Consider the following 40,520-nt stretch of genomic DNA (forward strand, 5'->3'; position numbering starts at 1 on the left):
TCGGCGGCGCTGGTGCGGCCCTCGAGGTCGAAGGACGGCTTGTACTCGATGTCCGCGTCGTCCCGGGTCGCGCCCCGCGCCACGGTCTCGTACGCCTTGCCGACGTACGGCCGGAGCGCGTCGACCAGCGCCAGCCGCTCCGCGAGGAGCTCGGCGCCGGTCCGGGCGAGGTGGTCGTCCCACACGCCGAGCGTGTCCAGGGCCCCGCGGCTGATCCGAGCGGTCTTGAGCAGCGAGTTGCGCTGCTTGAGCACCCGGTCGTAATCGGCGCGCACGCCCGCGAGCCGGGGTGCACGCAGCACGAGCAGGTCGTCGAGGAGCTTGCGCCGGTCCGACGGGTCGCCCTTGACCAGGGTCAGGTCCTCGGGGGAGAAGACCACCGTCCGCACCAGGCCGACCAGCTCGCGCGCCCGCGGCAGCGGCGAGCGGTTGATCCGCGCGCGGTTCGACTTCCCCGGGTTGAGCTCGACCTCGAGCACCGCGGTGCGGCCGTCGCGCACCACCGCCGCCCGCACCACGGCCTGGTCGCTGCCGGCGCGCACCAGCGGCGCGTCGGACGCGACCCGGTGCGAGGCGAGCCGGGACAGGTAGTCGATCGCCTCGACGAGGTTGGTCTTGCCCTGCCCGTTGCGGCCGATGAACGCGGTGACGCCCGGCGACAGCTCGACGTCCGCCGTGACGTACGAGCGGAAGTTGTGCAGGGTCAGGTGCGAGACGTACACGACACGGTCAGGGCGCGGGGTGGGCGTCGGCGCCGACCGGCGGCTCGGTGTGGACGGCGTGCCCGCCGAACTGGTTGCGCATCGCTGCGATCGCCTTCATCGCCGGGCTGTCGTCCTGACGCGAGACGAAGCGGGCGAACAGCGAAGCGGCGATGACGTTCATCGGGACGGCGTTGTCGATCGCCGCCTCGACCGTCCAGCGGCCCTCGCCGGAGTCCTCGGCGTAGCCGGCGATCTTCTCGAGGTGCTGGTCGTCCTCGAGCGCGGCGACCAGCAGGTCGAGCAGCCACGAGCGGATGACCGTGCCGGATCGCCACGAGTCGAACACTTCGGTGACGTTGTCGACGAGGTCGACCTTCTCGAGCAGCTCCCAGCCCTCGGCGTAGCTCTGCATGATGGCGTACTCGATGCCGTTGTGGACCATCTTGGCGAAGTGCCCAGCGCCGGGCTTCTTGCCGGCGTGGACGAAGCCGCCCTCGTCGGGCTTGAGGGCGTCGAACGCCGGCTGGATCTTCGCGACGTCGGCGTCCGAGCCGCCGCACATCAGCGCGTAGCCGTTCTCGAGGCCCCAGACACCACCGGAGACACCGCAGTCGACGAACCCGATGCCCTTCTGCGCCAGCATCTCGGCGTTCACCTGGTCGTCGGTCCACTTCGAGTTGCCCCCGTCGACGACGAGGTCGCCCTCGCCGAGGAGGTCGGCCAGCTCCCGGATGGTCTGCCGCGTGGGGTCACCCGCCGGCACCATCACCCACACCACCTTGGGGGAGGGCAGCTGCTCGACCATCGCCGCGAGGCTCGCGGCGTCCGCGAGGTCGGGGTTGCGGTCGTAGCCGATGACGGTGTGGCCGGCGTTGCGCAACCGGGTGCGCATGTTGCCGCCCATCTTTCCCAGGCCGACGAGTCCAAGATCCATGGGCTCAGCCTAGGCCGCGGGTCTCAGGAGAGCAGACGGCGCGGCATGAGGAGGTACCGGAACGCCGTGTCCCGCTCGCCGTCCGCGACCGAACCGCTGATGACGACGGGCTTGGACGCCTGCGTGAACGCGAGCTCGACGACCGGCTGCTCGATGGCGGTGAGGCCGTCGAGGAGGAACTGCGGGTTGAACCCGGTGGTGATGTCCTCGCCCTGGATGGTCGCCTCGATGGACTCCGACGCCTGGGCCTCGTCGCCCGAGCCGGCGTCGAGGGTCAGCACGCCGTCGCTGAACGCGAGCTGGACGGCGGTGTTCCGCTCGGCGACCAGGGAGACGCGCTTGACCGACTCGATCAGTGCGGTCCGGTCGACCAGGGCGGTGGTCTGGTGCTCGCTGGGGAACAGGCTGCGGACCTTCGGGAACTCGCCGTCGAGGAGCCGGGTCGTCGTCCGGCGCAGCCCGCCGGGGGCCTGACCCTCGAAGCCGATGATGCCCTCGCCGCTGCCGGTGCTGGCGAGGGCGATCGTGACCTCGCCGCCGGCGGTCAGCGACTTCGCGGTGTCGCCGAGCACCCGAGCCGGGACCAGCGCGGCCGCGGACTCGTCGGGCGTGCGCGGGTTCCAGTCGAGCTCGCGGTGCGAGAGCCGGAAGCGGTCCGTGGCGAGCAGGGAGATGGTCGAGCCGTCGATCTCGATGCGCACGCCGGTCAGCACCGGGAGCATGTCGTCGCGGCCGGCGGCGGTGACCGCCTGCGCGACAGCGTGGGCGAACGCCTCGCTGGCGACCGTGCCAGTCGCTGCCGGCATGTCCGGAAGGCTGGGGTAGTCCTCGACCGGCATCGTCTGCAGGCTGAAGCGCGCCGAACCGCAGGTCAGCGAGACGCGGGCGCCGTCGAGCACCATATCGACCGGCTTGGCGGGCAGGCTGCGGCAGATGTCGGCGAGCAAGCGGCCGCTGACCAGGGCCCGGCCCTCGTCGCTGACCTCGGCGGTGAGCGTGGCGCGGGCGGAGGTCTCGTAGTCGAAGGTGGAGAGCACCAGGCCCTCGTCGGTCGCCTCGATGAGCAGGCCGGCGAGGACGGGGACGCTGGGTCGGACCGGGAGGCTGCGGGCAGCCCACGCGACGGCATCGGCCAGGACGTCGCGCTCGACGCGGAACTTCACGATGGTTCCTTCGGGTCTGCTGGTGGGAAATCTCGGGATGCGCATCCTGCCATGCACCGGGGACGTCCGGGAGTTGTCCCCAGGAAGGGGGCCGGGTGGATGTTCACGGTCGATCGGGATGTCTGGAGGTAGGTCGGAGTAATAGGTGCGGTGGAATCTGTGGAGAAGTCGGGTTTGTGCAGGTCAGCCGGGGTGTGGCCGGTGCACAGTGGCTGTGGAACGACAAATGAACGACTCGGTCGTCGTGTGGATCGCGAGCACCGTCGATGGGGGAGTCGGCTGTTCGTCCACAGGTTCTCCCGGATCCCTCGGTGCCCGCCCACATGTCGTCCACAGCTGGGGAACGACATCGACGGGCCGGTGGTCAGGCCTGCCGCGCCTGCAGCTTGACGCGGTTGGTGAGCTCGCTGACCTGGTTGAAGACGGCGCGACGCTCGGCGAGGAGCTGGTTGATCTTCCGGTCGGCGTACATGACCGTCGTGTGGTCGCGGTTGCCGAACTGGGCACCGATCTTGGGCAGCGACAGGTCGGTGAGCTCGCGGCAGAGGTACATCGCGATCTGCCGGGCCATCACGAGGTGCCGGCCGCGGCTGGGCCCGGTGAGCTCCTCGATCGACAGGCCGAAGTACGCCGCGGTCTGGGCGATGATCAGCGCGGCGGTGATCTCGGGCTCCCCGCCCTCGGGGATCAGGTCCTTGAGGACGATCTCGGCCAGGGTCATGTCGACCTCCTGGCGGTTGAGGTTCGCGAAGGCCGTGACGCGGATGAGGGCACCCTCGAGCTCACGGATGTTGGTCTGGATCTTCGAGGCGATGAACTCGAGCACGTCCGGCGGTGCGGTGAGCCGGTCCATGGCGGCCTTCTTGCGCAGGATCGCGATGCGGGTCTCGAGGTCCGGCGGCTGGACGTCGGTGATCAGCCCCCACTCGAACCGGTTGCGCAGCCGGTCCTCGAGCGCCTCGAGCCGCTTGGGTGCGCGGTCGGAGGTCAGCACGATCTGCTTGTTGGCGTTGTGGAGGGTGTTGAACGTGTGGAAGAACTCCTCCTGGGTCTGGGTCTTCCCCTCCAGGAACTGGATGTCGTCGATCAGGAGCACGTCGACGTCGCGGTAGCGGCGCTTGAACCGGTCCTGACGGTCGTCGCGGATGGCGTTGATGAACTCGTTGGTGAACTCCTCGCTCGACACGTAGCGCACCTTGGCGCCGGTGTAGAGCGACCGCACGTAGTGGCCGATCGCATGCAGGAGGTGGGTCTTGCCGAGCCCGGAGTCGCCGTACACGAGCAGCGGGTTGTAGGCCTTGCCCGGGGCCTCGGCGACGGCGACCGCGGCGGCGTGGGGGAAGCGGTTGGACGATCCGATGACGAACGTCTCGAACGTGTACTTGGGGTTGAGGCGGGTCTCGAGGGCGTTCGCGGGGCGGGCCCCTGCGTCGCCGGTGGGACCGGTCGCCTGCACGGGCGCCGGGAGATCGGCCTCCGGAGAAATTGTCGACATGTCGATGTCTTGACTTGTCGACTGCTCGGGGAGCTCGGGCGGCGCCGGCGCGGTCACGAGCTCCTCGAGCTGCGGGTTCACCGTCACCGCGATCCGGATCTCGCGCCCGAACCGGACGGTGAGGGCGTCCTCGAGCTGGGCGCGCAGCCGGCCCTCGAGCTGGTTGCGCGTGAAGTCGTTGGGCACCGCCACGATGGCGGTGCTCTCGTGGAGCGTGACCGGCTCGCTGGCGCGCAGCCAGGCCCGCTGGTTCGGTTGGAGGTCGTCCACCACGCCCCGCCACGCGACGCTGAGGTCCGAGGTGCTCTGCTCCACCGTTCCCACTTCCTAGGTTGTCCCGGTCGTTCGAGAGGCCCCATCGTCACCGGTCGCTCCGCGTCGTGCAGGAGAACCGGTCAGCCTCTCGCGGCCTGTCGCTTCCACAACTTTGTCCACAGGTTGTGAACCCGACGCTGTCCTTGTGGACAGCGTCCTACCGAGACCGCGTAACGGACGAATCGGGAAGCTGTTTTCGCTGGTCAGCGGGCCTTGACCACCGACGAGGTGGGGGTCACACAGACGGTTGATCCGATACGGTCCGAGGGGCGGCGGGGAACCTCGGTAGCGGCGAACGTAACAACTGGTGGAGGGCTCGGGCAACCCGTCATCCACAGGCCGGGCCAGACCCTCGCGACGCCGGTTTGACCCTGTGGAATCCCAGCGCGTACCGTTGCTCGGTCACCCGGTGTCGACCGGTGCCGCATGTCCACGACAGAGCAGCTGCGCGAGCACATTTCGTGCGGGTCGTTCGTGGGTGCGCGGTGCCAGCCGAAAGGCCTCGAAGTTCAGCCCAGAAGTTCAGCATCGTGCCGCTCCGGCCCGGCGTGACTGCCCTGACAACACCATGGAGAGAAGCCCATGAGCAAGCGTACGTACCAGCCGAACAACCGCCGCCGGCACAAGGTGCACGGTTTCCGTCTGCGCATGCGCACCCGTGCGGGCCGCGCGATCCTGTCCTCGCGTCGCCGCAAGGGCCGCAAGAGCCTCGCCGTCTGACGGCCCCGCCGGCCGGACCCAGGTCAGCCCCGTGCTGTCCCCGGCTCACCGCCTGACCGACGGTGCCTCGTTCCGTGAGGCGACCCGCAAGGGTCGCCGCAGTGGAGCGCGCACCGTCGTGGTGCATCTGGCGAGCGACGCGTCGCTCACCGAGACCCCGCGGGTGGGCTTCGTGGTCAGCAAGGCCGTCGGGAACGCCGTCACCCGCAACCGCGTGAAACGCCGCCTGCGACACCTCGCCCGGGAGCACCTCGCGTCGCTCCCGGGCTCTGCTGTGCTCGTGGTCCGCGCCCTCCCCGCCGCCGCCACCGCGTCCTCCGCGGAACTCGGCGCTGACCTCGAGCGTTGCCTCGATCGGGTGCTGCCGGAGGTGAGTGGATGAGGTACGACCCGCTGCGGTACCTGTTGATCGGGTTCCTGCGCGCCTACCGCCTGCTGATCAGCCCGCTCTACGGTCAGGTCTGCCGCTACCACCCGTCCTGCTCGGCGTACGCGCTGCAGGCGGTGACCGAGCACGGTAGCGTGCGCGGGTCGTGGCTGGCCGGCCGGCGACTGACCCGCTGCCACCCCTGGGCCGCCGGTGGCTACGACCCGGTGCCCGATCGATCTTCCCGCCCGCGCGCGGGCTCATCTCCCTCACCCCAGCAAGGAGCCTGATCCGTGGGAATCCTCGGCGACATCGGCGGCCTGATCATGACGCCGCTGTACTACGCCATCTCCTTCATCATGGTGGCTTGGCACACCTTCTTCACCGAGGTTCTGCAGATGCCGTTCGACGGCGGCGGAACCTGGATCCTGTCGATCATCGGTCTGACGGTGACGGTCCGCGCTGCGCTGATCCCGCTCTTCGTGAAGCAGATCAAGTCCAGCCGGAACATGCAGCTGATCCAGCCCAAGGTCAAGGAGCTGCAGAAGAAGTACGGCCACGACCGGGAGCGTCTCGCCCAGGAGACGATGAAGCTGTACAAGGAGAGCGGGACGAACCCGTTCGCCTCGTGCTTGCCGATCCTGATCCAGATGCCGATCTTCCTGGCGCTCTTCCGCCTGCTGGACCACCACGCGGAGGAAGGCGGCATCGCCTTCCTCACCGAGGACCTCGCCGACAGCTTCATCAACGCCGAGCTGTGGGGCATCCCGATCAAGGCGACGTTCCTGAACTCCGGCGGCGACATCGCCGTCCAGGTGCTCGCGCTGATCCTGGTGGCCGCGATGACCGCCACCACGTTCACCACCCAGCGCCAGCTGATGAGCAAGAACATGCCGCCCGACGCGCTGACCGGACCGTATGCGCAGCAGCAGAAGCTGCTGCTCTACGTACTCCCGGTCGTGTTCGCCGTCGGTGGCATCGCCTTCCCGATCGCCGTGCTCTTCTACTGGACCACCTCCAACCTGTGGACGATGTGCCAGCAGTTCTACGTGATCCGGAACAACCCGGCTCCGGGCACCGCGGCCGAGAAGGCCAAGCTCGAGCGCGACCGTGAGAAGGCGGCGCGGAAGGCGGCCAAGCGCGGGGAGGTCCCTGCCGACGAGGTGGCTCCGGTCGTCGATGAGGCTCCGGCCCCCCGCCCCCAGCAGCGCCAGCAGCCGAAGAAGCAGTCCCGAGAGCAGCGCAAGAAGTCCGGTGGGCAGCGTCCCGCCGCGGATCCGAGTCCCGAGGGGGAGCAGCAGTGAGTGACGACGCAGTGACCGACGAGGCCGTCGAGCAGCAGGAGTCCGAGGTGGGCGAGTCCTCCTCGCGGGTGCAGCAGCTCGAGCAGGAGGGCGACATCGCGGCGGACTACCTCGAGGAGCTCCTCGACATCGCCGACCTGGACGGCGACCTGGACATGGACGTCGAGGGTGACCGCGCCGCGGTGTCGATCGTCGGAGCCGACCTCTCCCAGCTGGTGGGCGCGAAGGGCGAGGTGCTGGACGCCCTGCAGGAGCTGACCCGGCTCGCCGTCTACCGCGAGACCGGTGAGCGGTCCCGGCTGATGCTGGACATCTCCGGCTACCGCGCGGAGAAGCGTGCGGAGCTGGTGAAGCTGGCCGAGGAGACCGTCGCCCAGGTGAAGGAGACCGGCGAGCAGGTGTCGCTCACGCCGATGTCGCCGTTTGAGCGCAAGGTCGTGCACGACGCCGTCGCGGCCGCCGGCCTCGTGTCTGAGTCCGAGGGCGTGGAGCCCCACCGCTACGTGGTCGTCCTCCCCGCATGAGCACCGTGTCGTGATCGCATGAGCGATGTTTCACGTGAAACGCCCTCCGCGCCCGAGGTGGCTCGGAGGGTGTTTTCGTCTGAGCGACTTCCGCTGGCCGAGCGCTACGCCGAGCTGCTGGCGACCGATGGGGTCGTGCGCGGGCTGATCGGCCCGCGGGAAGCGCCGCGCCTGTGGGACCGGCACCTGGTGAACTGCGCGCTGCTCGCCGACCTGATCCCGGCCGGCGCCACCGTCTGCGACATCGGTTCCGGGGCGGGCCTGCCCGGTCTGGTCCTCGCGATCGCGCGTCCGGACCTGCGGGTCACGCTGGTCGAGCCGCTCCTGCGACGCACCACGTTCCTCGAGGAGGTCGCCGAGGCGCTGCAGCTCGAGGGCGTCGAGGTGGTCCGGGGCCGGGCGGACTCGGTGCACGGGTCGCGACGCTTCGACGTCGTGACCTCGCGCGCCGTTGCCCCCCTGGAGCGGCTGCTGGGGTGGTCGATGCCGCTGGTGGCCCCCGACGGGGCGCTGGTCGCGATGAAGGGGAGCTCGGTGGTCGACGAGATCGAGGCGGCTCGTGAGGAGCTGGCCCGGTGGCGGTGCGCCGAGCCGGAGGTCGTGGAGCTGGGTGTAGGCGGGGAGATATCCCCGACCGTCGCCCTGCGAGTGGCCTGGGCCGATCCCGCCCAGGTATCTTGGCCGCTTCCGCCCACGCGGGGTGGCGGTGCATCGAAGTCAGCGAGCCGCAAGGGCCGCAGATCGAACCGGAGGCGAGAGGCGTGACCGAGTTTTCCACTGGTGAAGGCTGGTCGCCTGAGCGTGGTTCTCCACAGACCGACCCTGTTCATCCACAGGCGGGGGATAACGACCCCGACGCCGACGTTTCACGTGAAACCGGCTTCCGGGTGCGTACGGCGGCGGACATCGCGGTCGCCGCGCCGGACTTCGACCACGACCCGGGAACGCCGCTGGCGCAGGCCGCCGAGCACACGGTCCTGGCCCGGCACGGCGCCCGGATGCGGCCTCCGCTGGACCGTCCGGGGGCGACCCGGATCTTCGTGGTCGCCAATCAGAAGGGTGGTGTCGGCAAGACCACCTCGACGGTGAACGTCGCCGCGGCGCTGGCCCAGCTCGGGCAACGGGTCCTGGTCGTCGACCTCGATCCTCAGGGCAACGCCTCCACCGCGCTCGGCGTCGACCACCGACGCGGGGTGCCGTCGACGTACGACGCCCTGGTCGAGGGGGCGCCGCTCGAGGAGGTCTCCAGCCCCAGCCCGGAGTCGGAGAACCTGTTCGTGGTGCCGGCGACCATCGACCTGGCCGGCGCCGAGATCGAGCTGGTCTCGGTGGTGGCGCGCGAGAGCCGGCTGCGCAAGGCGATCCACGGCCATCCCCTGGTCGGCTCGGCCGACGAGGTGGGGGAGGACCGCTTCGACTACGTCCTCGTGGACTGCCCGCCCTCGCTGGGCCTGCTCACGCTGAACGCCCTGGTCGCCGGCAACGAGATGATGATCCCGATCCAGGCGGAGTACTACGCCCTGGAGGGCCTCGGCCAGCTGCTGGAGACCGTGGAGATGGTCCGCGCCCACCTGAACCAGGGGCTGGAGGTCTCCACCATCCTGGTGACGATGTACGACGCGCGGACCCGGCTCGCGGCCGGCGTCGCCGACGAGGTGCGCGAGCACTTCGGCGACCAGGTGCTGAAGACGTTCATCCCGCGCTCGGTGCGGGTCTCGGAGGCCCCGTCGTACGGGCAGACCGTGATGACCTACGATCCCGGATCGCCGGGTGCGCTGTCCTACCTCGAGGCGGCGCGCGAGATCGCGACCAAGGGAGCACCGACCAGATGAACGCCAACCGCCCGCCGCAGCGTCGCGGGCTCGGCCGTGGCCTGGGCTCCCTGATCCCGACCGGGCCGACCGCCGAGGACGGCGAGACGCCCGTCGACACCGCGCCCGAGCCGGACGGCCTCGCGCCGGTGGCCGGCGCGTACTTCGCCGAGGTGCCGGTCGGCCAGATCACGCCCAACCGCGTGCAGCCGCGCCAGGTCTTCGACGAGGACGCGATGGCCGAGCTCGTGCACTCGATCCGCGAGATCGGCGTCCTCCAGCCGATCGTGGTGCGCAAGCACGGGCCCGAGGAGTTCGAGCTGGTCATGGGCGAGCGCCGCTGGCGCGCGTCCCAGCAGGCCGGCCTCGAGGCGGTCCCGGCGATCGTGCGGGAGACCGACGACGTCGACATGCTCCGCGACGCGCTGCTCGAGAACCTGCACCGCTCCCAGCTCAACCCGCTGGAAGAGGCCGCGGCCTACCAGCAGATGCTCGACGACTTCGGGTGCACCCACGAGGAGCTCGCCGGGCGCATCGGCCGGTCCCGCCCCCAGATCAGCAACACGCTCCGGCTGCTCAAGCTGACCCCGGCCGTCCAGCGCCGCGTCGCCGCGGGCGTGCTGTCCGCGGGTCACGCCCGTGCGCTGCTCGCCATCGACGACTCCGACCTGCAGGACCGCCTGGCCCAGCGGGTGATCGCCGAGGGCATCAGCGTGCGCGGTCTCGAGGAGATCGTCGCGGTGCGGGACCCTGAGGCGCCCGCACCACGCGCCTCCCGCGCCAAGCCCGTCGCCCCAGGCCTGTCGGACCTCGCGGAGCGGCTCTCCGACCGGTTCGAGACCCGGGTGAAGGTCGACCTCGGCCGGGCCAAGGGCAAGATCACGGTCGAGTTCGCGACGCTCGACGACCTGCAGCGGATCGTGGACATCATGGATCCACGCAACCGCTCCGATCGCCCGATCTGAGTAGATCTAGCGATAAGTCGGTTTGTCGACTTATCGGCCAGTCTCTTTGTTGGCACGCCTCTCGGCGCGCCGGCGCTGCTCCTCGAGGTCGAGCCGCGCCGCCTCCTCCAAGGTCGGCGCGCTCCCGCCGTACGACGCGGGCAGCCACCACGACCCCGGCGGCTGCTCCGCCGCAGGGTAGGAGCGGATCGTCGCGTCGAGCAGGTCGCTCATGACCGCGTGCAGCGCGGCGGTCTCGGCGACCGGGTCGGCGCCGGTCGGGTGCATCGGCTCACCGACGCGGATCGCGATGGTCTTGCCGCGGGAGAAGTCGCGGGGGTGGTCCTTGGTCATCATCCGCTGGGTGCCCCACAGGATGACCGGGACCAGCGGCACCCCGGCCTCGGCCGCGATCCGCACCGCGCCGGTCTTGAACTCCTTGAGCTCGAAGGAGCGGGAGATGGTCGCCTCCGGGAAGATGCCGACGGCCTCGCCGGACCGGAGGTACTCGACGGCGGTCCGTGCCGAGGCCTCGCCGGAGCCCCGGTCCACCTCGATGTGGTGCAGCGAGCGCATGAGGCGGCCGGCGACGGGGTGGGCGAAGATCTCCTTCTTCGCCATGAAGCGCACCAAGCGGCGCGAGGGGTTCGCCGCGAGCCCGCCGTAGACGAAGTCGACGTACCCGATGTGGTTGCAGGCGAGCAGCACGCCGCCCTCCCGGGGGACATGCTCGGTGCCGGTCATCTCGAACTTCTGGCCGAGCAGCCGGAACGCGGTCTTCGCGGTGAGGATCACCGGTGGGTAGGTGTAGTCGCGCATGACGTCAGCGCCGCGTCGCCAGGAACTCGGCGATCCGGCCGATGGCTTCCTCGAGGACGTGCACGTCCGGGAGCGTCACCAGCCGGAAGTGGTCGGGTCGCGGCCAGTTGAAGCCGGTGCCGTGGGTGACGAGGATCTTCTTCGCGCGCAGCAGGTCGATGACGAACGTCTCGTCGTTCTCGATCGGGTAGACCTCGGGGTCCAACCGCGGGAAGCAGTAGAGGGCACCGCGCGGCGCTACGTTCGAGACGCCCGGGATCTCGTTGAGCAGCCGGCTGGCCAGCATGCTCTGCTCGTAGAACCGGCCGCCTCGGACGATCAGCTCCTCGACGGACTGGTAGCCGCCCAGCGCGGTCTGGATCGCATGCTGGGCGGGCACGTTGGCGCACATCCGCATGTTGGCCATCAGGGTGAGGCCCTCGAGGAAGTCCTCCGCGACCTCCTTGGGCCCCGAGATCATCACCCAGCCGGCGCGGTAGCCGCAGACGCGGTAGGCCTTCGAGAGCCCGCTGAACGTCAGGCAGAGCACGTCGTTGCCGGCGTACGTCGCGGCGTGGTGGTGGACCGCGTCGTCGAAGATGATCTTCTCGTAGATCTCGTCGGCGAAGACGACCAGCTCGTGGCGCCGGGCGATGTCGATGAGTCCCTTGACGGTCGCCTCGCTGTACACGGCACCGGTCGGGTTGTTGGGGTTGATGATCACCAGACCGTGGGTGTTCTCGGTGATCTTGGCCTCGATGTCGGCGAGGTCGGGGTTCCACCCGTTGCTCTCGTCGCAGACGTAGTGGACGGCGGTGCCGCCCGAGAGCGTGACCGCCCCGGTCCACAACGGGTAGTCGGGCGCCGGCACCAGGATCTCGTTGCCGTCGTCGAGGAAGGTCTGCAGGACCATCGTGATGAGCTCGGAGACGCCGTTGCCGATGAAGACGTCCTCCACGGAGACGTCGCGCAGGCCGCGGCTCTGGTAGTACTGCGCGACCGCCGTCCGCGCGGGGTAGATCCCCTGGCTGTCGCTGTAGCCCTGGGAGTCCGGCAGGTGGTGGACGATGTCGGCCACGATGGCCTCGGGTGCGTCGAACCCGAACGGTGCGGTGTTGCCGATGTTGAGCTTCAGGATGTGGTGACCCTCGGCCTCGAGACGCTGTGCCTCGACGAGGATCGGCCCACGTACGTCGTAGCGGACGTTCTGCAGCTTCTTGCTCTGTCGGATCTTGCGCACCCGGCCATCCTGACAGGCGCGGGCCTACGATGGCTCGTGGGATCCGACCCGCGGGAGGTGAGATGTCACGCAAGATCGTCCGGCTCACCCTGGACCACCTCGCCGCCTTCGAGACGCCGTGCCGGTCCTGCCTGTTCTGGGAGCTGGACCCCGTGCGTCGTGACCGGGTCAGCGACCCGCGCGCCGAGAAGGACGCCTGGGTCTCGGAGGTGCTGCGCGAGTGGGGCTCGTGCGGGCGGGTGGCGCTCGTCGACGACGTGCCGGTCGGCTACCTGGTCTACGCCCCCGAGGCGTTCGTGCCCGGGGCCGCGAGCTTCCCGACCGCGCCGGTGTCGCCGGACGCGGTCCTGCTCACCATGGCGTACGTCGACCCGGCGGCGCAGGGCGGCGGGCTCGGCCGGATGCTCGTCCAGGGCATGGCGCGCGACCTGATCAAGCGCGGCGACGTCGGCGCGGTCGAGGCCTTCGGCGACCCTGCGGGACGGCCCGGGCGGTGCGTGGTGCCGGTCGACTTCCTCGGGAGCGTGGGCTTCAAGACCCACCGCCCGCACCCGACCAGCCCGCGGATGCGGATGGAGCTGCGCACGGCGGTCACCTGGCGCGACGAGGTGGACGCGGCGCTCGAGAAGCTCATGGGAGCACTGAGGCCCGCGCCGAAGTCGACGCGGGCCTCACGTGTGGAGAACTAGCTCAGACCAGGTCCTCGAGCTCCTTGAGGAGCGCGGCCTTCGGGCGAGCACCGACGATGGTCTTCACGACCTCGCCGCCCTGGTAGACGTTGATCGTCGGGATGCCGGTGACCCGGTAGGTCGACGGGGTGACGGGGTTCTCGTCCACGTTCATCTTGAGGAACGTGATCTTGTCACCGTGGGTGGAGGCGATCTCGTCGAGGATCGGGGCGACCTGGCGGCACGGACCGCACCACTCCGCCCAGAAGTCCACGAGGACCGGCTTGTCGGACTTGAGGACCTGCGCGTCGAACTCGGCGTCGGTCACAGCGTTGATGTTGCCCACGGATGATTCCCTTCTTCGGTGAACTCTGAGGTCTGATCACAGTCAACAGCAGCCCGGGGACGGTTGTTCCCCGGCACGCGGGGTGATCAGGCGCCGGCGGTCTGGACGGTCTCGCTGACCAGCTCGGCGTCGGCCCGTGCCTGGGCGTCCCGGGGACCGGACGCCGCGTGGTCCAGCTCGGCGAGGTAGCGCTCGGCGTCGAGGGCCGCGGCGCAGCCCGTGCCGGCCGCGGTGATCGCCTGGCGGTAGTGGTGGTCGACGAGGTCGCCGGCCGCGAACACGCCCGGCAGGTTCGTGCCGGTCGAGGGGTGCGTGACCACGACGTAGCCGTTCTCGTCGAGGTCGACCTGCCCCGGCAGCAGCTCCGAGCGCGGGTCGTGGCCGATCGCGATGAACAGCCCGGTCGCGGGGAGCTCGCTCTTCTCGCCGGTGACGGTGTCCTCGAGCGTGAGGGACTCCAGGCGGTCCGCGCCGTTGATCTCGGCGACCTTGGAGTTCCAGATGATCTCGAGCTTGGGGTCGGCGAACGCGCGCTCCTGCATGATCTTCGAGGCGCGCAGCTCGTCGCGGCGCACGATCAGGGAGACCTTCGAGCCGAAGCGGGTGAGGAACGTCGCCTCCTCGATGGCGGAGTCGCCGCCGCCCACGACCGCGATGTGCTGGTCGCGGAAGAAGAAGCCGTCGCACGTCGCGCACCACGAGACTCCGCGCCCGGAGAGCTCCTCCTCGCGGGGCAGGCCGAGCTTGCGGTAGCCGGAACCCATCGCGAGGATCACCGCGCGGGCCTGGAAGGTGTCGGTGGCGGTCTTCACGACCTTGACGTCGCCCGTGAGGTCGACCTCGACGACGTCGTCGGCGACGAGCTCGGCGCCGAAGCGCTCGGCCTGGGCGCGCATCTCGTCCATCAGCGCCGGACCCATGATGCCGTCGCGGAAGCCGGGGAAGTTCTCGACCTCGGTGGTGTTCATCAGCGCGCCACCGGCGGTGACCGAGCCCTCGAACACGAGCGGGTGCAGGTTGGCGCGGGCCGTGTAGAGCGCGGCGGTGTAGCCGGACGGGCCGGAGCCGATGACGATCACGTCGCGGACGTCGGTCATAGAGAGCGGGTCTCCTCGGAGTCGGTGCTGCTGAGCAGTCAGTAGAACCGATCGTAGGTGAGGAATCTTCCCCGGGCGGCGCTGGCCTAGCGGGCGGGAAGCGTGATCGAGCGGGTGGGTGCCTCGAGACCGCAGAGGTAGAGGTCGACCACCTGGGTGTCGCCCTGGACCGGGCGGAACACCAGCCACGCGCGGTCGCCGTCGTAGCGCACCGGCACCCGGCGGCCCGGGCCGACCCGCCCGAGGCCGCAGACCGCGGCGAACGCCGCCCCGTCGGACGCCAGCTCGCCGTCGGTGGTCTCGAACTTGTCCTGGGAGCGCAGCGGATGCAGCTGGTTGCCGGCACGGAAGTCCGCGACCTCGTCGCCGAAGCCCTCGGAGCTCAGCCGGAGCCGAGCCCACCGCCAGGCGGCGCCGCCGTCGGCGGGTGCCGAGGCCGCCTCCGGGGCCACGGAGGCCGCGTCGTCGCGGTCCGCCGACTCCTCCTGCGCGGAGGTGGCGGAGCCGGCGCCGGCGTCGGCGGAGTCCGCCCCGGACATGCTGATGCCCGACCAGTCCACCTGGTTGGCCCCGACACCGACCACGACGACCGCGGCGGCGGCCAGGACCCAGGCGCGGACGCGCCGCCGGCGCTGGTGCGCGGCGGCCAGGTCGCTGGTCGGGGTGGGCCGCTTCTCGTCCCGGAGGTCGGCGAGCACCCCGTCGAGGCGCGCTGCGACGTCGTCGGGCATCGGTTCGTCGTGCCGTGCGTCGGCCAGCAGCCGGCGTACCTGGTCGTCGTCGGACATGGGGTCACCTCCTCGGGGATCGTGGGTCGGGTGGTCACGCGGGCGTCGGTGGGCCGCGCGGGGCATCGTCGGATTCGACGGGCCCGGGGCAGACCGGGTTCCGCGGCAGGGCGTGGTCCGGCTCACTCGACCCGTCGTCGAGCAGGGGCGCGAGCAGCTCGGCGAGGCGGGCGCGGCCGCGTGAGCAGCGTGACTTCACGGTGCCGACCGCGCAGTCGAGCATCGCCGCGGCGTCGGCGACCGGGTAGCCCTCCATGTCGACCAGGACCAGCGCCGCGCGCTGCTCGGCAGGCAGCTCGGCCAGCGCGCCGAGCACCAGCCGGCGCCGCTCCTCGCGCACCGACAGGTCGGCCGGGTCATCGGCGGCGGGGGCCGCGGCCGCGAGCGAGCCGCGGTCGCGGTACTCCTCGAGGTCGTCGGGCAGCGTCTCGGTACGGCGCACCTTCGCGGCGCGGATCCGGTCCAGGCAGGCGTTCACGACCACGCGGTGCAGCCAGGTGGTCACCGCGGCGTCGCCGCGGAACGTGGCGGCGCGGCGGTACGCCGCCACCAGCCCGTCCTGGAGCCCGTCGGCCGCGTCCTCGCGGTTGCCCATCGTGCGCAGCGCCACCGCCCAGAGCCGGTCGCGATGGCGGTGGAAGAGGATGCCGAACGCCTCGGGGTCGCCGTCGACGTGGGCGCGGAGCAGCTCGTGGTCGGTGCGCTCGGTGCTCATCCGCGGACCGCGACCTCGGCGACCTCGCCACGGAAACCGTCCGGGACCGCGGGCAGTGACGTCAGCCAGACGGTGACGAAGCGTCCGGTGACCGGCTCGTCCAGCTCCACCCGGGTCCGCGTGCCGTCGGCCGTGTCGGCAGCCGCCGGCTCAAGGTCCTCGACCGCGGTCGGCGCCGCGTCGGTGACGTACAGCGAGAAGCTCGTCGGCTCACCCACGAACGTCAGGTCGACCGCCGCCACGTCGTGGGTGCCACCGAGGTCGATCACCAGCCCGACGCCGGTCTTCAGGCCTTGCGGCCCCAGGTCCTGCTCGTACGTCGAGGTCCGCCAGGACGTGCTGGGGTCGCCGTCGACGGCCAGCGGGGTGAGCTCCGGGTTCTCGTCCGACGGGTCGCCCTGGGGGTCGAAGTCGGTGGCGGTGAGGCCCTCGATCGGCTCCGGGGTCGCGGCCGCGCTGGTCGCGGGCGAGGAGGGGGTGGGCGACGGATCGTCGTCCGGCACCGCGCCGAGCGGGGTCCGGCCGCGACCCAGGTTGTAGGCGACCACGATCGCGACCAGCAGCAGCAGGCAGGCGGCGATCAGCGCGGCGAGGCGCAGCCAGCTCCGGCCGGGCACCTCCTCCTCGGGCGCGCTGGGAGCGGGGGCGGGGCGGGTGGCGCCGGTGACGGCCGTGGTGCCGGTGCTGGCGTCACCGAACGGCCAGTACTCCGCGCCCGTCGCGACCGGGGCGGGGTTGCGCGGCGTGCGGGTCTCCGACTCCGGCGCGAACAGCGGCCGCTCGGGGGGCTCCTCGAACGGCGGTGGCGGCGGCGCGGCCTCCGTGCGGGCCGCGATCCAGGAGACGTCGTCGTTGTCGTCGTCGAAGATCGGCAGGCCCGCCTGGGTGGGCAGGTCGGTCGACGACGGCGGGGCAGCGGCCGGCTCGGGCTCGGGTTCGGGCTCGGGTTCGGGGGCCGGCGAGGGCTCGCGGACCGGGGGGTCGGCGACCGCCGGGAGGGTGATGGTGTCCGGGTCCCGGTGGCCGGCCGCGGCCTCGGCGGCGGCCAGGCCGGTCGGATCGCCGACGAACGCGCAGAGGTAGTCGCCGATGCCCTGCGCGGTGGCCAGGTCGTGGGTCTCGCGGAGCCGGTCGCCCCAGGCGCCGGCGTACGGGTTCACGACCTCGTCGCACAGCGCGTCGAGCGAGCGGGGGATCCCGGCGCGGACCCGGCGCGGCCGGAGCACCTGGCCGGCCTCGATCGGGGCCGCCGGCACCGCCGACTGCGAGGTCCCGGGCCACTTGCCGGTGAGCGCGCAGTAGAGCAGCCCTCCCAGGTCGGCCACGTCCGTGGAGACCCGGCCCGGGGCCAGCCCGTGCATCGCGGCGTCGACGGCGAACCCGATCAGCCGGACCGAGCCGGCGTGGTCGACCAGCACGTTCTCGGGGATCAGGCGACCGTGCGCCACCCCGGCCTCGTGGCCGACCGCGATCGACGCGGCTACCTCGGAGACCAACCACGCGGCCCGGCGCGGGCTGAGCGGACCGCTGCTCGCGAGCATGATGTCGAGGGAGTCGCCCGACCCCCACTCGTTGACGACGTAGCAGAGCCCGTCGGCCTTGTCGGCGTCCAGCACGCGCAGCAGCCGCCGGTCGTGGACGGTCGCGGAGCGGCGCGCGGCGTCGAGCAGCGCGTCGGCGCGCTCGTCGTCGGCGGGGATCACGTGCAGCGCGACGTGCCGCTCCAGCACCCGGTCGTGGGCTCGCCAGAACCGGCCGCCCCCGCTCTCGGTGAGCAGGTCGACCAGGCGGTACCGGTCGGCGAGCACGTCGCCGGGCCGGATCGAGCTCGGCACACAGCTCCCCTCGTCGAGTCCGGACATCCCCATCGTAGGGCGGTTCAGGGCCGGCGCAGCAGGGGTACGCGACTGGTGAGCGTGTCGACCACGCTGGTCACCTCGCGCAGGCGCATAACGCGGGCCATCGCGATCAGCACGAGGGCGTCGACGGTGCCGACCAGCAGCACCCAGAGCGCGGCCACGCCCCAGCTGGGATCGTCCTGCACGCGGTGGAGGAGGTACGCCGCCGCGGCCGCCGCCGCGGTCGAGACGGCGACCGCGATCGCCAGCCGCACCAGGAAGCGCACGAGGGTCGGCGTGCGCAGGCCACCGAGCCGGCGGCGCAGGACGGCGTACGACACGACCGAGCCGACGAGGTACGACGCGGAGTAGGCGACCACGAGCGCCGGCGAGGTGTGCTCGGCGTCGGCGTCGCTGACCAGCCAGATCGCGACCGCGATGTTGGTGGCCGCCACCGCGCACTGGATCCAGAACACGGTCCGGTTGAGCTCGAGCGCGTAGAAGCCGCGCAGCACCAGGTAGTGCACGGTGAAGAACACGAGCCCGCCGCCGAACAGCGCGAGCGAGGGCGCGTACAGCTCGAAGGTGTCGGCGGCCGCGCCGAAGCCCCAGATCACGTGGGACAGGTCGACCGAGATCACCGGCAGCAGCAGCGCGAACGGGATGACCACCGCCAGCGCGGTCCGCAGCGTCTCCGCCAGCGAGCGGGAGAGGCCGTCGTCGTCATCGGCGTTCGCGCGGGCCGCCAGGCGAGGGAGGATCGCGGTCGCGAGCGAGACCGTCACGATCGCGTGCGGGACCATCATGATCAGGAACGTCGACGAGTAGATCGTGTAGCCGGTGCCGCCCTCGACGGAGCCACCACCCGCGAGCCGCACCACCACGGTGTACGCGACCTGGTTGACGATCACGAACAGCACGGTCCACACGGCCAGGCGGAAGGTGTGACCGAGCCCGGTGTTGCGGAAGTCGAACCGCGGGCGGAAGCGGTAGCCGGAGGCGCGGAGGTACGGCACCAGCACCAGGAACTGGACCACGATGCCGGCGGTCGCGCCGATGCCGAGCAGGGCCTGCTGGCCCGGCGTGAACGGGCCGAAGACCTCGGCACCCTTCGCGGGCCCGAACACGAAGAGGTAGACGACCAGCACGCCGACCGAGATCACGTTGTTCGCGATCGGCGCCCACATCATCGGGCCGAACCGGCCGCGGGCGTTCAGGATCTGCCCGACCAGCACGAACATCCCGTAGAAGAACACCTGCGGCAGGCAGAACCGGGCGAACGCGACGATCGACTCGCGCTGCTCGGCCATCGCGGGGTCGTCGTACTTGCTGTCGAGGAACACGTCCATGACGTACGGCGCGGCGGCGACCAGCGCCACGGTGACCACGCCGAGGAACAGGCCGGCGAGCGTGATGATCCGGCTCGTGTACGCCTCGCCGCCGTCGCTGTCGTTGCGCATCGAGCGCACGAGCTGTGGGACGAGCACGGCGTTGACCACGCCGCCGGCGAGCAGGATGTAGAGCATGTTCGGGATCGTGTTCGCGATCGTGAACAGGTCGGCGTGCAGCTGGTTGCCCAGCGCCGCGGCGAGCAGGGCCGACCGCACGAAGCCGCTCATCCGCGAGACGAGCGTGCCCGCCGCCATCACGGCGGCGTTGCCGAGGACCCGCTGCTGCTCGGTCTCTCTCTCGCTCATGACCGCGCCGCCCGGATCCTGCGGAACAGCCGGACCAGGATCGCGCCGAACAGCAGCGCGACGCCGGTGCCGATGATCAGCCAGATCACGCTGCTCACCCGGTTGGAGCGGATCGGGAGCGTGTCGGACGAGCCGAGGGCCAGGTCGTCGGTGTCGGTCAGCCGCAGCGTGACCGTGCGGACGCCGAGCCCCGACGACGACGCGTTGAGGAGCACGGTCCGGCGTTCGTTGGGGCCGAGCTCGATGTTGTCGGCGGGCACCGAGACCTGCAGCGGCGGGTCCGCCTCGGCCTGGATGCGCACCGTGACCGGCTGGTCGAGGTCGTTGGTGATCGTGGTGGCGAACCGGCCGCTGCCGCTGGACAGGATCACCGCGCGCGGCGCGTCGATGTGCACCGAGCCCAGCCGGGCCGAGATCCACGCGCGCGAGCGGTACGCCGCGACGCGGGCCGAGTCCGGGCGCAGCCGGTCGGAGTACGACGTGGTCGTGAGCGACTCGTCGAGCACCTCGCTCCCGACCTCGTCGTTCGCGGTCAGCAGGTTCTGCAGGGAGTCGCCGGCGTCCACGAGGGCGTTCGCGGCCGCGAACGCCGCCGGGTCGAGCTGGAGACGTGCCTGGCTCTCGGGGTAGTCGAGGTCCGCCTCGGCGACCGCGCTCCCCTCGCGCTGCATGACCCCCGAGACCGACGTGAGGTCCATCCAGTCGAGGTCGAGTCCGGAGAAGAACCCGTCGACCGGGTTCGGCCGCCAGGTCGACGGGAGCATCACCAGCAGCGGCTTGCGTGCCTTGGTCAGCGCCCGGACCGCGGCCTCGCTCACGATCCGCTGCCGGATCGCCAGCGGCGTGTGCGTGTCGTTGGGCCCCGGCCCGCCGCTGACCGCGCCGGAGGAGGTGACGCCGAGCGTGTGCCCGGCGGTGTGCGCGACCGGCGGTGCGTCGGCGCCGCCGAGCATCTTGTCGGTGACCAGCACGGTCGCGCCGGGTTCGGTGAGCCGGACCGCGTCGAGGCTGAGGTAGCCCGTGGGCGCGGACACCGCGGGCGTCGTGGCCAGCCCCCACGGCTGGAGCTCGCCGCTCGCGCGCTTGCGCGCCGCGCGGTACGCCGCCGGGTCGTTCTCGGCGGCGGCCGAGACGTCGACGTCGCCGTACGGCAGCGTGAGGACCTGGTTGCCCTCGAGCCCCTCGTGCAGCCGCTCCAGCCAGCTCGCGGCAGCGTCGGCCGCCGCGGCGACCCGGGGGCTCAGCTCCGGCTCGGGGACCTCCTCGCCGTCCTCACCCTCGGTCGGGGTGGCCGAGGGCGACGGCGACTCGGAGGCGTCCCCGTCCCCCTGGTCCCCCTGGTCGCCCTGGTCGCCCTCGTCGCCGTCGGGGTCGTCGGGGTCGTCGGTGATGGTCGGGGCGAGCGAGCGGGGCGGGTTGCCGGCGGCGAGCCGGCGCGCGGTGTCGACCACGGCCGGGTCGACGAGCCAGGTCACCGGCTGCGAGCCCGCTGCGACGCCGAGGTCGACCAGGGAGCGCAGCGCGCCGCCGGGTGAGAACGACGCGGTCCACGACTCGATGTCGTCGATGCTGCCGTCGGGGGCGAACAGGATCTGGCGGCGGATCGGGACCACCAGCGCGGTGTCGACGGGGCGGGCGTCGTTGCTGACCAGCGGCAGGAAGGTCCGGGCGCGGCCGTCGGCGAACAGGTCGCCGCCGGCCTCCTCGGTCGAGCCGAGCGCGTGCGCGCCGAACCAGTAGACCCCGTCGCCGAGCAGGTACGGCTCGAGCTCGGCCCGCGGGACCTTGATGGAGTACGGCGCGCTCTCGCCGGGGGCCAGCTCGTCGATCTCGTCGTACGTGCCCTCGGTGGTGATCCGCTGGCCGAGCAGCGCGTCCTCCGGCACGGTCGCCGCGTCTGCGAGCTGCTGGCCGGTCGTCATCGGTCCCTGGTCGCCCATGAAGGCGTAGACCGCGATCGAGGACCAGGTCACGTCGTCGTCGTTGGTGACCTCGCCGGTGAGCCGGATCGCGCCCTTCTTCGGCAGGGCCGACGGGGTCATCGTGTCGATCGTGACCGACAGCGGTGCGGTCTCCTCGGCCGTGGCGCGCGGGGCGGCCGTCGCGGGGGCCGTGACGAGCAGACCCGTGGCGAGGGTCGCGACCGCCACGAGGGCAGGCAGCAGCGACACCGGGCGAAGCACGCAGTGACTCTACTGGCCACTAGAGTTGACTCCCGTGCCTGACGCCCCGCCCCCGCCGCTCCAGATGGCCGACGTCCAGCGCGCCGTGACCGCGGAGCTGGACCGGATCGCCCCGGTGATCGACGATCTCGGTCGCCGCTTCGCCGACGCCGGGCACGAGCTGGCCCTGGTCGGCGGGCCGGTGCGCGACGCGATGCTCGGCCGGCACCACAACGACCTCGACTTCACGACCTCGGCCCGTCCCGAGCAGACCGAGAAGCTGCTCAAGGGGTGGTCGGACGCGATCTGGGACATGGGGCGCGCGTTCGGCACGATCGGCTGCCGCAAGGACGAGTGGCAGGTCGAGATCACGACGTACCGCTCGGAGTCCTACGACCCCGACTCCCGCAAGCCCGACGTCGACTTCGGCGACACGCTCGAGGGCGACCTCGGACGCCGGGACTTCACCGTGAACGCGATGGCGGTGCGGGTGCCGGGGCGCGTGGTGGAGGACCCGTACGGCGGGATCGTCGACCTGGCCGGCCAGGTGCTGCGCACGCCCGGCCGCCCGGAGGACTCGTTCTCCGACGACCCGCTGCGGATGATGCGCGCGGCCCGGTTCGCCGCCCAGCTCGGCTTCTCGGTCGCGCCGGAGGTCGTCGCCGCGATGACCGCGATGGCGTCTCGGATCGAGATCATCTCCGCCGAGCGGGTCCGTGACGAGCTGGTCAAGCTCATCTGCGCGCCGTACCCCCGGCTCGGCCTGTCCCTGCTCGTCGAGACCGGGCTGGCGGAGCTGGTGCTGCCCGAGCTCCCGGCGCTGAAGCTGGAGCGCGACGAGCACCACCGGCACAAGGACGTCTACGAGCACACCCTGACCGTGCTCGAGCAGGCGATCGACCTGGAGTCGCGGCTCCCGGGCGGCGGGCCGGACTTCGTCGCGCGCTTCGCGGCGCTGATGCACGACGTCGGCAAGCCGCGCACCCGCCGCTTCCTCGACGACGGCACCGTGACGTTCCACCACCATGACGTGGTCGGCGCCAAGCTCACCCGCAAGCGGATGAAGGCGCTGCGCTTCTCCAACGACGAGATCGAGGCGGTCAGCCAGCTCGTCGAGCAGCACCTGCGCTTCCACGGCTACGGCACGGGGGAGTGGACCGACTCCGCCGTACGCCGCTACGTCCGCGACGCCGGCGACCAGCTCGAGCGGCTGCACATCCTCACCCGCGCCGACTCCACCACGCGCAACAAGCGCAAGGCGGACCGGCTGCAGCGGACGTACGACGACCTCGAGGAGCGGATCGCCCGGCTGTCGGAGCAGGAGGAGCTCAAGTCCATCCGCCCCGACCTCGACGGGAACCAGATCATGGAGATCCTCGGGATCGGCCCGGGCCGTGAGGTCGGCGAGGCCTACAAGCACCTGCTCGAGCTGCGCATCGAGAACGGCCCGATGAGCGAGGAGGACGCGCGCAGCGCCCTCCTCGCCTGGTGGTCCGCGCGTCAGTAGCCGAAGCTCTTCACGTACGCGCGTCCCTTCGTCACGACCAGCCGAACCTCGTGGGGGCCGGCGCCGAGCTCGTCGAACACCAGGTGCCGCCACGCCGGCTTCGCCGTTCGGCCTCGGAAGCTGAGCGTGGTCAGGCGCTCGCCGTCGACGAGGAGCTTCGCGCGGCCGCCGTGCCGGGCCCGGCCGAGGAGCACCTGCAGGTCGGTCCCCTGCGTGGTGAGGGTCATCGTGTCGCGACCCTTCCCGCGGCCGAGGTTGTCGCAGTAGGAGCCGACCTGCCGCCAGCTGCCGGTGCGCACGACCAACTTCTCGCCACATCGGACCGTCGTGGTGCCGGGCGACGTCGAGCCGGCCACGGTCACCCTCAGCGTGTCGGTGTCCGTGGCGCCCGACGGGTCGGTCACCAGCAGCGTGACGTCGTACCTCCCGGCCTCCTTGAACGCGTGCCTCACGACGGGTCCGGTGGCGTCCTTGGTGCTGCCGCCGTCGCCGAAGTCCCAGCTGTAGTCGAGGTCGCGGGGCGTCTGCGCGTCCGTGCTGCCGGCGCCGGAGAACGTGACCCGCTTCCTCTTCGCCGCCTTCCCCGGGCCGTCCGCCCGCGCGCTGGGCGCGGTGTTCTCCGGTGCCGTCACCGGCGTGTAGCCGTAGTCGAACTCACCGCAGCCCGAGCCGATCGTGAACCTCACGCTGCCGGTCAGGTCTCCGTCGGCGGTCGCCGGGCCGTCGGCGTTGCCGCTCATCGACTGGACGTCGAAGCCCAGGCAGCCGAACCCGAACTCCCAGTTCCCCGACGCCGACGACGGGTCGGTGTAGTTGTCGACGTGCGGGTTCGCCGAGCTGTCGGAGTACGTCGAGCGTCCGCTCGCCGCCGTGAACGCGGCGTCGTTCAGGTCCGGCGTCGCCGATCCCGGCTCCGGCGTCGAGTCGAGCGGAGACTGCGCCGGCGGGTCGTCGGTGCCGGCGTTGCCGTAGCCGTGCGCCTCGTCGGTGTAGGAGAGGTACAGCCCCGCCTGGAAGCCGATCGGGTCGCGGTCGATCTGGCCCTTGCCGTCGAGGTCGAAGCCGGAGCGGTCGCGCAGCTCGAGGTAGTAGGCGTGGTCCTGCGGTGACTCGGCACCGGCCTGGAGGTACTTCCAGCCCTGCGTGCACTGCTGCGCGGTCGTGAGGTCCTCCTTGCAGCCGCCGTTGAAGATGCGGGGGTCGTCCGGACCGCCGTCGTCCTCGAAGTCGGTCTCCAGCAGCACCTGCTCGCCCGACGGTGTGGTGGCGGTGACCTTCACGTCGTCGATGAACCAGCCCGGCCTGGCCAGCCCCGGGTCGGTGGCGTAGCTGAACCGCAGTGCGGCGTTGGCCTCCCCGGCCAGGTCGCTGATGTCGTAGCTGTCGGCGAGGAAGACGCCGGCCGGGGTGTTGCCCAGCTTGCGGTCGGTGACCTCGCTGCCGGCGGCGTACGAACCACTCGTGCCCGTCAGGCCGTTGTCGTACGTCGCCTGGCAGGTGTTCTGGTTCGGGTTGCCGGCCAGCGGGTCGGTGTTGGACGTCGTGTAGCCGTTCTCCGACGGGTGCGAGGTGTAGGTCTTGCCGCCGTCGGTGGTGGTCAGCACGTAGCCGTAGTCGAAGTCCCACTCGATGTCCCAGTTGGACTTGAACGTCAGCTTCACCGTGCTGCCCTCGGGCAGGCTCGCGAGCTGCGGGAGCGCCAGGTCGAGGTTGTGCCCGCCGCTCGGTGCGCAGCCGAAGTCGTTGCCGGAGCCGGACCACCAGGCGTGGGTCTTGCTGGCCTTGTCGCCGGTGTCGAACGTCGCCGGATCGAGCAGCTGCCGCCCGGGGAGCTTGGCCACGAACATCTGGGAGTTGTGCACGATGCCGTCCTCCCCGTTGACCAGGGTGTACGGCGTCCCGTCGGGTCGCTGCCAGGTGATCGTGCCGGTGTCCTGCTTGGAGTCGGTCATGCCCGAGACCGTGGTGGTCTCGTCGAGGACGGTCGGGACGACCCAGCCCAGCTCCTGGCGGGAGAAGGCGTCCATGTGCTGCGACTTGTCGGTCGCCATCAGGTTCCAGTCGCCGTACGTCTCGCGGCCGCCGGTGGAGTAGAAGTCGGGCAGGCCGAGCGAGTGGCCGTACTCGTGCGAGATCACCGATGCCTTGTCGATCGCCGTCTCGGGGTTCACGTTGTACGGGCCGACCCGGACGAGCACCTTGAGGTCGGCGCCCTTGTCGGTCGTCGTCATCTCCCGGCGGTCGGCGTCGGTGTACCAGAGCGGACGGCCCTCGAGGTCCTTCAGCTGGTCGTCGGTGGTGTAGCCGGGCAGCCCCGTCGCGGGATCGGTGTAGTAGTACTCGAGCGACGACGAGTGCGGCCACACGTTGTCGTACGGCAGGTCGGTGTAGTCGCAGCCGGCGACCGACAGCTGCGAGGAGCCGTTGCCGCCGCACCCGGCGAAGACCGCCATGAAGAAGTCGACGAGCCCGTCCTTGTCGGTGTCGTAGTCGGAGTAGTCGATCTCCGGGTCCGCGATCGCCGCCGCGTCGTACACGAGCTTGCCGGCAGCGCCACAGCCCGAGTCGATGTTCTGCAGTGCACCGACGCCGGCCAGTGCACCGATCAGCGCGGAGCCGTTGGCGTCGGAGCCGTAGTAGCCGGTGTTGCCGGGCAGGTTGTAGACCCCGTCGGTGATCCGCTCGGTGTACGTCGGGCCGCCGACCGTGCCGGGAGCGGGGATGCCCGCGGTCCGGGTCAGGCCGAGGCAGGTCTGGCCCGGCTCGATCTGGGTGAAGTCGAAGCCGGGCCCGTAGGTGAAGTCGGCGGTGTCGATCCCGGCGGAGGGGACCGTGCCCTCCGGGAACAGCTGGCCGAGCGACATCTCCTGGAACAGGTTGTACGTCGAACCCGGGTTCGCCGGGTCGTTGATCACCGACTCGAGCGAGTCGCCGTCGTGGCCCTCCTGGTAGGCCCGGTCGCGGAACTGCACCGGCACGACCGGGAACGGCCGGTCGCCGTACCGGGCGGTGTCGTAGACGTCCGACGGCGGGATCACCTTCGGGCCGTGGCTGGTCGCCTTCTTGGTGGTGGTGCCGACGGTCACCTCGGCCGTGGTCGAGATGTCGCGCCAGACGATCTCGGGGTTCTGCGCCGTCGTGTCGGCGACACTCTCGAGCACCAGCGTCCGGGTCTGCCCGGCGGCCACGACCGGCACGGCCCAGGTCACCGTGGTGCCGCCGCCCGAGATCGCGGCGCCGGACCCGGCGCCGGTGATCGTCGAGCCCTCGGGCGCGGTCACCGTGACGGCGGCGCCGGTGACCGGGGCCGCGCCTGTGTTGGTGACGATGATCCGGGACGGGTAGCTCTCGCCGGGCTTCACCCAGCCGACCGAGGACACGAAGCTGTTCTCGACCTCGAGGCCGCCGACGGTGACGGTGCTGACGGCGGGGCCGGAGGTCGGGACTGCGGCGGCTCTCGCGGGGGTGGCGGTCGCCGTCGGGGCGGTGGCCGGGACGGTGAGGGCGGCGAGACCGAGGACGAGTGCGGTGGTGACCGCGAGGTGCTTGCTCATGGGCGGACGCAATCTCGGGAGGGTCGCCGGTGGCGACGCGGTGGCTCCCCAACGAGTGCCCGCCCGAGACGGTTACGACGCGTGGTCCAGACCGCCACGGTCGTTGGCCGGGACTCCGGAGTACCGGACGGTCGGCTCCCCTAACTTCGGACGGGTGTTGCGTCGACTCGTACTGATGCCCGCCGTCGTCCTGGCCCTGCTCGTGCAGACCTTCGCCCTGATCGGGCTGAGCACCGTTGCTGCGTCCGCTGCTCCCGGTGACCCGCTCGGTCTGGAGCCCGGCGACCTCGTGATCGCCGACACCGGTCACGACCAGGTGGTCGTGGTGCCCGCCGACGGCGGGCCGGACCGGGTGTTGGCGGACGGTCTCGACAACCCGGGTGCCGTGGTCGTGACGCCCGCCGGGGACGTCGTCGTCGCGCTGCCCGATGCCGAGGACATCGTGCGGATCCCCGCCGACGGCTCGGCCCCCGAGGTCCTCAACACGACCAGGGCGCCCGCGACCACGCTGGCACTCGACGGCCACGGCAACATCCTGTTCGGCGGGAACACCTGGGGCGGCATCGGCAGGGTGTCGCTGAGCGGTGGTGCGGTGGAGAACTTCGTCTACGACAGTGGTGTCCCGCGCTGGTACCTGGGGCTGGACGTCGCGTCGGACGGCAGCATCGTCGCCGCGGAGACGGGCGTCGAAGCCGACTCCGACCGGGTCGTCCGGTTCGACAGCGACGGCACCGGCCGCACGGTCATCCCCGAGCTGAGCTACGACCCGGCCGCGCCGGCCGTGCCCAAGCCCCGTGGCGTACGAGGACTCGACGTCACGCCCGACGGCCGGGTGCTTCTCGGTGACACGTGGTCGGGTGTCGTGTGGGAGAGCGACGGAGTCGGCGGCGCGACGTCCTGGCCGGGCTTCCCCGCGACCGTCGTCGTCGAGGACGACGCCTCCGGCGTGGTGTACGTGGCCGCTGCCGGCGCCGACACGGTCCACAAGGTGAGCGCCGACCGGACCTCGACCCTGTTGGTGGTGACCGACGCACCGCTGCTGAACCCGGGCGGCCTGGCCGTCGTACCCGTGCCGCCGACCGAGGTCGGGGACGTCTTCGGTGCGGCGAATCGCAGGGTCTACGAGATCAACGAGGACGGGTCGCAGTCGTTGGTGGCCTCCGGCTTCGACCCGATCGGTGGCGTGGCCGTCGACGGCGACGGTGACCTGCTCCTCGCGACCGACGGCGGTGACGTGATCGAGCTGGCCGGGGACGGCTCGGGCAGGCGGACGACGATCGCCACCGGCCTGGGCGCGCTGACGGCGATCGCGATCGGCGCCGGGGACGAGATCTACGTCGGCCGGTCGGACGGACGGCTGTACGAGGTCGCCCCCGGGGGCGGCGTCACCGAGCTGGGTGCCTTCGGCGCGGCCCGCGCGATCGCGGTCGGCCCCGACGGGGCCGTCTACTTCGCCGACACGAATGCGGTGCGCCGCCTCGATGCCGGCGCCTCCCCGAGCGTGGCCGCCCTGACCGCTCGCGCCCTCGCCTGGGACCCCACGCGGGGGCTGTTGGCCGCCGAGAGCCACGACCTGCTCGCGGTCGACCCCTCCACCGGTGGGGTCTCGGGCGTGATCGGCCAGAACGACTCGATCGAGGCCGTGGCCGTCGACGCGGTCGGCCGGATCTATGTCAGTGCCGACCGCATCGACCGCGAGTCCGCCACCGTGCCCGGTGCCTGGGACACGATCAGCGGCTCGCCCGTCACCGAGATCGCGACGTACGTCCCGCGCCCGGCCTTCACCGCCGCCGCGCCGCCCGTGACCGGCAACGTCGGCGCGGCGTACGACGGCTACACGTTCACGGCCACCGACCCGGGCGGGCTGGGGGTCGAGCTCACGGTGTACGACGGCACCCTGCCGCCCGGCCTGACACTGGACGAGGACACCGGTGAGCTGACCGGCGAGCCCACGACCGCGGGCGCGTACCCGTTCCGCGTGCAGGCGGCCAACCCCGGTCGCGCGATCGTGTCCGACCCGATCACGATCACGATCGGCAAGCGGATCCAGACGATCGATGCCTTCGCCGGTGCGCCGTCGATGGTGCAGCTCGGGGACACCTACAGCCCGACCGGCACCGGAGGCGGGTCGGGCAACCCGGTCACGTTCTCCATCCGCGCGGACTCGACCGGGGTGTGCACGTACAGCGCCGGCACCGGCCTCGTCACGTTCCAGACCCGCAACGCGCTCTGCACGATCGTCGCCGACCAGGCCGGGAACGCCACCTACGAGCCGGCCGCGTCGGTCGAGCACACGATCATGGTCGACAAGGTCTCGCAGTCGCTCACGATCACCAGCTCGGCGCCGGTCGACGCTGTCGTGGGAGACACCTACGCACCGGTCGCGACCGCGACCAGCGGACTCCCGGTCGTGTTCGAGATCGGCGGTCTGTCGGCCAGCGTGTGCTCGGTCGACGGGGACGGGCTGATCACGTTCGAGCACGTCGGGAGCTGCATGTTCATCGCCAAGCAGCCCGGCGACTCGACCTACTGGGCGGCCGGCTGGAGGACGCAGACCGTCACGGTCGGCCCAGCGACGTTCGCCTTCACCTCCGACGCGCCGGACCCCGGCGAGATCGGTGCCACCTACCAGCCGACGATCAACGCTCCGTTCGCGTACTTCGACCTCGACCCGAGCACCGAGCCCGGGGTCTGCACCGTCGACGACGACCTGACCGGACACGTCACGTTCCTCCTGCCCGGCACGTGCGTCCTCCGCGCGGACACCTGGGGGGACCCCGACTTCGTGAACAGCCAGATCACGCAGTCGATCACGGTCCTGCTCCCGGCCCAGTCGATCTCGTTCACGTCGACGCCGCCCAGCGCGGCGCGGCCGGGCGACACCTACCCGGTCTCGGCGACCGCGACCTCGGGTGGGGCCGTGTCGTTCTCGATCGCGCCCGCGTCGTCCGGGGTCTGCTCGCTGGTCGCCGGCGTGGTCCACCTCGACCAGCCGGGCTCGTGCATCGTGCGCGCCGACCAGCCCGGCACGCCGAGCCACCGCGCCGCCCCGACCGTCACCCAGACGATCGTCGTCGGCGCGCGGGACGGCTCGCTCGCCTTCACGAGCACGCCGCCGAGCCAGCCGGTCGTCGGCGCCACCTACACCGTCACCGCGACGGCGGCCGGCGGTGGGCCGGTCACGTTCCAGGGCACGCCCGGCGTCTGCTCGGTCACGGGCGCGACCGTGACGTTCCTGCACACCGGCAGCTGCGTCGTCCAGGCCCAGTCCACCGGCGGCGGTGGGTACGGCGCGGCGACCGCGACCCAGACCGTCGTGGTGCAGCGAGCCGCGACCGCGCTCGGCGTCGTGGTCGAGCGCGACGTGATCATCGCGACCGTCTCGGTGGTGGCGCCCGGCGGCGGGACCCCGACGGGCCAGGTGGTGTTCAGCGACCACGGCGTGGAGATCGGCACCGGCGAGCTCGTCGTCGACGGCGCCGGTGACGTCGTCGCGACGCTGACCGGGGCGTTGGCCACCGGCGAGAGCCACTCCGTGACGGCGACGTACGCCGGCTCCGACGACCACCTCGGCTCGTCGTCGCCGGCCGTCTCCCGCGCCGACCCCGCGATCACGGCGGAGCTCACCAGCCGGAAGCCGGTCAGCAAGGCCGGCTGGTACCGCACGCCGGTGACGATCTCCTTCACCTGCCAGATCGGGACCGCCCCGCTCGTCGGTGGCTGCCTCGACCCGATCACGTTGAACAAGAACCGGCGCGGCAACAGCCCGCTCTCGTTCGGGATCGTGGCCGAGGACGGCGGTGCGGCGGAGGTCGACGTGACCGTGCGGATCGACAAGCGGAAGCCGGCGGTCAAGGTCCGCGGCATCAAGCGAGCCATCCGCACCGACGAGCCCGGGAAGCTCCGGTGCGTCGCCCGCGACAAGCTGTCCGGGGTCGACACCTGCACGATCAGGACCCGCGTAGTCGGCGACCGGGTGCGCTACCGCGCGGTGGCGCTCGACCTGGCGGGCAACCGCAAGGTCGTCCGGGGCTGGTACCCCCTGGGCTGACGCCCAGACCGTCGAGTGACGTGAAACGGCCCTCGGAAGGGTGATCTGACGGCCGTTTCACGTCACTCGACGACCCGCCACCTGCGCTCGACGCCGACCACGCGGGCCGCGGCCTCCTCCATCCGGCGGATGACGCGCTCCCGGCTGCCCAGGTCGCGACCGACGACCTCCACCACCTCCAGACCGACGCGGCGTACGTCGTCCCAGCGGATCAGGTCGGACTCGTGGTGGTCGAGGTCGCGGTGGCCGGCACCGGAGTACTCACCGATCACGCCGCGCTTCACGTCGAGCAGGTCGGGCATGGCGACGAACCGGCCCTCGAGGTCGACGATGGTCTGGTTGATGAGCGGGCGACCCCATCGGGCGTCGTACTCCCAGATCAGCCTGAACCGGTCCTCCTGCGGCGACCGGCAGCCCGCGACCGCCATCTCCACCGCCTCGCGGCACATCCGGACGTCGCGGTACCAGCGCCGGGTCGAGGTGTAGATCCGCATCCGGTGGACGGTCGTGAGCTTGGCAGCACAGGCGGCGCCGATCGCGATCGCGGCCTCGCGGACCTCCCCGATCCTGCGCATCTCGTCGAACAGGGCGCGCTCGACGGTGGCGCACCGGATGCCGTGCACGACCGTGATGTCGTCGGGAGGGATCCGATCCCTGACCACCTCGGTGCCACTCCTGGAGCCGAGCCGCTCGCCGCAGGCGGCGACGGGCACCGGAAGGCGGGTGGACCCGTCGCGGTCCAAGCCGTCGAAGAAGCCACCGCGGTGGAGCCGGAGGGCGGCCCATCCCGTGACCACCCCTCCGCGGGCCGACACCTCGAGGATGCGCTGCTCGACCAGGTCGTCGCTCACCTCGGCCGGCACGAACAGGCCCGGCGAGGTGGTCCGCCATCGCGGTCCCCGGGACTGCTTGGGCGTCGGTCCGCCCGGCCCCACGCGCACGGGCGCCACGAGCGGAGGAACGGGAGGGGCGATCGGATCCCAGCGGTGCGGCATGCAGGTCGCCTGCCCGGGCGTGCCTGTGGAGCAATCCGGGCGTCCGGCGGCCTGTGGATGGCGCGTCGAGAGACGCGAAACGGCCCCCAGGACCAGGTCCCAGGGGCCGTTTCACGTCTCTCGACGGTCTCGGCGCGAGCCGAGGAACACATCAAGCAGAGAAGAGGGTCACTCCTCGCCGCGGATGAAGGCCTCGACGCGGCGGCGGCCCTCGTCGTCGGGCAGCTGCACCGGCGGGCTCTTCATGAGGTACGACGACGCCGAGATGATCGGGCCACCGACGCCGCGGTCCTTGGCGATCTTCGCGGCGCGGATCGCGTCGATGATGATGCCGGCGGAGTTCGGGGAGTCCCAGACCTCGAGCTTGTACTCGAGGTTCAGCGGGACGTCACCGAACGTGGTGCCCTCGAGGCGGACGTAGGCCCACTTGCGGTCGTCGAGCCAGGCGACGTAGTCCGACGGGCCGATGTGCACGTTGCGGTCGTCCTTGAGGCCGGCCAGCGGGCCGGTCAGGTTGGACGTGACGGCCTGGGTCTTGGAGATCTTCTTCGACTCCAGGCGCTCGCGCTCGAGCATGTTCTTGAAGTCCATGTTGCCGCCGACGTTGAGCTGGTAGGTGCGGTCCAGCCGGACGCCGCGGTCCTCGAACAGCTTCGCCATCACGCGGTGGGTGATGGTGGCGCCGACCTGCGACTTGATGTCGTCGCCGATGATCGGAACGCCGGCGGCCTCGAACTTGGCGGCCCACTCGGGGTCGGAGGCGATGAACACCGGGAGCGCGTTGACGAAGGCCACGCCGGCGTCGATCGCGCACTGGGCGTAGAACTTGTCGGCCTCCTCGGAGCCCACCGGGAGGTAGGACACGAGCACGTCGACGTTGCGCTCCTTGAGGACCGAGACGACGTCGACCGGCTCGGCCGCCGACTCCTCGATCGTCGCGCGGTAGTACTTGCCCAGACCGTCGAGCGTCGGGCCGCGCTGCACCTCGACGCCCATGGTCGGGACGTCGCAGATCTTGATGGTGTTGTTCTCGGAGGCGTTGATCGCCTCGGAGAGGTCCTTGCCGACCTTCTTGTCGTCGACGTCGAACGCCGCGACGAACTGCACGTCGGACACGTGGTAATCGCCGAAGGTCACGTGCATGAGACCCGGGACGGTGCCCGCGGGGTCGGCGTCCTTGTAGTAGTGCACGCCCTGGATCAGGGAGGTGGCGCAGTTGCCGACCCCCACGATTGCTACTCGAACCGAACCCATCGGGGTTTCCTTCCTTGAATGAATCTGACGTCTGAGGGCGAGCCGGCTACTTCTGGCCGCTGACCTCGGGTGGTGGTGCGGGGTGCTGCTCGCCGCTGCGCTCGGCGTTGATCAGGTCGGACAGCCAGCGGACCTCGCGCTCGACCGACTCGACACCGTGGCGTTGCAGCTCGGCGGCGTAGCGGTCGACCTCCTTCTGGGTCATCGAGAGCTGGCTCTGGACCCGGTCCAGCCGCTCCTGGAGGCGGGTGCGGCGGCCCTCGAGCACGCGCAACCGGATCTCCATGTCGGTGGAGGAGAAGAAGGCGAACCGGATGTCGAAGTTGTCGTCCTCCCACGCGGTGGGACCGACCTCCGACATCAGGCGCTCGAACTCACGCGTGCCCGCCTCGGTGACCTGATAGGTGATGCGCGGCCGCTTCGAGACCGGGGTGCCCGGCGTCTTGGTGGCCATCGTCTCCTCGATGAGGGAGGCGCGGAGCATCTTCTTCAGCGTGGGGTAGAGCGACCCGTACGACAGGACCCGGCCCCAGCCGAGCATCAGGTTGAGCCGCTTGCGCAGCTCGTAGCCGTGCATGGGTCCCTCGTGCAGCAGTCCGAGGACTGCCAGCTCGATGGTCTCTGCACGACGTGCCATGCGACATATCGTAGCGATACATCAGGAAGATGGGTACAGCGGCACCTCAGGTTCCTCGCGGACCGGCCGATGAGCCTCTCGGACCTGCGCGCTCAGCCGAACCCGTAGCGGTCCAGCGGGCCCACCAGCTGCGACTCCTCGTACGACAGGTGCTCGGTCAGCGTCGCCGCCAGCCGGTCGACGGTCGCCCGCAGCTCGGCCAGCCCATCGCCGGGCCCGTCGGGGCCGGACACCACGGACACGAGCGCCCGGTCGACGTCCTCCAGCGCCCCGTGGATGACGTGGTGCTCCCGCTCGAGCCGGTCGAGCACCGGTCCGAGGCCGGGGTCGCGGCGGCGCAGGTGCGGGAACACCGAGGTGTCCTCGATGGTGTGGTGGGTGGCGACCAGCCGGCAGTACGACTGGCAGTACGCGCCGAGCGTCCACTCGTTCTGGCGCAGGGTCATCTCGTTGATCACGCCGCGGGCGCGCCCCGCATCGAGGGTGCCCTGCTCGACCTGGCCGACCAGGTCGAGCACCTGGGCCAGCTCGGCGCGCAGGTGGTCGTGGACGTCGACCAGGTGGCTGCCGACGCCCGGCACCACCGGCTCGGGCCGCTCGGGCGTGGGGGCACCGGCGCGGGCGGCGGCGACCAGCTCCCGGACCGCGGGCGCGACCTCGGCGCCGTACCGCTGGATGACGCGGGGGTCGTCGCTGCCGACGATGAACGTGCTCATCCCGTGCGTGAGCGCGAGGTCGGCGAGCAGCTCGGCCCAGGCCGGGTCGTCGGACGGGGTCACGTTGTAGAGGCGGCGCACGTCGGCCGGGGAGCGTCCCGCGGCCACGGCGGCGTCGTCGATGCGCGCGTTGCGCTCGGTGAGCGTCTCCGGCGGCACGTAGGACTGGCTGGGCAGCCAGCCGTCCGCGACCCGGCCGGTCAGCTCGAGCATCCGCGGCCCGATCGCGCCGATCCAGACCTGGACGTCGTGCACCGGGGCGGGGCCGCGCTCCCAGGTGCGGCGTACGACGTCGACGCCCTCCTCGAGCGCACGCAGCGCCTCGCCCGGGGTACGACGGGGACCGCCCATCTGCACGATGCCGTCCCAGAAGGCGCCCGCGCCGAGGCCGAGCTCGACCCGGCCGTGGCTGAGCACGTCCAGGCTGGCGACCGTCGTGGCGAGCACGTGCGGCGGGCGCAGCGGCAGGTTCGTGACGTTCGCGGTCACGCGCAGGGAGGAGGTCCGCGCCAGCACGGTCGCGATCACGGCCCACGCGTCGAGGAAGCGCCGCTGGTACGGGTGGTCCTGGAACGTCGCGACCTCGAGGCCGACCGCCTCGGTGAGCAGCGCCAGCTCGACCACCCGGTCGGCCTGGGCGGCGTCCGGCGTGATGAACGTGCCGAACTGCAGCTCGTGCCCGTAGTCGGTCATGGCGCTCCCAACGCTGAGCGGAGGATGAACGATTCCTGAGACGGTGCCGAGCGGGAGTACGTGATCTTGTGAACTGCCTCACGAGGCGCCGCCTGCGTGCGCGCCGGCCTCGACGCGTCGTGTTGGGCCCGCGCAACCGGGGCCCGTACGCTGACGAGGCACTCGACCCCGACCCGCGGAGCCTACGACGTGAGTGGTACGCGCAGGGCCGCCGGCCCCGCTGTGAAGAAGAAGCCCGGCAAGAAGCCTCCCCGCACCCGCAAGCAGAAGACGCTGCGGGTCCTGAAGTGGGTCGGCATCACCGGTCTGGTGATGGCGCTGATCGCGGCCGCGGGCTTCGTGTTCCTGTACCGCTCGATCGACATCCCGGACCCGAACAAGGACTTCGAGACCCAGACCACCAAGGTCTTCTACGCCGACGGCAAGGACGAGATCGGCAGCTTCGCGGTGCAGAACCGCGAGGTCATCGGCATCAAGGAGATGCCGGAGGACCTGCAGAACGCCGTCGTCGCCGCGGAGAACCGCTCGTTCTGGACCGACAAGGGCCTCGACCCCAAGGGCATGCTCCGCGCGTTCCTCAACAACTCGACCAGCGAGACCACCCAGGGCGCGTCGACCATCACGCAGCAGTACGTGAAGATCCTCTACCTCAGCCAGGAGCGCACGTACAAGCGCAAGGTCAAGGAAGCGATCCTCTCGCTCAAGATCCAGCGCTCGATGAGCAAGACCGAGATCCTCCAGGCCTACCTCAACACCATCTACTTCGGCCGCGGCGCGTACGGCGTCCAGGCGGCCTCCGAGGCCTACTTCGCCAAGGACGCCAAGGACCTCTCGCTGCGCGAGTCCGCCGTGCTCGCGAGCGTCATCAACAACCCGTCGAAGTTCGACCCCGCCAACGGCAAGGACTCCCGGGCCGCTCTCAAGCTGCGCTACGAGTACGTCCTCGACGGCATGGCCGAGGCCGGCAACATCACCGAGGACGAGGCCGAGAAGGCCGCGAAGAGGCTCCCGAAGCTGCCGGAGCAGGAGGTCGAGAGCCGGTACGCGGGCCAGAAGGGCCACGTGCTCGCGATGGTCCGCAAGGAGCTGGTGCGCCTCGGCTTCGACCCCGACGAGATCGAGGGCGGCGGCCTGCGGGTCACCACCACGTTCACCGAGAAGGCCATGCAGGCGGCCGAGGAGGGTGTGAAGGAGGCGCGGCCCGAGGGGCTCAGCGACAAGGAGCTGCACGTCGGCGTCGCCAGCGTGGAGCCGGGCACCGGTGCCGTGCGCGGCATCTTCGGCGGCCAGGACTACCTCCAGTCGCAGCTCAACTGGGCGGTGTCGGGCGGTCAGGCCGGCTCGACGCTCAAGCCGTTCGCGCTGGTCGCGGCGATCCGCGAGGGCTTCTCGCTCAAGGACACCTTCGACGGCAACTCGCCGTACATCCTCCCCGACGGCGGCGACGTCGAGAACCAGGGCAACGAGAGCTTCGGCTCCGCGGTCAGCATGATCAAGGCGACCGAGGACTCCATCAACACGGCGTTCATCGACATGACGCTGGGCATGGAGAACGGCCCCGACAAGATCATCAAGGCGATGAACGACATGGGCCTGCCGGGCAAGGAGGCCAACCAGGACCTGCACGGCTTCCCGATGGCCACGCCCGGCCTCGAGCCGGTCACCGGCGTCGCGCTCGGCAGCGCCACCGTCAGCCCGATCAACATGGCCAACGCCTACGCCACCCTGGCCGCGAACGGCGAGGCGGCCCAGCCGTACATCATCGAGAAGGTCACCGACGCCGACGGCGAGGTCCGCTACCGGCACAAGGTCGACAGCCGCGACGCCGTCGAGCCCGACATCGCCGCCGACGTCACCTACGCCCTGCAGCAGGTCGTCGAGAACGGTTCGGGCTACGCCGCGCAGGAGCTCGGCCGGCCGGCGGCCGGCAAGACCGGCACCTCGACCAACAGCGACGGCGACGTCGTGTCGTCGTGGTTCTCCGGCTTCACCCCGCAGCTGGCGACGTCGGTCGTCTACGTCCGCGGCAAGGGCGCGGAGCCGCTCGACGGCTACCTCGAGCCGTTCTTCGGCGGCACCTACCCGGCGCAGACCTGGACCGCGGTCATGAAGCGCGACATGGAGGGCCTCGAGATCGAGGAGTTCCCGGAGCCGGCGTACGTCGACGGCGAGGCGCCGTCGCCGGGTCACTCGCCGACCACGGCACCGCCGAAGCCGACGAAGACCCCGAAGCCGTCGGACACCCCGAGCGACACCCCGACGCCGAGCGACACCCCGACGCCGAGCGAGACCCCGACGGAGTCGCCGACGGAGTCGCCCTCGTCGAGCTGTGGGCTGCTGGGCTGTGAGACGCCGACCGAGAGCCCGACGCCGAGCGACACCGCCACGCCTTCGGGCGGCGCCACCAGGACGCCGCGGCCGCGAGGCAGGCGCGGCTGATGCCGACGTCGACGGGGCGGGGTGACTGGGTTCACCCGTCCGTCGACGACCCCGTCGTCACCGCGCTGAGCGACGGTGTCGGCGGGCCGGTCGGCCCGCGTGCCAACCGGCACCCGTGGTGGACGCCGGTGCGGGTCCTGCTGGCCCTGACCGCGGTCTGCATGGCCCTCGGCATGTTCCAGAAGAACAACTGCTTCCAGGACACCTGGGGTGACGGGCAGGCCCGCTACACGCACATGTGCTACTCCGACCTGCCGTACCTCTACACCGGTCGCGGCTTCGCGGAGCTCAGCTGGCCCTACAGCGACGACCCGGGGACGCGGGCGCGCTTCGAGGTCATGGAGTACCCCGTCGGCATCTCCTACTGGGCGTGGGGCACCGCCTGGGTCACGCACTGGCTGAACGGGTCGCCGGACGTCGAGGAGCGCTACCAGCAGTCGACCGGCGACGTCGCGGCGGCGACCGACGTCCAGCGCGAGAAGCGCCTCTTCGTCGCGGTCAACGCGGTCGGGTTCGCGATCCTGGCGCTGCTCACGACCTGGTTGCTCGCGGGCGTGAACCCACGTCGGCCCTGGGACGCGGCCGCCTTCGCGGTCTCGCCGATGCTGCTGCTCACCGGCCTGGTCAACTGGGACCTGCTCGCGGTCGTGCTGGTGGCCGGCGCGCTGTGGGCCTGGGCGCGGGAGCGCCCGGTGCTGACCGGTGTGCTGATCGGGCTGGGCACGGCGGTGAAGCTGTACCCGCTGTTCCTGCTCGGCGGCGTCCTGGTGATCTGCCTGCGCAACAAACGGCTCCGCGACTTCGCCCTGGCCACCCTGGGAGCCGCCGGGGCGTGGCTGCTGGCGAACCTGCCGGCGTACGTCTCGGGCCCGGAGCAGTGGAAGGTCTTCTGGACGTTCAACTCCGAGCGCGGGGCCGACCTCGGGTCGCTGTGGCTGGTGGCGCAGCAGGCGATGGACCGCACCGGGCACCTGTTCGCGTTCGACCCGCACACGATCAACGTCGGCTCGTGGGTGTTCTTCGGCGCGTGGTGCGTCGGGGTGCTGGCGCTCGGCCTGACGTCACCGTCGGCGCCGCGGCTCGCCCAGCTGGGGTTCCTGATCGTGGCCGGGTTCCTGATCGTCAACAAGGTCTACTCCCCGCAGTACGTCCTCTGGCTGCTGCCGCTCGCGGTGATCGCCCGGCCGCGCTGGCGCGACCTGCTGGTGTGGCAGGCCGGCGAGCTCGTCTACTTCGCCGCGGTGTGGTGGTACCTCGGCGGCTTCCTCGCCCCCGCGGGCGGCGGCGACGCGGGCTTCTACTGGGCGGCGACGCTGGTCCGCGTGGCGGCCGAGCTGTACCTGGTCGCGATGGTCGTGCGTGACATCTGGTACCCGCGGCACGACCCGGTGCGCAGCGCCGCCTACGAGACCACGACGCGGTCGAACGCCGTCGCGGTGTAGCGCACCCGCACGTCCACCTCGTCGCCCACGGCGGGCACGCGCGCGCCGTGCGGCAGGAACAGCATCGAGGCCTGCATGTGCGGTGGCTCGGCGAACAGCCGCTGCTTGCCGTCGATCGAGAACGGCGAGCGCACGAATCCGGCCGCGTCCATGCCGCCGCGCGCGAGGGTCGCCGCGCGCGACCTGATCGACGCGTCGCCGGTCGGCGCCTCGAGCCCGATGCCGTGGGCGGTGCCGCCGCTCACCACGAGGATGTGGCCGGCCTTGGGCGCCGTCCGGTGCCGGTAGCCGAACGCGTCGCCGCGCTCGACCTCGTGCACGTCGAGCACGGTCGCGGTCACGCGCAGCACGCTGCGGTCCCCGAGCCAGAGGTCGGTGCCGATGCGCGGGCGGAAGGTGTAGTCGGGGTACGTCGCCCGCAGCGTGGCCAGCTCGGCGGCGCTGAGGTGGCTGACCCAGATGGTGTCGAGCGGCAGCCCGGCCGCGACGATGTCGTTGACCAGCCGCTGCACCTCGGTCAGGTGAGCGCCGTGGGCGAGCGGCAGGTGCAGCGCGACGCCCTGGAGGCCGGACGTGGGCAGGTCGGCCAGCACCCGGGGGACCGCCCACAGCTCGCGCGCGGTCATGCCGTGGCGCAGCATGCTGGTGGCCCGCTCGAGCACGAACCGGGCGTCCGGCTTGCGGGTCAGCAGGTCGGTGAGGTCGTCGAGCCGGCTGACCGTGTGGATCACCCGGCGGTCGAGGCTCGGGTCCACCTCGAGCGCGGCGCCGAACGGCCGCCACGGCGTCAGCACGAGCAGGCGTCCGTCGTAGCGGGACGCGACCTGGGGCAGCTCGTCGTACGTGCCGACCGCCAGGGTGTCGACGCCCAGCCACGCGGCCTTGCGGGCGAGCCGGCCGTTGGTGAAGCCGTAGCCGTTGCCCTTGGCGACCGGGACGAGGCCGGGCGTGCTGTCGGCGACGGCGCGCAGGTGGGCGCGCCAGCGGTCGCCATCGACCGTGAGGGTGAGTGTCATGCGCGCCGCCGCATGTACATGTCGAACGCAGCGTAGAGCGCCCGGTTGAGCGGCAGGTCCCACTCGCCGACGTACTCGACGGCCTCGCCGCCGGTGCCGACCTTGAACTGGATCAGCCCGACGTGCGGGTCGTCGGAGTCGAGGGTCTCGGTGATGCCGCGCAGGTCGTAGACGTCGGCGCCGGCGGCGATCGCGTCGCGGATCATCTGCCACTGGATCGCGTTGGAGCCGCGGACCTCGCGCTTCTCGGTCGAGGACGCGCCGTAGGAGTACCACGCGTGCGTGCCGACGCGGATCGCGATGGTGGAGGCGACCAGCGTGCCCTCGTGGTGGGCGAACCAGAGCCGGATCCGGTCGGGGTCCTCGGCGCCGAGCGCGTCGACCATCGTGCGGAAGTACGACAGCGGCCGCGGGGTGAAGTGGTCGCGCTGGGCGGTGTGGACGTACAGCTCGTGGAAGGCCTCCAGGTCGGTTCCGGTCGAGACCTCGACGCCCTCCTTCGCGGCCTTCTTGATGTTGCGGCGCCACAGCTGGTTCATGCCCGCGAGGACGTCGTCCTCCGACCGGCCTGCGAGCGGGACCTGGA

General features: G+C 71.3%; 33 protein-coding genes. 13 read left to right on the top strand and 20 right to left on the bottom strand.

From position 1 onward, the window contains the following. The 4 genes from recF to dnaA form a co-directional block, all read right to left on the bottom strand. Positions 1 to 722 (bottom strand): DNA replication/repair protein RecF (recF, locus tag ABD875_RS11665; RefSeq protein WP_345176509.1); only part of this gene is annotated, 722 nt, incomplete at its 3' end. A 7-nt stretch (positions 723 to 729) separates the two neighbouring features. Beyond that, the gene (gnd, locus tag ABD875_RS11670; protein ID WP_345176513.1) at positions 730 to 1,638 is read right to left on the bottom strand and encodes a phosphogluconate dehydrogenase (NAD(+)-dependent, decarboxylating); all 909 of its coding nucleotides are present in this window, start codon (positions 1,636 to 1,638) and stop codon (positions 730 to 732) included. Between the two features lie 23 nt (positions 1,639 to 1,661). Next, the gene (gene dnaN, locus ABD875_RS11675) at positions 1,662 to 2,801 is read right to left on the bottom strand and encodes a DNA polymerase III subunit beta (RefSeq protein ID WP_345176517.1); all 1,140 of its coding nucleotides are present in this window, start codon (positions 2,799 to 2,801) and stop codon (positions 1,662 to 1,664) included. Positions 2,802 to 3,165: 364 nt separating this feature from the next. Further along, positions 3,166 to 4,620, bottom strand: coding sequence for a chromosomal replication initiator protein DnaA (gene dnaA, locus ABD875_RS11680; RefSeq protein WP_379187253.1), 1,455 nt, complete (start codon positions 4,618 to 4,620; stop codon positions 3,166 to 3,168). A 573-nt stretch (positions 4,621 to 5,193) separates the two neighbouring features. On the opposite strand from dnaA, the gene rpmH reads away from it, so the two are divergent. From rpmH to ABD875_RS11720, 8 genes are all read left to right on the top strand, one after another. Then, entirely contained in the window at positions 5,194 to 5,331 is a 138-nt protein-coding gene (rpmH, locus tag ABD875_RS11685) for a 50S ribosomal protein L34 (protein ID WP_011758123.1), read from the top strand. A gap of 31 nt (positions 5,332 to 5,362) precedes the next feature. Continuing rightward, positions 5,363 to 5,713 (top strand): ribonuclease P protein component, encoded by a 351-nt coding sequence (gene rnpA / locus ABD875_RS11690; RefSeq protein WP_345176520.1) that lies wholly within the window; start codon positions 5,363 to 5,365, stop codon positions 5,711 to 5,713. Next, a complete protein-coding gene (yidD, locus tag ABD875_RS11695; protein WP_345176524.1) occupies positions 5,710 to 5,988 on the top strand; it encodes a membrane protein insertion efficiency factor YidD in 279 nt (92 codons plus the stop codon). Before rnpA ends, yidD begins: the two co-directional genes overlap by 4 nt. Before the next feature lie 3 nt (positions 5,989 to 5,991). Next, positions 5,992 to 7,002: a membrane protein insertase YidC gene (yidC, locus tag ABD875_RS11700; RefSeq protein ID WP_345176528.1), complete on the top strand. Its 1,011-nt coding sequence runs from the start codon at positions 5,992 to 5,994 to the stop codon at positions 7,000 to 7,002. After that, positions 6,999 to 7,526, top strand: coding sequence for a Jag family protein (locus ABD875_RS11705; protein ID WP_379187250.1), 528 nt, complete (start codon positions 6,999 to 7,001; stop codon positions 7,524 to 7,526). The genes yidC and ABD875_RS11705 overlap by 4 nt, the downstream gene beginning before the upstream one ends. Before the next feature lie 69 nt (positions 7,527 to 7,595). Beyond that, positions 7,596 to 8,291 (top strand): 16S rRNA (guanine(527)-N(7))-methyltransferase RsmG, encoded by a 696-nt coding sequence (gene rsmG, locus ABD875_RS11710; protein ID WP_345176533.1) that lies wholly within the window; start codon positions 7,596 to 7,598, stop codon positions 8,289 to 8,291. A 122-nt stretch (positions 8,292 to 8,413) separates the two neighbouring features. Continuing rightward, positions 8,414 to 9,358, top strand: a complete 945-nt coding sequence (locus ABD875_RS11715; protein ID WP_345176537.1) for a ParA family protein — start codon at positions 8,414 to 8,416, stop codon at positions 9,356 to 9,358. After that, on the top strand, positions 9,355 to 10,302 hold the full coding sequence (locus ABD875_RS11720; protein WP_345176541.1) for a ParB/RepB/Spo0J family partition protein: 948 nt from the start codon (positions 9,355 to 9,357) through the stop codon (positions 10,300 to 10,302). Before ABD875_RS11715 ends, ABD875_RS11720 begins: the two co-directional genes overlap by 4 nt. A gap of 30 nt (positions 10,303 to 10,332) precedes the next feature. Here the strand turns inward: ABD875_RS11720 and ABD875_RS11725 are convergent, their stop codons facing one another. Together ABD875_RS11725 and ABD875_RS11730 are read right to left on the bottom strand one after the other, a co-directional pair. Then, entirely contained in the window at positions 10,333 to 11,100 is a 768-nt protein-coding gene (locus ABD875_RS11725) for a lysophospholipid acyltransferase family protein (RefSeq protein WP_345176545.1), read from the bottom strand. A 4-nt stretch (positions 11,101 to 11,104) separates the two neighbouring features. Further along, complete coding sequence (locus ABD875_RS11730; protein WP_345176550.1) at positions 11,105 to 12,319, bottom strand: pyridoxal phosphate-dependent aminotransferase; 1,215 nt, start codon at positions 12,317 to 12,319, stop codon at positions 11,105 to 11,107. A 62-nt stretch (positions 12,320 to 12,381) separates the two neighbouring features. Between ABD875_RS11730 and ABD875_RS11735 the strand changes: the two genes are divergently transcribed. Then, positions 12,382 to 13,008 carry a GNAT family N-acetyltransferase gene (locus ABD875_RS11735; RefSeq protein ID WP_345176555.1) on the top strand — a complete coding sequence of 209 codons (627 nt, stop codon included), beginning with the start codon at positions 12,382 to 12,384 and terminating at the stop codon, positions 13,006 to 13,008. Between the two features lies 1 nt (position 13,009). On the opposite strand, the gene trxA is transcribed toward ABD875_RS11735, so the two are convergent. The 7 genes from trxA to ABD875_RS11770 form a co-directional block, all read right to left on the bottom strand. Continuing rightward, positions 13,010 to 13,333: a thioredoxin gene (gene trxA / locus ABD875_RS11740; RefSeq protein WP_345176558.1), complete on the bottom strand. Its 324-nt coding sequence runs from the start codon at positions 13,331 to 13,333 to the stop codon at positions 13,010 to 13,012. Positions 13,334 to 13,419: 86 nt separating this feature from the next. Then, on the bottom strand, positions 13,420 to 14,430 hold the full coding sequence (gene trxB, locus ABD875_RS11745) for a thioredoxin-disulfide reductase (protein ID WP_345176561.1): 1,011 nt from the start codon (positions 14,428 to 14,430) through the stop codon (positions 13,420 to 13,422). An 86-nt stretch (positions 14,431 to 14,516) separates the two neighbouring features. Further along, positions 14,517 to 15,218 (bottom strand): hypothetical protein, encoded by a 702-nt coding sequence (locus ABD875_RS11750; RefSeq protein WP_345176564.1) that lies wholly within the window; start codon positions 15,216 to 15,218, stop codon positions 14,517 to 14,519. Positions 15,219 to 15,252: 34 nt separating this feature from the next. Further along, entirely contained in the window at positions 15,253 to 15,933 is a 681-nt protein-coding gene (gene sigM, locus ABD875_RS11755) for an RNA polymerase sigma factor SigM (protein WP_345176568.1), read from the bottom strand. After that, positions 15,930 to 17,795: a protein kinase family protein gene (locus ABD875_RS11760; protein WP_345176572.1), complete on the bottom strand. Its 1,866-nt coding sequence runs from the start codon at positions 17,793 to 17,795 to the stop codon at positions 15,930 to 15,932. Before ABD875_RS11760 ends, sigM begins: the two co-directional genes overlap by 4 nt. 17 nt (positions 17,796 to 17,812) lie before the next feature. Then, positions 17,813 to 19,468: a murein biosynthesis integral membrane protein MurJ gene (murJ, locus tag ABD875_RS11765; RefSeq protein WP_345176575.1), complete on the bottom strand. Its 1,656-nt coding sequence runs from the start codon at positions 19,466 to 19,468 to the stop codon at positions 17,813 to 17,815. Beyond that, entirely contained in the window at positions 19,465 to 21,651 is a 2,187-nt protein-coding gene (locus ABD875_RS11770; protein WP_345176579.1) for a DUF6049 family protein, read from the bottom strand. The genes murJ and ABD875_RS11770 overlap by 4 nt, the downstream gene beginning before the upstream one ends. A gap of 64 nt (positions 21,652 to 21,715) precedes the next feature. On the opposite strand from ABD875_RS11770, the gene ABD875_RS11775 reads away from it, so the two are divergent. Then, positions 21,716 to 23,137, top strand: a complete 1,422-nt coding sequence (locus ABD875_RS11775) for a CCA tRNA nucleotidyltransferase (protein WP_345177976.1) — start codon at positions 21,716 to 21,718, stop codon at positions 23,135 to 23,137. On the opposite strand, the gene ABD875_RS11780 is transcribed toward ABD875_RS11775, so the two are convergent. Then, positions 23,131 to 26,691 (bottom strand): PKD domain-containing protein, encoded by a 3,561-nt coding sequence (locus ABD875_RS11780; protein ID WP_345176584.1) that lies wholly within the window; start codon positions 26,689 to 26,691, stop codon positions 23,131 to 23,133. The genes ABD875_RS11775 and ABD875_RS11780 overlap by 7 nt on opposite strands. A 175-nt stretch (positions 26,692 to 26,866) precedes the next feature. Here ABD875_RS11780 and ABD875_RS11785 point away from each other — a divergent pair, with 175 nt between their 5' ends. Continuing rightward, positions 26,867 to 30,742, top strand: coding sequence for an Ig-like domain repeat protein (locus ABD875_RS11785; protein WP_345176586.1), 3,876 nt, complete (start codon positions 26,867 to 26,869; stop codon positions 30,740 to 30,742). Between the two features lie 62 nt (positions 30,743 to 30,804). Here the strand turns inward: ABD875_RS11785 and ABD875_RS11790 are convergent, their stop codons facing one another. The 4 genes from ABD875_RS11790 to ABD875_RS11805 form a co-directional block, all read right to left on the bottom strand. Next, positions 30,805 to 31,692, bottom strand: coding sequence for a hypothetical protein (locus ABD875_RS11790; protein ID WP_345176588.1), 888 nt, complete (start codon positions 31,690 to 31,692; stop codon positions 30,805 to 30,807). A gap of 213 nt (positions 31,693 to 31,905) precedes the next feature. Continuing rightward, a complete protein-coding gene (locus ABD875_RS11795) occupies positions 31,906 to 32,991 on the bottom strand; it encodes an inositol-3-phosphate synthase (protein ID WP_345176592.1) in 1,086 nt (361 codons plus the stop codon). A 46-nt stretch (positions 32,992 to 33,037) separates the two neighbouring features. Next, positions 33,038 to 33,628, bottom strand: a complete 591-nt coding sequence (locus ABD875_RS11800; RefSeq protein ID WP_243058290.1) for a PadR family transcriptional regulator — start codon at positions 33,626 to 33,628, stop codon at positions 33,038 to 33,040. Positions 33,629 to 33,720: 92 nt separating this feature from the next. Further along, the gene (locus tag ABD875_RS11805; protein ID WP_345176597.1) at positions 33,721 to 35,037 is read right to left on the bottom strand and encodes an LLM class flavin-dependent oxidoreductase; all 1,317 of its coding nucleotides are present in this window, start codon (positions 35,035 to 35,037) and stop codon (positions 33,721 to 33,723) included. 189 nt (positions 35,038 to 35,226) lie between these two features. On the opposite strand from ABD875_RS11805, the gene ABD875_RS11810 reads away from it, so the two are divergent. Next, positions 35,227 to 37,476: a transglycosylase domain-containing protein gene (locus ABD875_RS11810; RefSeq protein WP_345176599.1), complete on the top strand. Its 2,250-nt coding sequence runs from the start codon at positions 35,227 to 35,229 to the stop codon at positions 37,474 to 37,476. Then, a complete protein-coding gene (locus ABD875_RS11815; RefSeq protein ID WP_345176602.1) occupies positions 37,476 to 38,918 on the top strand; it encodes a glycosyltransferase family 87 protein in 1,443 nt (480 codons plus the stop codon). The genes ABD875_RS11810 and ABD875_RS11815 overlap by 1 nt, the downstream gene beginning before the upstream one ends. Here ABD875_RS11815 and ABD875_RS11820 read toward each other — a convergent pair. Next, positions 38,879 to 39,934: an alanine racemase gene (locus tag ABD875_RS11820; protein ID WP_345176605.1), complete on the bottom strand. Its 1,056-nt coding sequence runs from the start codon at positions 39,932 to 39,934 to the stop codon at positions 38,879 to 38,881. The genes ABD875_RS11815 and ABD875_RS11820 overlap by 40 nt on opposite strands. Then, a partial coding sequence (locus ABD875_RS11825) for a lipid II:glycine glycyltransferase FemX (protein ID WP_345176608.1) occupies positions 39,931 to 40,520 on the bottom strand: 590 nt, incomplete at its 5' end. The genes ABD875_RS11820 and ABD875_RS11825, both read right to left, overlap by 4 nt.

Origin of the sequence: Nocardioides caricicola, assembly GCF_039541135.1 — a bacterium.
GTDB classification, from domain to species: Bacteria; Actinomycetota; Actinomycetes; order Propionibacteriales; family Nocardioidaceae; genus Nocardioides; species Nocardioides caricicola.

Coding starts and splice junctions, on each gene's coding strand:
- gnd (WP_345176513.1), bottom strand. CDS start 1,638: ATGGATCTTGGACTCGTCGGCCTGGGAAAGATGGGCGGCAACATGCGC.
- rpmH (WP_011758123.1), top strand. CDS start 5,194: ATGAGCAAGCGTACGTACCAGCCGAACAACCGCCGCCGGCACAAGGTG.
- yidD (WP_345176524.1), top strand. CDS start 5,710: ATGAGGTACGACCCGCTGCGGTACCTGTTGATCGGGTTCCTGCGCGCC.
- ABD875_RS11720 (WP_345176541.1), top strand. CDS start 9,355: ATGAACGCCAACCGCCCGCCGCAGCGTCGCGGGCTCGGCCGTGGCCTG.
- ABD875_RS11725 (WP_345176545.1), bottom strand. CDS start 11,100: ATGCGCGACTACACCTACCCACCGGTGATCCTCACCGCGAAGACCGCG.
- ABD875_RS11735 (WP_345176555.1), top strand. CDS start 12,382: ATGTCACGCAAGATCGTCCGGCTCACCCTGGACCACCTCGCCGCCTTC.
- trxB (WP_345176561.1), bottom strand. CDS start 14,430: ATGACCGACGTCCGCGACGTGATCGTCATCGGCTCCGGCCCGTCCGGC.
- ABD875_RS11750 (WP_345176564.1), bottom strand. CDS start 15,218: ATGTCCGACGACGACCAGGTACGCCGGCTGCTGGCCGACGCACGGCAC.
- sigM (WP_345176568.1), bottom strand. CDS start 15,933: ATGAGCACCGAGCGCACCGACCACGAGCTGCTCCGCGCCCACGTCGAC.
- ABD875_RS11760 (WP_345176572.1), bottom strand. CDS start 17,795: ATGTCCGGACTCGACGAGGGGAGCTGTGTGCCGAGCTCGATCCGGCCC.
- murJ (WP_345176575.1), bottom strand. CDS start 19,468: ATGAGCGAGAGAGAGACCGAGCAGCAGCGGGTCCTCGGCAACGCCGCC.
- ABD875_RS11775 (WP_345177976.1), top strand. CDS start 21,716: ATGGCCGACGTCCAGCGCGCCGTGACCGCGGAGCTGGACCGGATCGCC.
- ABD875_RS11780 (WP_345176584.1), bottom strand. CDS start 26,691: ATGAGCAAGCACCTCGCGGTCACCACCGCACTCGTCCTCGGTCTCGCC.
- ABD875_RS11785 (WP_345176586.1), top strand. CDS start 26,867: ATGCCCGCCGTCGTCCTGGCCCTGCTCGTGCAGACCTTCGCCCTGATC.
- ABD875_RS11795 (WP_345176592.1), bottom strand. CDS start 32,991: ATGGGTTCGGTTCGAGTAGCAATCGTGGGGGTCGGCAACTGCGCCACC.
- ABD875_RS11800 (WP_243058290.1), bottom strand. CDS start 33,628: ATGGCACGTCGTGCAGAGACCATCGAGCTGGCAGTCCTCGGACTGCTG.
- ABD875_RS11805 (WP_345176597.1), bottom strand. CDS start 35,037: ATGACCGACTACGGGCACGAGCTGCAGTTCGGCACGTTCATCACGCCG.
- ABD875_RS11815 (WP_345176602.1), top strand. CDS start 37,476: ATGCCGACGTCGACGGGGCGGGGTGACTGGGTTCACCCGTCCGTCGAC.
- ABD875_RS11820 (WP_345176605.1), bottom strand. CDS start 39,934: ATGACACTCACCCTCACGGTCGATGGCGACCGCTGGCGCGCCCACCTG.